This is a genomic window from Streptomyces puniciscabiei (assembly GCF_006715785.1).
GTDB classification, from domain to species: Bacteria; Actinomycetota; Actinomycetes; order Streptomycetales; family Streptomycetaceae; genus Streptomyces; species Streptomyces puniciscabiei.
Window position 1 is genome coordinate 399,785 of record NZ_VFNX01000001.1, and the last position, 55,108, is coordinate 454,892.

Below are 55,108 nucleotides of genomic sequence, written 5' to 3' on the forward strand. Positions count from 1 at the left end.
GAGTCTGGATAACGATGGCTGGAGAGCGCTGCTCTCTCTGGATGCCGGGCGTTTGGTGTTGCGCTCGCGCAGGGACAGGAACCTCGCACCCTCCTTCCCCGAGGTTCGTTCCGGGCACGGTCCAGCTGCCGACGCGACGGCCCTGGACGGCGAGCTGGTCGTACGGGAAATCCAGCAGGCTCGCCTTCGAGCGACTCCAGGGTCGCCTCCAGCGGCGCGGTGCCGGCGCTGCCCGGCTCGCCGAGCAGTGGCCCGCCCACTTCGTCGCCTTCGACTTGTTGCGCCTGGCGGGCACCGACACGACCAGATGGCCGTACGCGGGCGCCAGGGCGGCTGCTCCGGAACGCCTTTTTGCCGAACAGAACCTCACCGCGCCGTGGGCGCTGTGCCCGTCGTTCCCCCCGCTGGCCTGGGGATTCACGAAACTGCGGACAGGGCCCTGAAAGCGGCCAGGGCTACTTGTCGCCCGAGCCGGACGGGAGCCGACCCGCAGGTCCACCGCGGCCCGGTCCGTGAGGCGGGGAGCAAGGCTGCGGCTCAACCGGGCGAGGGCCTCGTCCACCTCCAGAGTCTGACCGAGCACGTCACGTCGGGACCAGCCGTCCGTCACCACGCAGGCACCTGTCGTCGTCCCCGCGTGCCGCACGCCTCTCGGCCAGCGCCCACAACAGCGGGCAGCGCTCCCGCGGGATGAGGGCACCTCCCGGGTCACGATGGCACAGATCGTGCGTGGAACTCCCCGTCGCCACCCGCCACACCAACGGCGGGGCCATGGGCGCCATCGCGGGGCGCCGTCACTGCGGTCACGTCAGCGGCTCCCCCGGCTCGTTGGCTGAACCGGAGGAGCCTGAGTCGAGCCGGCCCCATGGATGCGCTGCTGAACGCGGCCCACCTCCGGGTCCCCCTCCCGAGTCCCCCGCACCCGAATGCCTGCCGCGATGTGCTGCAACGGATCGGACGCCTCCTGCGCGGTCGGCAGCCGCCCGGCCGACAACAGCAGCGGGCCGGCGCCGCAAAGCACCCGGGACAGCGGGCCCGTCACCGTCTCCGGCACCGGCGGCAACGGTCCCGTCAGGCTGGGCAGAGCGGCATTGGGGTCACGGTGCGAGACCCAGACCCGCTCGACGGCGCCGTCCTCGTCCATCAGATCGGCCGCGGACCAGTCCGCCAGTCCCGGCACCAGCACGCGGCACACCCGCCTGAGCCCCTCGACCGCGTCCAGCGTGCTCGACAGCGCCGCCGCGCTCCGGGTGGCGAACGCCAGCCGGTCGAGCGCCGCTCGCAGCGCCGCGTCCGCCTCATCCTCGTCCATGGCGACCACCTGCCCGCCTGGGGCCCCGCGGCCGCTTCCGCCCTGGGAAGCCAGCTTGCCGAACGACGGTTCGCGGGGCCTGTGCCCGCGCCGCCGCTCATGCCGCGTCGCGCCAGGCGGCGATACCGGTCACCGTGACCGCGACGGTGACCGGCTCCGCGGCACCGTGGGTGGCGAGGTGGGTGACGAGGGCGGCTGTCACCCGGTCGTGGACGTTTCGGGCGATGTCCAGCGCCCGCCGACCCTCCGTCAGGACGCAGCGCACCTCGATGTGCCATCCCGAACCGTCCGGCGCCCGGTCGGCGCGTACGCCGGCCTCAGGTGGCGTGGTGTCCGCCCGGGTGGGCGCGGCGGCTGCCGCGAGGCGCCGCGCGAGGCGGGGTTGCAGGGCGGCCACGCCAGGAACCGCGAGGGCTGCCTCGGCCGCGACGCCGAGGAGCGCGGTGGTGCCGGTGGCGGTCATCATGCGCCACCGCCCGTCGGGAGGCGGGGACCGAGGGTCGGTCCCGGTTCCAGTACGTCGGCCACGGTGATGTCGACGGCTGTCACCGTGAGCCCCAGGTCCTGTCCGGCCGAGTGGAGGACCGATCGGCGTACCTGGTGGACCCGGTCGGGCAGCGGGCGGTCGAGGGCGGCGGCCAGGGTCATGGTCACCCGCACGTCGGTGCCGTTGCCCTCGGGTACGAGCCGGCAGGTCGCGGCCCTGGCACCGGGGACCGTGTCCGCGGCCCGCCTCAGCACCTTCGCCGCGGCGCTCTCGGCGATCCGCAGGTCCCGGTCGGGGTCGGCCAGGGGCAGCAGCCGCCCGAATCGGACCTCTGCCCTGACGACGTCCATGACCCGGTCGGCGAGTGCGTGCAGGCCCGGAGGGTCCTCGTCGCGCAGCGCCCGGGCGGCCGCGTTCACCGTGGCCAGTCCCTCGACCGCCTCTCGGCAGTATGGACAGGACACCGGGTGCGGGTCCGCGGCCGGCGGTGCGTCCCGTGCCTGTTCCCAGACCCGGCTGAGCAGGCGGCCGCAGGGCAGTACCTCATCGCCTGCGATCGGGGGCACGTCGGCGGCGGCCCAGCCGTTGCGGGGCCCGCCGGCTCCGGGCGGTTCGGGAGGCCGCGTGTGCGGGTCGTCTAGCGCCATGGGCCCATCGCCTCCTGCAGGGATCGGCGTGCCCTGAACAGTCTGCCGCGTACCGTCTGCTCGCCGGTACGCGTCACGTGCGCGATCTCCTTGTAGGGCAGGCCCTGCACCTCCCTCAGGATCCAGCAGACCCGCTGTCCGGCGTCCAGCTCGGCGAGTGCGCGGAACAGGGCGGCCGTGGCCGCGTCCTGCTCGGCGGTCCGGGCGGGCTGGCTCCACGCGTCGCCCGCCGCGGGTTCGGCGACGGCGTCCAGGGGGAGGGGCGGCGGCCGGCGGCGGCACATGGTCTGGCAGCGGTTGACGGTGATCCGGTACATCCAGGTGCGGAACTCCGCCCTGTGGCGGTATTCCGGCAGGTGGCGCCAGGCGCTGATGAAGGCGTCCTGAACGGCCTCCTCGGCGTCCTGGGGGTTGCCCAGCATGCAGCGGGCCAGGGTCAGGAGGGAGCGGCTGTGCCGCTGGACGAGAACGGCGAAGGAGTCCTCGTCCCCCTCGGCCGCCCGTACCGCCAGCAGGCGGTCGGGCAGGTCGCACCCCAGTCGTGGGGAAGCAGTGCGTTCGATCATGACGCTCCCACGCAGGCTCGGAACGAGCGTGTACCCCTGATACGAGTTGTGACGCACATCACATGCCAGACGCGTGAGGATTGTGCCGCCCGGTATGTCCAACGTTCGACGGGCGCCATTCCGGTGTCCGGCCGACCGATCGAGGCGACCGCCATGACGGACAACATCACCAGCGTCGGCGGGGGCAGCCGGCCCGAAGCGGGCGTGAGCGCGCTCAAGGGCCGCACCGGGGCCGGGGCTCCGGCCGAGACACGGGGCAGGACCACCATCGCGGACGGTGTGGTGGCCAAGATCGCGGGCATGGCCGCCCGCGAGGTACCGGGCATCTACAACCTGGGCGCCGGCATGGCCCGCGCCTTCGGAGCCATGCGGGAACGCGTCCCCGGCGCAGGCGGAGGCGGAGGCGGAGCGGTCACCCGCGGCGTCAAGGTCGAGGTCGGGGAACGCCAGGCCGCGGTGGACCTGGACGTCGTCGTCGAGTACGGCGTCTCCATCGTCGACGTCGCGGGCGGCGTACGCACCAACGTCATCAGCGCCGTGGAGCGGATGACGGGCCTGGAGGTCGTCGAGGTGAACATCGCCGTCGACGACGTCCACCTGCCCGACGACGAGGAGGAACAGACCGGACCGGACGAGGGCCGCGTGAGATGACCGCTGCCGGGAGCACCGCCGTGTCCTCGGGCCCGAGCGGATGATCACGGCGAGAGAGACGCTCGCGAGACGGGTGAGTGCGAGATGAACACAGCAACGACGGGACTCGCGGCCGGCATGGCCCTCGGCTTCGCCGGCTACTTCGGCGGCTTCTGGGCGTTTCTGCTGGTGCTGGTCCTGGGTGCGGCGGGGCTGATCGTCGGCCTCGTCGTACAGGGCGACCTCGACCTCCGGACACGGAGGCAGCGGTGAAGACCCGGCCCGGTTCCCCCGGTGAGGGGTCGGGCCCGCCGGCACCGGCCGCCGGGCTGCCGCCCCCGGCCGAGCGGGGCGCCACCGTCATCCCGGACAGGGTGGTCGCCCGTATCGCCGCGCAGGCCGCGCGCGCGGCGCAGGCGCGGCGCGCCGCGGTACCGCCCGATCGGGGCGGACCTGCGGCACCCCAAGCCTCCGCCGCCGTCCGTACCGGATCGGTGCGCCTGCATCTGACCATGGACCTGCCCTACCCCACCGACATCCCCCGTGTCTGCGAGCGGATCCAGCGGGACGTCGCCGAACGGGTCGCCCAGCTGACCGGGCTGCGGGTGGGAGAGGTCCTTCTCACCGTCCGGCGGCTGGTGACCGCCGCCGATGCGGGCCGGGGGCGGGTCCGGTGAGCGGCCGGGCGGCCCGGGTCACCGGGCACGCCGTGCAGGAAGGGCGATCGTGATGACATCCGGTCCACATCCCCCGGGCCGCGGCTCCGCGTCGTCCGGGCACCGTGCCGCAGTGCCGCTGACGAAGGAGCCCGATCCTCCCGAACGCGACGTGTCCCCCTCGGACCTCACAGCCGGTGAGCACGAAGGAGGGCACCGAACCCGTCGCAAGTGGTCGGCGCGCAGCGTCACGGCGGCGCTGGTCGCCGCGGTGATCCTCGTGGCCGCGGTCGCGACGCTCGTCGACGTCGTCGCCGTACGGGCGGGACGTCCGGCCACGGCCTGGCGACGGCACCTGGCCGACGAACTGGCGACCCGCCCGGTGGACGACGTATGGATGCTGACGGGGGCCGCCGTGGCCGCCGCCGTCGGCGTCTGGCTGATCGTCCTGGCCCTCACCCCCGGTCAGCGACGCTGGCTGCCCCTGCGCTCACCCGCCGGCTGCCCGCGACTGCGGGCCTTCGTGGACCGCAACAGCGCCGCCGTCCTGTTGCGCGACGCCGCCATGCGGGTCCCCGGAGTCGGCGCGGCGCACGTCCTGGTGGGCCGCCACCGCATCAAAGCCCGCGCGGACGTCCGCTTCCGAGACCCCCGACAGGTGAAGGACGACCTCACCGCCGTCCTCGACGAGGAGCGCGACCGGCTTGCCCTCGCCCGTCCTCCCCGCATCGCCGTACGGACGCGGCGACGCACCCGCTGACACAAGACCCGCAGCACCGGAGCCCGCCATGACGCCGCGATCCGCTCTCAACCGCACCCTGCTGGCCCTCGCCGGGCTGGTCCTCCTCGGCGGCGGACTGCTCATCCTCTTCGCCGGGCTCGACCTCTACAGGCGGCACGATCTGGCCCCGCCCGCCGGCTGGCCCCTGACCACCCCGGCCGACGTCCTGCTCGGCTCCGCCGACCGGGCCCGCTGGAGCAGCCAGGGCTGGTGGTGGTGGCCCGCGGTCATCGCCGCCCTCGTCCTCACCGCCCTCCTCGCCCTGTGGTGGCTGCTCGCCCAGCTGAGCCGACACCGCCCCGGCTCCCTGCCCGTCGGCGGCATACCCCCGCAGGAAGGCGTCGAACTGCGCGACCGCGCACTCAGCGAAGCGATCGCGAACGAAGCCGGTGCCCTGCCAGGGGTAGGCCATGCGGCCGTAGTCATCACCGGCCGACCGGCCCGCCACCGCACCCGCATCGACCTCACCCTCACCCCCGAGGGCACGCCCGGCGCCACTCTCGGTGCCCTGTGCGAAGGCCCGATCGGCACCGCGCGTCGGTCCACCGGCCTCACCGACATGCCAACCGAGGTCCGCCTACAGGTCAGCCGCCACGGACCACACCGCGTGGAGTGAGGAGGAGATCGGCCGTTCCCGCCGACGCCCTTGCGGCCCATAGCAGTTCGCGGGCGCGCCGGCACCACTCCCCGAAGGAGAGATCATGATCATCCTGGGCGTCATTCTGCTCGTCGTCGGCTTCCTCACCGGCCTGTCCATCCTGTGGACCATCGGGATCATCCTGCTGGTCGTGGGAGCCATCCTGTGGATCCTCGGCGCGATGGGACACGCCGTCGCCGGTCGACGCCACTACTGGTAGGCGGGGTCGGTTGCCCTGCAGGGCAGTGATCCATGCTGCGGGCAGGCCGGCAGACGGCGCGGACCCCACCAAGATGTTCGCGGCGGCGGACGACGACGGCGAAGAGGTCGATCCGGCTGAGGCCGCCGCCGGTGCTGACCAGCCGCCGCGGCTCGGCCGGGGCGCGCCCGGTGGCTGTTGTGCCGGTCCTCGCCGCACGAGCGCACGGCCGACTCGATGGGGAGTCGGTGGATCGACCCCCACGATCCGGGCGGGAGTTCCCCACCGCGTCGACCGGTGAGTCTCCGTCGGGAGTTCGTATGCACAGCACCTTCGTGAAGATCCGCCAGAACGTCCCCCCCGGGCCACGGCGATGACGGGCGGTGAGGGGCAAGGACCCGCGGAAGGCTCCACCCGGTCGGAGCGCTTCGGGGAGGAGTTTCTGGGAATCCTGCTGGACCAGGGGCACGAGCTGCCGCCGCACCAGCTCGGTCCGCTCGTCGCACGGCAGATCGGCAGGCTCGACGGCCGCGAGACCTCGCTCTTCCTGCAGGACTACGGCCAGGTGTGGCTCGTCCCCCTGCCGGGCGACGGGCTGGCAGCCGGGGAACCGCAGCCGATCGACGGCTCCGATGCCGGTCGTGCCTTCCAGGAGGCGCGTCCCGTCGAGGTGCCGCAGGCCGGCGGTGTACGGGTCTATATGCCCCTGCTGGACGGTGGCGACCAGGTGGGCGTCCTGGCCGTCACCCTGGACCGCGTCCACGACGACGAGCGACGGCTGCTGCGCAGGCTCGCCTCGCTCGTGGCCGACATGCTGGTGACCAAGCACGGTTACACCGATCTGTTCTTCCGGCTGCGCCGCAGAGAACCGATGAGTGTGGCGGCGGAGATCCAGTGGTCGCTGCTGCCACCGCTGGCGATGTCCACGCCCCGGGTCGAGCTGGCCGGGATGCTGGAACCCGCCTACGACGTGGCCGGCGACAGCTTCGACTACGCCCTCAACGGCGATGTCCTGCATGTGGCCATGGTCGACGCGATGGGCCACGGACTGGACGCCGCCACGATGGCCACGGTGGTCATCGGAGCCTACCGGCATGCCCGGCGCATCAGCGTCGGCCTGTCGGAGATCTATACGTTCATGGACCGGGCCGTCGCCGATCAGTTCGGCCCCGACCACTTCGTGACCGCTCAGATGATGCGGCTCAACACGGCAACGGGCAGGCTTCAGTGGGTCAACGCCGGACATCCCGCTCCTCTGTTGATCCGTGGACACCGTGTCGTACGACGGCTGCAGGGCCCGACGACGCTGCCCGTCGGCTTCGGCGGTCACGAGCCCCGGATCAGTGAAGTGGCTCTCATCCCCGGCGACCGGATCCTGTGCTTCACCGACGGACTGATAGAGGAGCGCGATGTCGGCGGTGAGGAATTCAGTGAGGAGCAGCTCATCGGGTGGGTGAACCGCCTTGAGCCCACGGCCCAACAGATCCGGACGGTGGCGCGCTCCCTCTCCCACACGCTGCAACGGGCGCGGGGCGGGATCACGACGGACGATGCGACGCTCCTGCTGATCGAATGGCGCGGGAGCGCCACCGACGACCTCGCCCTCCCGGAGTGAGCCGGCCTCCCACCCCCAGGGAAAGGCCGACGGCACGCAGCCTTTCCCCCACCGCCGATCTCTCACACTCCTGCTGCCGCGGTGGGCACGTGACGGGTGACCGGTCCGTCAGGAGTGCGTGAGGCGGGGTGGGGGGCGTCGTGTCCGCCTTCGGAGTCCCAGACCGCCTCCCGGAGCGAGTCCGAGTCGGCCGCTGCCTCTGCCGCGGCCCGGAAACGTTCGGCCTCATGGATCAGGCCGGTCGCCGTGAGGCTCCGCGACGGGTCGGTGGCCGTGGCCATGAGCCGGGCCGCGGTGGCCGGGGCTGTCTCCGGTGGGATCACCAGCAGGTCCCAGCGGCCGAAGGTGTGGGACAGCAGCAACAGCTTGTGGGGGTCCTGCCCGGCGTTGGACCAGCCGACGCGCACCATGTGGCCGTGCGCGGGCACTTCACCCGGGATGACCGGCCACAACGTGCGGCTCACCGCTATCCGGGTGATCCGCCCCCACAGCGGGTCGAGACATTCGACGAGCGCCGGGAGCTCCTCCGTCAGGTTGCGCGAACGGGGCCACCAGGCACCGTCGATCAGGGCCGGAGGGGCGCCGGCCCGCGCCAGCGTGAGTCGGAGCGGTGACGAAGAAGGGGCCCGGTCTCCGACTGCGGGTGTGAACGGAATGGTCGCGGTCATGACGCGGACCCAACCCCGGGCCGGTCACGGTCGGCCCGGTTGCCATGAATCGCCGAGAACGACCCGGCGTGGAAGCCGGTGTACGAGATGCTCTCGGTAATCACCAGGATACTCCTCGCCGAGGCCCGGCGGACTGGCGGGGAGTGACGGGCTGAACGGAACAACACACGTCACACAGCCAGGGGAGTGCTGGGCCGGGGCATGCGGGCCGCGTCGGGCGTGAGACCGGTCCGGGAGCCGGCATACGAAGGGCCCCGGCGCCCTCGGCCCACTGCCGCCGGTATCGACAGCCGTTTCACGGAATGCGGCGGCGTCTCCACAACCGCCCCGGCGCGTGCGGAGTACCGTGGACACCACCGAGGGCATTTCGCACACCGGCTTCCACGCCGGGTCGTCCTCGGCGAGAGACGAAACCCGGGTCGCCGCCGAGGCGGCCCGGAGACGGGTCCGCATCATGTCGGCGACCTTGCATCAACCCCTGCCACACCACGAGCCCGTCGCAGCCCCGGCCGCGCGTCTCGCGCTGAAGACCGACGGCCCGTCGCGCGGCCTCCTGGACGGTGCCTGGTGGCCCCGCTCCCGGGACCTGCTGAGCGAGCTGCCCGCACTGACCGATGTGCTGGACCCTCTGTGGGGCCGCATCACCCGCATCGCCGTCAACCCGAAGTACTGGCCGGTCATCCCGCACGAGGTCCCCGTGGGCGGTCATGTCGTCAAGGTCGGATGGTTCACCCCGGAGATCGACCCGCACAAGCTGCTGCTGCTCTCCTACGGCACCGGCCGCTGGGACCTGCTGGTCATCCCGCCCGAGACCGAGACGGAGTCGGCGGCCCGCCTGATGGCGGCCGCGTCCGACTACGACGGCCCACCGCTGACCGCAAGCGCTCTCATCGCCGCGGACGAGACCCGGCACGCCGTCTCCGCCGCCGACCGGCCACTCGAACCGGACGAGGCAGGGAAGCACGAGGAGGACGGCCCCGCCTCAGCGGCCGTTCCGGCACGGACGGATCGCGCCAGTCGCCTGGTCATCGGCATGTGAGACGGCCGCCACGACCGGTGCCTTCACGGGTTTCGGACCTGCCTCACGAGCCGGCGCAGGCACATGCAGGGGTTTCGACCGGCGAGTCTCCGCCCCACGTGGTCCTCGTTCGAGGAGCAGTACATGCAAGCCCTGATCGTTCTCATCGTCGTGATCGGCCTTCTGGCCGTCCTGGCCCTCGCCCTGTCCGTGAAGGTCGTCAAGCAGTACGAGAAGGGAGTGCTGTTCCGCTTCGGCCGACTCGTCGGAACACGCTCCCCGGGGCTGCGGTTCATCATCCCGTTCGTCGACACCCTGCACCGAGTGTCGCTGCGGGTCGTCACCATGCCGATCCAGTCCCAGGGCATCATCACCCGGGACAACGTGAGCGTGGACGTGTCGGCGGTCGCCTACTTCCGGGTCGTCGACGCCGTGAAGTCGGTCGTCGCCGTGGAGAACGTCGACGCGGCGATCAACCAGATCGCCCAGACCACCCTGCGGAAGGTCGTCGGCCGGCACACGCTCGACGAGACGCTGTCGGAGACGGACCGTATCAACCTGGACATCCGCCAGATCCTCGACGTCACCACCGTCGACTGGGGTGTGCAGGTCACGCTGGTCGAGCTCAAGGACATCCAGCTGCCCGACACCATGAAGCGCGCCATGGCCCGCCAGGCCGAGGCCGAGCGGGAGAAGCGAGCGAAGATCATCAACGCGGAGGGCGAGTCCCTGGCCGCAGCCGCGCTCGGCGACGCCTCGGACACCATGATGGCCCACCCCCTGGCGCTTCAACTGCGCAATCTGCAGAGCCTGGTGGAGATCGGAGTCGACCAGAACACCACCGTCGTCTTCCCGGCCCCCCTCATGAGCACGATCGGCGAGCTCGGCTCCTTCCTCGCCCGGGAAACCGCTGCCGCCGCACCCGCCGCGGCAGCGCCACCGGACGGCACCGGCCGCACCCACACGTCCCTCAGCCCGGCAGGCAGCGCGCCCGGCACCGCGGCGTGAAGCCGACCACGGCCCGAGCGATGCACCAGGGAGGATCCGTGACCGTCGCCTGTCGCGCGCGTCCTCCGGGCACCGGCTGATGATGGGGGTACGGCCGAACACGCGGAGCTGATCATGACGGGTTGGCGGGTCAGGGACTACACCCAGGACGATCTCGAAGCGGTGATCCGTGTCGACATGCAGAGCGGCACGACCGAGGAGCCGCCGCTCTTCCCGCTCTCGGACGCCGTGACGGCCCTCCAGACCCGCCACCCGGCCGTGGTGGCCACGGCCGACGACGTGCTGATCGGCGCCGCGGTGAGCAGGGTGGAGGGCGAACGGGCATGGATCCTGCGCATCTGCATGGCGCCCACCTGGCGGCAGCGCGGGCTGGGCAGTGCCCTGATCACCGCCCTTGAGCAACGGCTCTTCGCCGCCGGCGTCCGCGCGGTGCACGCCGCCCTGCCCGAGGGCGAGACCGGTGCCACCGCCCTGCGCAACTGCGACTTCGGCGCCCGCCCCGGGCTGGTCTTCTTCGAGAAACGCGGACCGGTGACCCCGCAGTCGGCCGGCACGCTGTCCTCGCTCGGAGCGGAGCTGCCGCCAGGGGGGCTCTGGCAGAAGGTCGCGGGCATGCAACGGGAGAAGCAGCTCATCGAGCGGCGCCTGGTCCTGCCGCTGGCCCATCCCGAACTGGCCGCCCAGCACGGAGTGGAACCGCCACGGGCGGTGATGCTGTTCGGGCCGCCCGGGACCGGCAAGAGCACGTTCGCGCACGCGATCGCCAGCCGCCTGGGATGGCCCTTCCTCGAACTGTTCCCCGCCCGTCTGGCCGCCGAGTACGGCCTGGCGACCGGGCTGAACCGGCGCTTCGACGAGATCGCCCGGCTCGACCACGTCCTCGTCTTCATCGACGAGGTCGAGGAGGTCGCCGGCGAACGCGGCGGCGCGGACGCGACCGCTGTCGGCGTCGTCAACGAACTGCTCAAGGCGATCGTCCGGTTCCGAAGCCAGGACGGACGGCTGCTCGTCTGCGCCACGAACAACGTGACCACGCTCGACTCCGCGTTCCTGCGGCACGGCCGCTTCGACTACGTGCTGCCGATCGGCCCTCCCGACCACACGGCCAGGACCGCACTGTGGGAGAGCTACCTGGCCCGAGCGGGCGCGCGGGCCGACAGCGCGGTACTCGCGTCCGCCAGCGAGGGGTTCACCCCCGCCGACATCGCCCATGCGGCGCGTACCGTCTCCCAGGCCCAGTTCGAGCGCACCTTCGACACCGGAACCCGGACCACCCCCACCACCGACGACTACCTGGACACGATCCGCGACACCAAGGCCACGGTCAGCTCCGCGATGGCCCAGGAATTCGCCCAGCAAACGGAAAAGTACGCCCGCATCTAGCGTCCAGGCCGATAGGGGAGTCGATCTGCGACGGACGTGTCAGGCCGGCGCAGGAGGCATGCCGCCGCCCGTATCAATGAGGATCTGTCTGGCCTCGGTGACGTTGTCGGCCCGTACGGCCCTGGCCATCGCGGCGCGTGCCGCATCGGGCGACGTGTCCGGAGGGACCAGCATCAGGGAGAAATGGTCCTGGTCGCCCCGGGTGATGAGGACGGTGTCGTCACCGACCGGGAAGGAGTCGATGTGCACGACCCGGTCGTCGACCATCACCCGGGTCGGCAGTTCGTCCCAGGCGCTGCCGTCCAGACCGACCCGGGTGACAGGCCCGAGATGCTCGGTCAACGCGGAGATCAGCGAGGGAAGCTCGGCACCGATGTCCCGGGACCGCGGCCACCATGCGCCGTCCAGGATTCCCTCGCGTGCGTGGGTGGTCTCCAGTCGCAGCAGGGCCGTTCCGGGTTTCACCGACCGGTGCACGGCGTCCGGCAGGAGCCTGGGGAAGTCGGGGGTGTCTGAGCCTGCCATGGTGTCCGCCCGTCCGCAGAGAGCAGTGCGACCGCACGGCGTGCGACCACGATACGACCCTGCTACCTCACGGTACTCCGCACGACGCTCCCGCGAGCGCTTCGCCGCAGGCGCGGTTGCGGAAACAGGCAACGGCTCCGGCGTATACCCGCCGGAGCCGCCCTTCCAGGTCATTGCACGTGAGCGTGCGCCGACCCGCTTTCCACGTTACGCCAAAGGGATTGATCCGACATGAACAATCCTTGCGGAAGTTCACTTCGGTCCGAGAAACCGACGCGGCTGCTCAGCCACGCCCTTCTTCTTCTGTCTCCATCTGCCGGATCCCCTGATGCGTCAGCGTGATCATCGCGGGCGTGTTGCCCCTCTCCCAGTCCACGACGACCCAGCCTTCACCTGCCAGGTACATACAGGCAGCGGCCATGTCCTGCTCAGGGATACCCAGGTCGGTGCGGAGCTTCGCCCCATCGACGCCCAGGAGGCGATTGCCCTCGGCGGCTTGGTACAGAGCCTGCATGATCCTCTCGCGGTACGTCTTCCGGTCTCGCAATATCGCCATGACGCGCCTTCCTCTACTGCCCACGGTCGGGCCGAAGTCGATGTCATCCGCGGTCGCCGTCGCGGTGGGGCGCGTCGGAACGGTCGCGTCCACCGCCGACCGACGGTGCCTCCGGGGCCGACGCCCGATCCCCGGCAGAACATCGCTGTAGTGGAAGGCAGCGATCCGTTCGGCGTGCTGGCCGTTGAGCCGGTGGATCAGAGCGACTCCGACGGCGATCAGAAGGAGCAGCGCGGCCGCGGCGATGACCGTCATGGTTCTCTCATCTCCGTCGAACGGCGGGCGAAGGGCCTGCCGATCCGATATGCCGGGGCAGGCACGACGGCCCGACCGGCTCCGCCGTCGGTCTCCCACGCTTCTTCCCTGATCCGGGCGTCGATCCTGTCTGCTGCTTCCTCGAGTGCCGGGGCCTCGATGCCGTCGCCCGCCATGAGCTGCGCGGCTGCCTCCGCACCGGTTTCCGGCGGAATCACCAGGACGTCCCGGCGGCCATTGGCGGAGAAGAAGGTCAGTCTGTGCGGATCCTGCTCCTCGGTGGACCAGCCCACGTGCACTGTACGCCCGGCGATGGACACCCGACACGGGATGACGGGCCAGTGGGCCGGGTTCACCGCGATACCCGTGATGCGACCCCAGAGATCGCCCAGGGCGGCTGTCAAGGGTGGCAGCTCACGGGTCAGGGCACGGGAGCGAGGCCACCACGTGCCGTCCAGCCCGCCCGGCGCGGGTGTCAGGGACAGGCGAGCCGGCAGCGACGGCGCGCGCTTGGCCCATGTCGTACGGTCGATGGTCACGGACATGGTGCGAACCTGCCCCCGGGCTCGTGAGCGGCCCGGCGTTGTCGATCACCGGAAACGGCACCCGCAGCGGAGCCGGTACGCGAAGAACTCCCGGTGCTTTCACACTACTCCGCTCACCGGCCCGAGAAGCCTGGGGTGACCAGGTATTTCCTGCCTTCGGCCTGGTCACCCGCGCCCGGCACTGGGCCGGTCAGAGCCAGTCCTTGCGCTTGAACGTCAGATACAGCACTGCGGACAGGACCACGATGACGGCTGCCGATGTGATGAATCCGGACTGCCGGCCGAAACCGGGGTAGGGAAGATTCTGGCCGTAGTATCCGGTGATCGCGGTGGGTACGGCGATGATCGCGGCCCAGCTCGTCACCTTCTTCATGATCAGGTTCATGCGGTTGGCCTGGACCGAGAGGTTCGTCTCCATGACCGAGGCCACCAGGTCCCGCAGTGATTCCGTCCACTCGGTGGCACGCAGCACGTGGTCGTAGACGTCCTGGTAGTACGGGACGAGAGGGTCGCTGATCAGGTGCAGGCCGGGGCGCATGAGCCCGTTGACCACCTCGCGCATCGGAAGTACGACGCGGCGCAGCCGGACGAGCGACTTACGCAGTGCGAAGACCCGGCGCTGCACGGCTTCGACCTCACGGCGCCCGGCCGCGAAGAGCAGGCCCTCCAGCTCCTCGATGCTGTCGTCCAGTTGCTGGACCGCGGCGAAGTGTCCGTCCACGAGATGGTCGAGCAGACCGTGCAGCAGGAATCCGACGCCGTGGCCGGCCAGGTCCGGGCTCTCGTCCCAGCGGGCGACGACGTCCTCGATGTCGAGGCCGTCGTCCTTGCGGACGGTGATCATGGCCTGACTGGTGAGGAATACGGCGATCTCGCTGTACGTCAGTTCCGCACCGTCCGGGCTGACGGTCACGGCGTAGGCGCTGAGGAACTCGTGGGTGCGATAGCGGTCGAGTTTCGGCCGCTGTCCACGCTGGGCGGCATCCTCCAGAGCCAGTTCGTGGATGCCGAACTCCTGACCCAGCATGGTGAGTTCATTGGCTCCGGGCCGGTGCAGGTCCAGCCACAGGACCGACGCCGGATCAGCGAGATGCGCAGGGACGTCACTGACGGGAAAGCCCTCCAGGACCAGAGTGCCGTCGTGATACAGCCGGGTGCGCGTCACCATGGCCCGAGGCTAGTGTCTTATACCCCTGTCATGCCGCTTCGCCCCGATTGCCAGCGCGGCAGGTTCATCGACAGCAGCCACCCTCCGTGGGGGCCTTACGTCAAAGCCCGCGACATCCGGACCTCCGACCGACGAGCATCGGGTGCCGGTCCGAAGGCAGGGATGTGGGTACCCGGCCGCCGCATCGCATCCGGCGTACACCGCCCGACCGGATGCCGCCCGTCAGCCGGGAAGGACACTCCGAGACCATGACCACGCATACCCCGCGCCGTCGCCCGCCTCCCCCCGCAGGTGGCAGTGATTTCGCCCGCCTGTCGAAGAAGATCGCCGAGGCCGGCCTGATGAACCGGCGCCCCGGCTACTACACCGTCCGGTCCATCGTCGTGGCCGTCGCCTACGCCGGGGGCTGGAGCGCGTTCGTCGTCATCGGCGCCGGGTGGTGGACCCTGGCGCTCGCCGCGTTCCTCGCCGTGATGTTCGGGCAGGTGGCTCTGCTCGCCCACGACGTCGCGCACCGCCAGGTCTTCCGCCGGCGCCGGCCCAGCGAAACGGCCGGCCGCATCGCCGGGGCCGCGATCGGGATGGGCTACGGATGGTGGCAGGACAAACACACCCGCCACCACGCCAACCCCAACCACGAGGGCCTCGACCCCGACATCGCCCCGGACCTGCTGGTGTGGTCCCAGGACCAGGCCCGCGCCGCGACCGGACTGCCGAGGCTCCTCGGCCGCCGGCAGGCGTTCCTCTTCTTTCCCCTGCTCCTGCTCGAAGGGGTCAACCTTCATGTCTCCAGCGCGCGAGCACTGGGCAACCGCACCCTGAAGAACCGCGCCCTGGACGGCGCGCTGCTCTACGGGCACACCGCCGCCTACCTGACCGCAGTGTTCCTCGTCCTCCCACCCGGCATGGCGAGCGCGTTCCTGGCCGTCAACCAGGGCCTGTTCGGCCTCTACCTCGGCTGCCTGTTCGCCCCCAACCACAAGGGCATGCCGACCCTGACCGGCAACGACCGCCCCGACTTCCTGCGCCGGCAGGTCCTCACCGCACGCAACGTACGCGGCAGCTGGTTCACCGACCTAGCCCTGGGCGGCCTGAACCACCAGATCGAACACCACCTGTTCCCCAGCATGCCCAGCCCGCACCTGCGCAGGGCCCGGCCCATCGTCCGCCGCTACTGCCAGGACCTGGGAGTCGACTATCTGGAAACCGGACTGATCGCCTCCTACCGGCAAGCACTCGCCAGTCTCCACCAAGCAGGAGCCCCACTGCGGCGAGCCCGTATCAGCAGCGCCCGAGCATGACGCACCGGCGCCGGCGGTAGATGATCTCGCCACCCTGTCTGAACCAGGAGGCAATCCCGTCGAACCGCTTGCATGAGTCGGCAGCTGTAACGCATCCAGATTCCCTTGCCGTACTCCAGCGCCTTTTCCCGGTGCCCGACTGAAGTGATCCGGTGAGACCCAGCGGCTGGAACAGCCCCGTCGGCTTCCCGGCGCGGCTGCGTCGTCTTACGGCTCCCCTCCCAGATGGGCGCAATCGCAAATCCAGCGTCCCGCGAGCATCGCAGGAGCGCGCACTGTGTGCGGAGCCGAACGCGGTCATGCGCGCAAGCACAGTCGAGATCACGGCGAAGCCCCGCCGGAGCGCTCCGACGCTGTTGGTAAATCCGCCCCGCTGGATCTCATCCGGCGGGGCGGAGTGCTGCGAAGGGTGAGACGCGGGTGCGGGCGAGGGGTCTGCCGGTGAGGTAGGCGTCGAGGCGGGCGAAGTTGATGGCGGCGCCGGTGAAGTGGTGCTGGAGTCGGGTCTTGGCGAGTCCGCGGTAGCGGGATCTGCGCAGGCCGTGTGACTGGACGCCTTGCGAGATGGTGCCCTCGACGCCAGCGCGGTGTCTGTAGCGTCGTCGCCACTGGCCGGTGTCCTGCTCGGGCCGGGCCTGCTGGAGGATCTCGTGTTCTTCCCTCGGCCGGAAGGTCAGGGAGCGGCCGTGCCGGGAGTCGGTGCAGCCTGCCCGCAGTGGGCATGGGCCGCAGTCCCGTGGGGAGAAGCGGACGCGGGTGACGGGAGTGCCCCGGTGGCTGTGGGTGGCGCTCCAGACCGTGTTGGTCCTGCCGCCCGGACAGGTGACGGTGGACTGGTCCCAGTCGACGGTGAAGCGTGTGTTGTCGAAGAAGTCTCCTCCCGCCTGCTTCTTGTTGGTCACTTTCCCGACCGGGCCGACGAGATCGATGCCGTGGTCGCGTCGGGCGTGGTGGATCTGCTCGGCATCGACGTATCCGGCGTCCACCAGGTGTTCGTCCGGCAAGAGGCCGCGCTCGGCCAGGACGGCGTGGATGTCCTCCAGCGCCGCGTCGTCGGTCACTGGTGCTGGGGTGGTGTGGATGTGGGTGATCAGGTGCGGGGCGTCGGGCTCGCAGGTCTCGCTGAGGTGGACCTTATAGCCGGACCAGCCCAGATCCCGCTTCGCCCCGGTCCTCGCGTCGGGCTCGTGCGGGGTGCGTAAGCGGATCAGGCCGGGCGGAGTGTTCTTCGGCTCCCGCCAGCGCACGGCGCCGTCGGCTTGGTGGAACTGCTGCACCCAGGTCCGGCGCAGGAACTCCACCGCGGGCAGAGCCCGCAGTCCGGGCGGAGCCTGGGGAGACCAGACCGCCTGGAGCAGCACCATGCCGTCGGCACCGCACTGGTCACCGTGCTCGACCCGGGCGGCCCACCGGGAGGGGAAGCGGCTGTCCTCCGGCCGGGCCGAGTAGCGGTCGAACCACTCCGGCGCCGCCACCGTCGCCAGCCACTCCCCGGCCGCCCCGGCAACCTGGTTCAACGCTGCCCGCAGCGTCTCGACCACGAACTCCAGCCGGCTCAGGTCCCTGGTCACGGCCAGTACGTGGGTGGCGTCCGTGCGCTGCCGTCCGCCCGCCGTGACCAGTCCCGCCTCGCCTGCCGCCCGCAGCACCGCGTCGAACACCGCCCGGCCCGCGTCCGCCTCGGCCAGCCGGGCCCGGAACTCACTCAGCACGGAGAAATCGAACCCGGTGTCGGCCAGTTCCAGCGACAGGGCGTACTTCCAGTCCAGACGCGAGCGGACCGCGTGCGCTGCCTGCCGATCGGTCAGCCCCTCCGCGAACTGGAGTACCGAAACCAGCGCCAGCCGGGCCGGCGACACCACCGGACGCCCCCGCACCGGGAACAACTCCTCGAAGTCGGCGTCGGCGAAGACCGGCCCGAGCACATCCCGTACCCGCATCACCAGACAGCCCTTCGGGAACACCGCACGCGCCAGACGCACGGTCTCCTCCGACGCCCCTATAGCGCGGGGGTGCGGGAAACCGGTCTGACCAGGTTGAAGACCTCGCGGGCGGCATATCGCTTGAGGCACCGGATGATCTCGCGTCGGGTCTTGCCCTCCTGGGTGCGGCGTTCGTAGTACGCCTGGGTGCGGGCGTCGTGGCGCAGGCGGGTGAACACGATGCGGTGCAGGGCGGCGTTCGCCTGCCGGTCGCCGCCGTGGTTGAGCCGGCGCGTGCTCCGACGGCCGGAGGAGTACTCGATGGGGCTGACTCCGCAAAGGGCAGCAAAGGACGCCTCGGTGTTCAGCCGGTCGGGGGTTGTCCCCCATGGTGATCAGGAGAGTGACGGCGCTGTCCGGACCGATGCCCACCGGTTCGAGCAGCTGTGGGGCGTGCCGTTCGATGAGCCGGGTCAGGCGTTGGTTCAGCTCATTGATCTGTCCGGTGAGCTGTTCGATGCGCTCGGCGAGCATGCGCAACGTCAGGTGGGTGGCCTGGGCCACCGCGTCCTCGTCTCCCCCTCGTCCGACTCCTCCGGACGCCGCGCCGGGGCCGTCGGCACGGCGAGCACCATGGTGAGTCCGGCGCCGGGCGTGTCCTCGGCGCGCAAGGCGCCGCCGGTGGCCTCGGTGAAGCCGCGGGCGACCGCGAGGCCGAGTCCGACTCCGTTGCCGCGCGGGGAGTCGCCGTAGCGCTGCGAATCTGACTCAGAAGATGCAGGGCGCCCTGATGAGCCGGCTGATGGCCGCCGCGGCTACCAACGATACGGTCGCGGCCCAGCTCATCCGGGTCTTGGTCCTCCTTGACCAGATTGATGGGCAGCAGTCGATGCAGGCCCAGGCTTCGGGCCCCAGCCGATATGAGGGCTTGGGCAGGGCCTCGCTCGTACCGAAGCAGTCACGAAAGACCTGCCGAGATCATCGGCACGAGCGAGACGACTTCGGCGGAGACCTGCAAGCGACCTTCTCGGGCCAGCCGCAGACAGCCGGAGCAGGAAATAGACGGTGCCGGATCAACGCGTGGCACCGCCGAACCGGAAAGAGGTCCCACAGGGGGCCTCTTTCCGGTTCGCGGAGGTCAGTGCTTGAAGGCGTCCTTGGCCTTTTCCTTGGCTTCGCGGGCGTCCCCGGTGCTCATCTCTGCCTGACCTTCGGCGGCCATACGGTCGTTGCCGATGGCGCTTCCCAGAGCCTCCTTGGCCTTGCCCTTGGCCTGCTCGGTCTTCGCCTTCGCCTTCTCGTTGGCAGTCACAGAACAACGCCTCCTCGTAGCTTCGGGACCGCTGTCGCGGTAACCGGCTCGTGCCCCTGCTTCCCCTTGATAAACAAGGTGCTGATCTCGAATATCGAAGAAAAGGCAGGGAAGACGGGCGGGCAGGAGGTCGACGTATGGTTCCCCTGCTTTTGGTCCTGCTTCTCGCGGTCATCCTTTTCGGTGCCGGTTTCGCCGTCAAGATCCTTTGGTGGGTGGCCCTCGCCGTCCTGGTCGTGTGGCTGCTCGGTTTCGTCATGCGATCCACCAGTGCCGGGGGTGGTCGCGGCCGCTGGTATCGATGGTGACCTGACCACCCGTCACGCCCGCAGGGCCCGTACCGTCCCGGTACGGGCCCTGCGGGCGTCTTGCTATGCCGAATGGCCGCCGGCCGAGGACCGCGCACCATCACGTTCCAACAGGCGTCTGCGGAGGCCCTTCGCGGAATCGCACACTCCCCCCTCTGGGGCTTGGCGCCCCGTACACGACGTCCGTCGAGGAAGACATCGGCGCCATTCGGCTTCCTCACTTCGCCGACGAACTGACCGGCCGGATCGACTTCCAGGGCGGACCGCTACACCGAGCACCACATGCCCCTGGTCGACAAGTTGCCAGACACGTGAGGCAGCAGGCGGGCGGCAGCGATACCGTCGGCGGACGCGCCCTCATGGCAGGGAGGTACACCTTGCAGATGCTTTGCGCAGGTGAAGGCTACGCCCGGTCAATCACGAAGGGTCTCCGGCGGCAGCCGCCAAGATGTGTGTCATCACAGCACCGTCGCATCGAGTGCTCAGTCGAGGAGAACCCGAGGGGTACGGTGCCGCGGCTGGGGCTGCAGCGCACCCACTCCGGATCCCCCGCCGGCCGCTTTTGCAGGGGCTTGAAATCGAACGACGCCCCTATAGCGTGGGGGTGCGGGAAACCTGTCTGACCAGGTTGAAGACCTCGCGGGCTGCGTATCGCTTGAGGCATCGGACGATCTCGCGTCGGGTCTTGCCCTCCTGGGTGCGGCGTTCGTAGTACGCCTGGGTGCGCGGGTCGTGGCGCAGGCGGGTGAACACGATGCGGTGCAGGGCGGCGTTCGCCTGCCGGTCGCCGCCGTGGTTGAGCCGGCGCGTGCTCCGACGGCCGGAGGAGTACTCGATGGGGCTGACTCCGCAAAGGGCAGCAAAGGACGCCTCGGTGTTCAGCCGGTCGGGGGTTGTCCCCCATGGTGATCAGGAGAGTGACGGCGCTGTCCGGACCGATGCCCACCGGTTCGAGCAGCTGTGGGGCGTGCCGTTCGATGAGCCGGGTCAGGCGTTGGTTCAGCTCATTGATCTGTCCGGTGAGCTGTTCGATGCGCTCGGCGAGCATGCGCAACGCCATGTGGGTGGCTTGGGCCACCGCGTCCTCTTCTCTTTCTCTCCCGCCATCGGGTGGGCTGAGGGTCGCGCAGGTGCGGAACAGCTCGGCGTTGCCCAGGCTCGACAACCGTTCCCGCAGGGCGGGGTCGGCGATGACCAGGACGGCCTTGAGCTGATTGATCGCCTGGGTGCGGGCCTTGACCGCGGAGTCCTTGGCCAGCTTGAGGATCCGGGCGCTGTGCACCGGACCGTCGCCGGACTTGGCCCGGGCCCGGGCGCGACCGCTGAGCACGGCTCGCGCGGCGGCTTGCGCGTCGAGCGGGTCTGACTTCCCAAGTAGCCGGCGGGCCGAGCGATCCGGCCGGTTCACCTCGTATACCTCGACCTGCTGCGCCTGCAGGTAGCGGGACAGGCCCGCACCGAAGGTGCCGGTGCCTTCCACACCGGCCCGGCGCACCGTCCCCGCTCTGCGGGCCCATACAAGAAGCTGCCGATAGCCGGCCGCCGTGGCCGGAAACGACTCGTTACCCAGGACCTTCCCCAACGGGGAGATCAGGGCGGCGACATGCACCTCACCGTGCGTGTCCACTCCCAGGACGACCTCTCTTCGCACGGGAGGGTCCGTGCTCGAGGAGGTGCTGCGCTGTCTGATCGTCATGGTGGTTCGCCTCCCGCGTGGTGACGTGCTGGGTGGATGGCACCGGCCTGCATGGGCGGTCTGAACCGTGATGGCGCCTGAACTCGGCAAGGCCCCTATGGGGACACGCCCTGTGGCTCGGTGGCAGGCAGCATCCCGTAACGGCAGTCGACAGGTCGGTGACTGGACACTTCGGTCATAGATCTCACGAGTCAGACCCCCGTCCGGGACGGCACTGGGCAACCGTCCCATCGATGCTGGTACAGCGGCGTGACTCGATCACTGCCGGATGACTTCGGCCGAACGGATGCTCAACCTGACTTAGTGCGCTGACAACGCGTTGGCTCTCGTCCATTCCTGACCGGTATCGGCAGGGATACTTCACGCAAGGAGGCGGTGCTCACCGGCTGCGGCAGCTGGGGCTCCCTCCCTGGTGATCAGAACCCCGATGGCCAACTCACCAGAAGACTCATGACCCGCATCTCAGAAGCCGTTGTCGTACCGATCACGGTGGACATCGATTCGAGTGCGCCCACGCGGCTGGGTGATCTTTCGGTGAGGCGCGCATGAAAGCAGGGCCTCCTGATCAGCTCGGGATTGTCGAAGTTCAAACGAACTGGCCAGGAGGCGCCCGCATCTGGCTGAAGCCCGGCGATCGTCGTCAAGCTCAAGCAGACCGTTGTCCAGGTCGACGAGGAACGCGGAGAACTGCGGCTAGTCACTGTCCTGCTCTCCGGTGCCGTCCATGCGGGCGACGACGATCGCGAAGTCGGCGAAGGGGCCGGCGGAGGAGAAGACCTTGTGGCCGGTGAGCCGGTAGCCGTCGCCGGCGCGTACGGCGACGGTGCGCATGGAGCGGACGTCGGAGCCGGCGTCGGTCGCGGTCAGAGAGAAGCAGCACGTCCTCTCGCCGCGGATGAGTAGCAGCAGGTACTTGTCCAACTGGTGCTCTCCGGCGTGCTGGAGGATGTCGCCCGCGCGCAGGGGGCCGCCCATGTCGCCGAGCACGCTGTGGCCGAGGACGCGCCCGCTGGCGCCGATCTCCTCCTTGAGGGCGGCGAGCTGGGTGTAGGTGAGGTTCTGGCCGCCGTACTCCCCGGGCAGCTGGATGCCGTAGAAGCCCAGTTCGCGGCTGCGGCGCCAGACCAGTTCGAGGTCGGCGCGGGTGAGCAAGCTGCCGGGGGTGAGGCCGCGCTCTCGTTCGTACTCGGCGAGTTCACCGTCGAGGTAGTCGCGCAGGCGGTCGACGAGTTCGGCGGTGGGTGGTCGTAGGCGGGGTGGAGGGAGAAGGCCACGGGAGAGGCTCCGAACAGGGTGGGGTCAGTTGACGCGGCGGGCGGCGTGCGCCCAGAAGGGTTCGCGTACGGTCTTGCGGTCGAGCTTGCCGTTGCGGTTGTGGGGCAGTTCGGGCACGAAGTCGACCGAGCGCGGCTTTCTTGAGGCGGTCCAGCCGGTCGGCGCAGAAGGCGATCAGTTCCTCGGCCGTGACAGTCGTACCGACGGCGCCGGCCACGCCCATCACGGTCAGAACGGCCACATGCGCACCGTCCTGGACGCACGCACCTCCAGCGGCTACGGCTCCCGCGGCATCCACGCCATCCTCGACGTCGAAACGGCATTGGCCGCCGCCGACACCGCCGCGCGGCTGCGGGACCACGCTGCGGCCGGCGAGAAGATTCCCGGTCCCGCCGCCCGCAGGGCCCTGACTCCCGACGCGTTCCTGATCTGCGCGTTCAAGCACGCCAACGCTCTCTGCGAGCCGGTGCCCGGCGTCACAGCTCCAAGGCAGTACGACTGCCAAGGCCCTCACATGAACGACCAGCACCAAGACGAGCGCGCCCGCATTCGCCAGGCCATGGACCGTCTCCCGGCCGGGCAGGCCACCGCCTCCAACGGCAGCCTCACCGTAGTTGCCCTCGCCGCCGAAGCAGGCGTACACCGCATGGCCCTCCTCAAACGGCACACCGACCCGAAGAAGGAGTTCTACGAACGAGTACGCACCGAGATCCGGCAGACGCCGGCGCCCGAAAGACGTCTACGGGAAACCGTCACCAAGCTCAAGGAGAACGTCGCCCGACAGAGAGCCGAGATCGAAGAGCTCCGCCAGCTGGTAACCAGACTCACCCTCGCCAGCGCCGTGCTCATCTACGACGGTGATCAGCGGACGGATTCATCCGCCGATAACGTCGTGCCGCTGCGCCGACCACCAACGTGACGGCCGCCGCCGGTCGGCGCTGGCAACCCTGCCCGGCCACCCGCTCCGGCTCCGGCGACACAAAGCCCGACGGTCCCGCCCGCAGTCGGTTCTCTCGGCCCACTGCCCGCACGCCACTTCGGCGGCTTCCAGCCTGGTCACCCGCGTCTCGATCTCGGCCAGTTCCTTGCGCAGCAGTTCTCAGCGCGTTCTGCCAGCTGCACCCGCTGCTCGATCGTCCACGTCAACGCATCCGCGATGAAGACCCCTCCCGCCGCGGAACCTACGCAACAGGCCAAGGATCTTGCCCGAGAACCGCAGAGGACACCCGTGACAGACGATCACGCGCTACCGATCTCCACCCAGAGCAGCGCGAGCACTTCCCCGGGACAGCACACCAGCCCCGCCGATCAGCAGAAATCAGGTTGGCGTGGGCTCGCTGCGGAACACCCCCGCTCGAGCGGGGGTGTTCCGCAGCGAGCCGCCGACAGAGGGTCAGAGGGGTCAGCAGATCCGGCTCTGTCGGGCTTCTCCCAGGGGCGCAGGTCCGCAGCAGCCAGGCGGGGCCGCGCGCCTGTCGGCCTTCGTTGACCGGGAGGTCAGGCGGCCGACCTCGGGTCGATCTTCCAGCGCATGTTGGTGGGCGCGTTGGTTCCGGTGAAGTGCTTGAGGGTCACGTACACATCAGGGTGGGGGTAGTTCTGCGACTGCGAAGTGATTGCCCACTGCCGGAAGTTCGCTCCGGCCGGAGTGATGGTGTAGGTCTCGGAGGTGCCGTCCTCGCGGACGATCCAGTCCTGTGCCGGACCGCCGTTGCAGTCGGTCACGGTCAGCGGGCCGTTGTCCTTCGCGTTGTCCGGCACCGTCAGACAGGCCGGGGTCGGGTTCTTGATCGGTTCGGTCTCGATGACGTAGTGGTCGCCGTACTTCTGCTTGAGTCGCCAGACCGACCCCGAGCCCTCATTGGCCAGCGGCCAGGGGTACCACACCTGGACGTACTGCGGCCGGTTCTCATTCTGAGTGTCGGTCTGCAGGTAGAAGCCGGTCGAGGCGTTGCTGATGATCACCGCCTGGTTGCTCGGGGGGTAGCCGGGGCCGTTGGCTGCAGCCGGGGCGGCCGCGGCCACGCTTGCGGAGAGTGCCAAACCGAGCAGGAGAGCGATCTTGCGCATGGACGGTCCCTTTCGTCGAGCGGCATCTGCCGGGGGTATCTGTCGTCGACGTCCCTGCCCCTACGGTCGACTGCAAAAAGAGCCCGCCCCGGAATGACTCCGAATGAGGGAGGGGTGTTCGGATTGGCGTACGGCTCGACGGCCACTTCTGAATCGCGTTGCGGAACTTGTGCGGGATGCGGCCGTCGGGGCCGACGAGCACCGCCCCGGCGGTGACGTGGCCGGGCCAAGGGTTTGCGGCTGGTGAGGTCGTCGTCGTCCAGAAGGCCGAGGAACCGCACCGACATCCACCAGATCGCAGTCATCGGCACGGTCGTGCGCCCCTGATCACGCCCCCGGTGCGCATCTTCGTCACTCCTTCGTGGCATTTCGGTCTCGGACTGCAATGGGGAAGATCAACTGTGTGGCGCGCCGGGGGGGTCGGTCCGGTCAGCGCCGCAGCCCTGTGGGTGCGTCGAGAGGAGTGAGCTGTGACCTTGACGGCTGAGACCGTGGAAGCCGAGATGGAGGCCGCAAACCAGGAGGGAGACCCGGCTGCGGACACGCTGGTGTCCGATCTCATCGACAACAGGGAGGTCGACGGCGTCAACGGCCTGTTCCGCACCATCGGGACACTCAAGCCCCGCATGCCCATGGACGAGCTGTCCAACCTGCCGGAACGGCTCGCGCAGTTCCTGCACGATGCCTCCGAACAGCCGCCCGGCTGGAGCGAGGCCGACGTCAAGGCCGCGGAGGGCTTCTTCGCTCACCACCACGGCGTGGCCTCCATGCTGCAGGGCACTGTCGGCCTGATCGGCACCTACCTCTCCCCGACCGGCGCCTACACCCTGCGCACCACCGGGCGCCTGGGCGGCGTGGACGGTCCCGGCCGGCGGCTGTCGCAATCCTCGCGCCTGTTCATCGGCATGGGTGACAAGGACCCCCTGCACAACGGCACCCTGGCGGCGACCGTGACCAAGGTCCGCCTGGTCCACGCCTCCGTCCGCCAGCTGCACAAGAAGAGCGGCCAGTGGGACTACGCCAAGTGGGGCGAGCCCGTCTCGCAGAAGTACACCACCGGCGCCATCGGCGTCTTCAGCGTTCAGATCCTCCAGGCTATGAAGAACCTCGGCGTCCATGTGGCACACGACGACGCGCAGGGCTTCGTGAACGCCTGGCACTACATCAACCACTACCTCGGCACCCCTGAGAAGTGGCTGATCCCCAAGGACGTCGACCTGGTCGACCGAATCTGGAGCATCATGCGGGAAAAGGAGTGGCAGCCGGGCGAGGACTGCAATGTCATGACCGCGCAGGCGCTGAAGTTCTACAAGGAGAAGATGCTCCCGCCAGGCTTCTACGAGCCCTTCATCGCCATGGTCCGCACCGCGTTCACGGACAAGTACGCCGACATGGCCGGCATCCCCAAGAGCACTGTCGACCTGGCGGCCAAGCCCGCCGCGGCCATGCACAGCCTCTTCAGCAGTGCTGTCGGCGGCGTGGGCGGCGGCAGCGCGAAGAAGGCAGTCGGGGTCAACCCCCACGACGAGATCCTCGGGGTGGCGTCGAAGGGGTTCAATCAGGTCGAGCGCTACGCCCTCACTCACGACCAGGACGACCAGCCCCAGATGCACCAGGAGCTCCGCGACAACCGCTGAAGGCTCAGCCGACTCCGCCGATACCGCCCTCGCGTGCGGGTGGCATGGGCGCCGGCCAGCCGTGGCCGCACTCGGCCTGGACGCCGTGGCCGCCCGCCTCCAGGCCCTCGTCGTCGACCAGACGGGCTTTGTTCACGAGAACGGTGCAGGCCGCCCGCGCGCGGGGCGCCCCGGCCGCACGACGTTCGTCTCCGGCAGAAACGGTCGCCAAGGGGAGACGTCCGGCCCCTGGGTACGGGGCAGCGCGACAGCCGCCGCCATCAGCGGCGCCGGCATTCGGAGTGCCCGAACTCGTCGTGATCACTCTGCGTCGGCTCTCGTCCGGCGGGGCCACGAGGAGCGGGAAGGGCGGTGGTGGTGGAGGACGAGCAGGGCCAGGGCCCCGGTTGCTGCGGACCAGGCGAGGGAGAGCAGGCCGTGGGACCAGGGAGTCTGGGGGGTGAGGGCTGAGCTCAGGGCCATCTGGTTCACGCCGTACAGAGGGAGCGCGGACACGCCTGCCACATCCATGAGTGTGTTGAAGACGGGGTTCTGCAGACCGGTGTCGACCAGGCTGAGCATGATGATCAGGAAGAAGCCCTCCAGCTCGCCGCGGACCAGAGAGCCGAGGAGAAGCCCGATGCCGCCGTAGGCGAGGCCGGCGCCCGCGAGGGCCAGCCCCAGGGGGCCTGCGTGGCGTACGGGCAGGGAAGCCCACAGCAGGATCGTGGTGTAAAGGGCCAGCGCGACGGCGGTGAGGGCGATGGCAGTGAGTTTGGCCAGGAGCATCGGCAGCCGGGGGTAGCCGGCCAGCAGCAGACGGCGGTCCATCTGACGGGACTGGAAGGTCTCCGTGAAAGTGATGAAGCCGGCGACCATGGTGACGGCGCCCAGCGCGCTGGCCACCTGGCCCAGCTGGCTGGCCGGAGCAGAGACGGGGACGCTGATGGCGTCCAGCCGGATGCGCACCACTTGGTCGGATGTGCACAGGCGTGCCACGGCGATCCAGACGGGAATGAACGCGACTGCCAGAACCAGGGCCAGCCGGTTGCGCAGGTGGCCCAGTAGAGTGCAGCGCAGGAGCTCGGTGAAGGCCGTGCAGGTGGGTTTCAAGACTCGGTCTCCTGGAAGTGCAGACGGCCCTGGCTCAGATGCGCGATCGCGTCGAAGTGGTGTGCGTCGTGCAGCAGGTGAGAGACCACGATGATCGACCGGCCCTGATCGCGCAGGGCGGCGGCCAGGGCCCAGAACCGCTGGTGGGTGTCCCAGTCGAAGCCCTGGTAGGGCTCGTCCAGGACCAGCAGGTGCGGATCGTGCATCAGAGCGATCAGCAGGTTCAGCTTCTGCCGCGTTCCACCACTGAGTTCGCCGACCTGCTGTCGTCGGCAGGCGGTCATCGCCAGCAGCTCCATCAGCTCGCCGGCCCGTTCCAGTGTCGGCAGCCGGTAGGCCCGCTGGAACAACCGCAGATGCTGTTCGACAGTGAACGCGTCGTTGAGTACTGCCCGTTGCGGACAGTACCCCACTGCTTCGGTCCGTGTCACCGTGCCGCGGTCGGGTGCGAGGTGGCCTACGGCGATCTGCAGCAGAGTGCTCTTGCCCGCACCGTTCTCGCCGACGATTCCCACCAGCGTCCCGGCAGACACGTCAAGGTCCACCTCGCGCAGGACCTGCCGGCCGCCGTACGCCTTGCAGACTCCGCTGATCCGCAGCCGTGGCCGGGGGCGCGTCGTTACTGCTTGCACATGAACCCCTCGAAGGAATCGGACAGGTGGAGCGAGCCGTTCCGGAGGAAGTCCCCGTGGAGGCCGCGGCCGCGCAGGCTCAACGGCTCATGCCCCTCAGGGACCCGCGAGTGAAGGCGGCGCCGCCCCAGTCCCTTGCGGGCCGGCTCTCGGGACGACCGAACCCTCGCGCAACGTCTGCTGCCCGGTGACCAACGAATCGGCACCGCCTGTGTAACGGCAGTCACTCCCTGCTGAACATCCGGGAATTGGCCGTGACGTACCCCGTGGTCTGCCGTTGTAGGAGGCGATGCCCCCCACACCACAGCGAGACTTCAGTGCTCCCACGATCGTGATCGGAGCCGGCCCGCACGGCTTGGCGGCCGCCGCGCTGCTGAACCGCTCCGGCGAGCCGACCGTGATCCTGGAACGGTCGGACCGCGTGGGAGCGAGCTGGGCGCAGCGCTACGACCACCTGCGTTTGCACACCACTCCCGGCACGTCGCAACTCCCCGGCCTGCCAATTCCGCGTCAGGCGGGTCCTTGGGTGAGCCGGGACGACTATGTGCGCTACCTGGAGGACTACGTCGCCCATCACCGACTCGACGTCCGGGTGAACACGGAGGTGCAGCGCATCGAACGGGCCGAGCCGGGTTCGAGAGCACGATGGCTGGTGCACAGTGCCGACGGTCTGGTACCCGCTGGTGCGGTCGTGGTGGCCACCGGCCGCTGCCGCACGCCCGACACTCCGCGCTGGCCAGGGCGTTCGACGTTCACCGGCACCCTGCTGCACTCGGCCCACTACCGCTCTCCGGCCCCCTACCGGGGGCGGGACGTGCTGGTGGTCGGCGCCGGCAACAGCGGTACCGAGATCGCCAGCGTCCTGGCCGGGGCCGGAGCCGAACGGGTACGGATCTCAGTTCGCACCTCACCCAACATCCTGCCCCGCTCCAGCGCACGATGGCATGCGGCCGGCCGGCTGACGGAGGTCCTCCCACTGGCGTGGCGTGACCGCACCTCCCTGCTCACGCAACGTCTCGCGGTGCCCGACCTGACCTCACGGGGACTGCCCCGGCCCCGCACCGGTCTGTACACCCGCAATGTCCGAGAAGGGGTCAACCCGGTGCTCGACCACGGCTTCGTGGACGCCGTCCTGTCCGGCCGGGTCGAGCCGGTCGCGGCCGTCCAGGCGTTCGACGGCCCGGACGTGGTACTGGCCGACGGCACCCGGCTGCGACCCGACACGGTCATCGCCGCCACGGGGTTCCGGTCCGACCTGCACGACCTGGTGGGGACCCTGGGCGTACTCGACGACGCCGGGCAGCCCCTCGCCGTAGGCGGGCAGAGCCACCCTACGGCCCCGCGCCTGTACTTCACCGGATACACCAACCCCCTCACGGGTGTCCTTCGCCAAGCGGGCATCGAGGCACGCGCAATTGCCCATGCGTTGCGACGGGAGAAGGCGCGGCCAGCCCTTCCCCTCCCCCAGCCCGGCGGTCGCCGCGCGGCCGGCGCACTCGACAACGGGCACGCACCGGGCTGACGAGGTCGCGGGTAACCGACCGCCCCGGCCGTGCGCGGCCTTGCGGCCACTGACCGAGATCGGAGTGATGCCGGTGTCGGTGAAGGAGGGGTTGTGGTGGAGCGCTACTCGACCATGGTCAGGCCGAGCTCGGTGAATCGGGCCGCGAGAGTGTCGGCCAGCACTGGTCGGATCCGACCGTCCTGGCGAGAAGCTTCTCGCCGACGCGGGTGAGCCCCCTCCGCGCGGTAGCGGCCACCGGGCGTCGGTCGCCGGGTCGAGCACGGCACGGACGCAACCGCAGCGGAGGGGTACGACTCATGGCGGCTCAGGTCAGCTTGGTGTTGGCCAGGACCCGGCGCAGGATGCTCCAGGAGAGGTCGGACTCGGTGGCGAAGGCACGCCGCTTCTTGGACTCCTCGTCGATGTAGTTGAAGGCGTCGCGGCTGTAGCTGTTGCCGTCGTCGTCCTCGACGCCGGTCTCCTCCGGGTTGAGGTAGACGTGGAAGCTGGCGCCGAAGTCGGCGGAGGCGTTCATGTAGCCGGGGCCGGTGGAGCCGCCGCCGCCGTCCATCGGGCAGTACACCCGGTGCACGGCGTAGTGGTCCCTGGACAGCCAGGCGCACTGCCCGGGGGTGAGAGTGATCAGGCCGAGTTTGCGGGCGTTCCAGTCGAGGTGCTCGTAGACCATGACGTCGAGCTGGCCGGCGAGGCAGAAGACGATGCCGGTGGTGTGGCCGTGGGAGTGGATGGGCGAGTAGTGCTGAGCGCGCCAGATCTCCAGGACGACGGGTGAGCCGATGTCGCCCTTGGGGTGGTCGTCGGGATGGAGGTGGCCGTGCTTTGCTGCCAGGTGGTCGTAGTCGCCCCGGCCGGTGCAGGCGACACGGATGTACGGCGGGTGGGACGGATCGTGCTTGTACTTCTCCACGAGGATCTGGCGCAGCAGGCCCACCTTTTCGCCGGGTGCGGTGGCGGGGGCGAGGTGTTTGCGCATCGCTTCGGTCTCCCACGCCGACAGGCGCAGGTCCTCAGCCTTGCGCGCGAGGTCCATGACAGCCGGTGGGATCATCAGCTGGCGGGCGTACTCGTCGAAGGACGTGGCCTGCTCGATCACGAGTGACGGGACGGCCTCGGCTCCCAGGAGACGCAACTGCCGTTCTTCTTCCCTGGTGATGTGGAAGGGGTACGTCGCATCGCCGTACTCCGGCTGCCCGGCGGGCGTCTGGTCGGCGGTCAGGCTCATGATGAGACTCCTTCGTGTGCAGGGGTGCCGCGGCTCGGCGCGGGACCCGATGACGCCACGCATGTTCGGTGCCACGGCTCGAGGCGGGTTCTGTGCGGTGTGATCAGTGGCTGAGCAGGCGTGTGGCCCTGAGGCCGTCGAGGGGGTACTCCTGGGGCAGGTGGGCCGGGTCGCCCAGCACGGTGATCAGCACGGTGATCGGCCGGGACGTGCCCGCGGCGAGGAACTGGTCGCCCACCGAGCTCAGGTATGCCTTGCCGTCCTGGGCGATGACGTCGACGCCGGAGGCTTCGGCTTTCGCACCCTTGACCGTGGGCAGGTCGAAGGAGATACGGAACTTCCTGACGTCCTCCGCCGTGCCTCTGTCTTTGCTGACGGCGGTGAGGGTGAGGTCGAAGCTGTAGACCCGGCCCCGGGGTTCGCCGTTCTCCCATGTCCCCTTGAACTTCTTCGTCACGACGATCTCGTCGTAACTGGGCGGCACAGGCAGCGGGGTGATACGCCCGGCCCCGTTCACGATCTCCAGGTCGCCGACGGGCACCCTGCCCCGTCCGATGCGCTGCGAGTGATCGGGGATCTCCGCCGTGGTCAGATCGAGGTGATTGACGTTGCCCGCGGAGTCGACCGCGTAGAAGTTGCCGTCCTGGTCGAAGAAGGTGGCTGCGTACGCCTTGCGCGAGCCTGCCGCGCCGCTGGCTTGAGCCGGCGGGAAGACACCAGCCTTGAGGACGGTCTTCATGGGCTGCCGGCCCGGGTCGATAAGCAGCAGGTCACCGTTGTCGCCCTCCACCGAGTACAGCCGCCCGTCCTTGGGGTGATAGGCGAAGTCGTCCCACCGTCCGCCTCCCGGTGCGTTGCGGGGTGTGGCCGTGCCGGCTGCCACGTCGACGGCGTAGCTGGGGGTGTCGGCGTTGCCGGCGACGAAGAGATTCTTGCCGTCGGGGTCCATGTCGCCGTCGAACCAGGGCCCGTTTGGCAGCCCGTCGATGACCTGCTCCTTCAAGGTGCCGGCCGCCACGTCGACAGTGATGAGCTTGTTGCGGCTCACGGCCAGCAACAACGGCTCCTTGTCGTCTCCGCGGTACTGCGCTCCCATGGCGGTGTAGCCGCTCTCGTAGGGCGCGACGTTGTCGACGACGCGGGTGTCGCCGTCGATGGGGTCGAAGCGGTAGATCCGGGTGCTGGTCCGGCCGACGGCGAGATACACCTTGCGGTGAGCCATGTAACAAAGCGTCCTTCCACGCGACTGCGGAACGCTTCGACGTCTGCCCCCAGACCCGCGAAGACAGGCACTCTAAGTATTCGTTCGAACACAATGAGCCACACTCCTCGGGCGCTGTATACCTCCAAGCAGGGGCTTTTCGTGGAAGGCGTGCAGGGAGTGCCGCGTCGTCGGCGAACGGGGTTGACCCTCCAGCACCAGGCGTTCGCCGTGCTGCGCAGCAACGGGGCATGAAGGAACGCGAGGCTTGCCTGCGCGTTGGCGGCGCACACCGTGGAACTCGCCCGCCACCGCGGCCTGAAGGTCACCGCGCTCGCCTCCGCACACGACGAGCTGTTCCTGTGCTCCCGGGGCGCCGACCACTTCCTGCCCCGCGACGCGGCCCTCCCCTCGACGGCCTTCGCCGGCATCGTCGATGCCGCCGTACCCGGCCAGGAGTCGGCACCAAACGCGGAATCCGGGTCGACGCCCTGGACGTATGTGCCGACGGCACCCAGCCCGCCGAACTGTCCTGGCTGGCCGACCAAGGCGCCGTGCCGGCCCGCATGGCCGGGCCCTTCCCTCCCCCTGGCGGACTCCGCCGCAGCCCGCTCGCGCCTGGCCGAGGGGGGCCTGCGCGGACGCATCGTAATCATGCTCCGCCTCCCGGTGTGAGGACGCGGCCGCCGCTGTCCCCGTGCCATGCAGTTCCTCGCCCACTGCCGGGTCGCGGCGGCTAAGTGCCTGACGCACGGGGCCGGGAGACACAGGATCGCGTGGAGCGCCCCCCCGTCGGCCTCATGGTGCTGTCGTCGACGAGCCCTGCGCCGGTGCGGAGGAAGAGCTGTGCGTTGGCCGACCCGGTGCGTTCCTCCTTCCCCTCCCCCGCCGGCCCGACGTCGGCGAGAACGCGAACCGGAGGGTGTCCTGGTCGTGCGCGTTTCTTTACAAGCCGACGGCTTATCGCTCGTCGGCACCTGGCCGTGCGGACGGTCAGGGTCGTGGTGACGCCGTTCCGGCAAGCTCCCGTACCGAGACACGCTCGGTCAGCCCGAGGCCAGCAACGCACCGTCACCGGTCAGTGGTCGACACAATGTGATCAGCAGACCGCGGTCGACAATCACAGGAGTCAGATTCCACGGGCAGGACCCGCCTGCCGATACCAACCGGCACATCGCACGGAAGGCCGCGGCCGGGTGCCCGGCTGACGACGGCATTGGCGTTCGAGCGTGTGGGCGATTTAGGCTGCGTCGGTTCGTGCCGTTCACGGCGGCAGCCCATCGACGGAGAGGCAAGCCGATCATGCAGCAGGCATCGGCCACCGACCCGGCTCCCGGGCGCCGCCCCGAGCTGGTCCCTGACCCGGATGTGGAGGCGGCTCGGATTGCGGCGGTGCGCCGCTACGACATCCTCGACACCCCGCCCGACGGGGCGTTCGACCGGGTGGCGGCGATGGCCGCCCGCCTCTTCGACGTGCCGGTGGCAACGGTCACGATCGTGGACACCGACCGCATCTGGTTCAAGGCGGCCCACGGCCTGGAGGGCGTCGCGCAGATCGGCCGTGATCCGGGATTGTGCGGCTCGGCGATCCTGCGCGATGACACGATGGTCATCCCCGACACCCTCCAGGACCCCGTCGCGGCGGACAATCCGCTGGTCGCCGGGGAGATGGGGGTGCGCTTCTACGCCGCCGCACCGATCATCACCCCAGAGGGGCACCGGCTGGGCACGGTCAACGTCCTCGACACCCGGCCGCGCTCGATCACCGAGGAGGACACTGCCACTCTTGCCGATCTCGCCGCGATCGTGCTGGACGAGATGGAGCTGCGACTGTCGGCGCTGCGCGCCCTGCGCGACGAGCAGGCCCGCCGGGAGGCGGAGAGGCGGCACGCCGAGGCGGAACGGGCGCGGGCCGAGGCGGAACGGGCGGCGCGGGAGAAGGCGGAGCAGGACAAGGCCGCCATCGCCGCGTTCGCCTCCACCCTTCAGCGCACCCTGCTGCCCCCGGCCCTTCCCGTGGTGCCGGGCCTGGAACTGGCCTGCCACTACCGCACCGCCTCCGCCCACGACGTGGGCGGCGACTTTTACGACGTCTTCCCACTCGACGGCGGCCGGTGGGCGTTCGTCCTCGGTGACGTGTGCGGCAAAGGCCCCGAGGCGGCGACCGTCACCGCCCTGGCCCGCCACACCCTGCGCGCCACGGCCCAGATCGACGCCGACCCCGTCACCGTGCTGAGCGCGCTCAACACCATGCTGCTCACCGACGTCACCGCCGGCCGCCGCTTCTGCACCGTCGTCTTCGGCCTCCTGGAGCCCCGGGAGGACGGCGGCTTCACCGTCACCGTCGCCACCGGCGGCCACCCGCCGGCCTACCACGTGCGCCCCGACGACAGCGGCGCCGTCTGGGTGCGGGCCGTACGCCCCCAGGGCGGGATGCTCGTCGGCGCCTTTCCCCAGGCGCCCTTCGCCCAGACCACGTTCCCCCTGACGGCCGGGGAAAGCCTGTTCCTCTACACCGACGGGCTGATCGAAGCCCGCACCACCGAGGGCGCCATGCTCGGTGACGACGGCCTGACCGGCTTCCTCCACCAGCGCACCGGGCCCGTCACCGCCACCACCCTGGTCGAGGACAGCATCACCCTGCTGGCCTCGCTGCCCGACGGAGCCGGCGACGACGTGGCCCTGCTGGCCCTGTCCGTCCCCCACCCTCACACCATGCCCGACGGCAGTGTCGCAGCCACCGCCCACACCGCCGCCGCGCCCGAACACTTCGGCCAGGAGTGATGACCGACGTGACCGACACGCTGTACCTGACCGTCCAGCACCCCCGCCCCGGCCTCGCGATCGCCACGGTCGCCGGGGACGTGGACATGCGCACCGCGGAAACCCTGCGCCGCGACGCCTCGATGATCATCGAGCGAGGGCGCCCGCACCTGGTTCTGGACCTGTCACAGGTCGGTTTTTGCGACTCCGCCGGTCTGAGCGCGCTCATCGGTCTCTGGCACGCCGCCCAGGCGGTGGGCGGTGCGCTCGGGCTCGCCAACGTCCCCGACCGCCTGATGCGGATGCTCGTCCTCACCGGTGTCGACACGATCCTGCCGGTTCATGCCACCACGAGCGAAGCAGTCACCACCATGATCGCCGATGAGCCCACCAGCGCAGGGCCGCAGGGCTCCGCGACCGTGTGAGCACCGCCGGCGGGGCTGGTGCGCCGGCCGAAGGGAACCACACGGCCTGCGACAGCGCTCGTAACCCGTCCGCGAACCTGAGCTGAACGCGCGGACGCGCCACGACGGGGCGTCTGTACCAGCGATCGAGCCTGGCGCTCCTACAGCAGTACTCCCTCGCTGGCTGTCCCGTTTCCCGTGTGCCGCGGCGGCCCGAGAGCGATAGGCAGCATCGGCGCCTTGGAGACGCAACCGGCGTTCACCCCGCGTACCGAGGTGGCTCAGCTGATCGGCGTAACGGTCTCCCTCGGACAACGCCGATGCGAAGATCGTGGGATTCGTGGCGACCCCGACGACGTGCTCGGCGCGGAGGCCGCGCGCACCGCTCAGCCCAGGGCCAGGTGCATGCGCACGATGAGATCCGCCCGCACCTCCGCCAAGCCGCTGGCGCATGAGAACGTGCTACCCGCTCACGCATACGGGCCGAACACTCGCACGCCCGCGCCCTACGTGGCGCCATCCGGGCCATGCGCACCGAGTCCGCACCGCGCGACGGTGCCGTGGTGGCGATGCTTCAGGACGCGACCATCGTCGCGGTCATCGCGGCCCGGCGGTGGCACCAGTTCCGCCAGCACGATCAGCAGGTCATCGCCGGCCGGCGAGCCATCGTCCACCTATAGTCCGCCTGCGACCATGCAGCCGTAGTACCGCTGGCCCTCCCTCTCACGGCAAGCCCCGCCACCCACGGTCCAACGGATTCAGCGCCTTGGTGTGTGCAGCCGTACCCACGTACGCCCGGCAGATCCTCGGCGGCCCTGCCTGGGCGGCCCGGGCCGCCACCCTTGCCGACGCGGAAGCGGCCGGCCATCAACCAGCCACGCTGCCGAGCTGGGCCGCTCAGCAGCGGACGCTGGACGATTGTCGGCGCGCACCCTGACTTGGCGCGTCCAACGACTCAGCCAGCGCCCCGGACTCGGCTGAGGGAGCAGGCATGGGTGCAGGATGGCGGGGTAGGCGCGCGTCGTCGGGCCGTTTCGGCAGGCAGCAGCGGTGAGATCGATCGTGGGAGGGTATCAGCATGGCGCCCAGCACGCTGGCTACGCAGACGCGGACGGCGGAGTTGCCGGAGGTCGTCGATGCTTCCCAAGTGGCGCCCAAGGACGCTCGTGAGCTGTCCAAGCTGTTCTTCCAGCAGTTGGCGGTGCTGGAGGAGGGCACGGCGGAGTACAGCTATGCCCGTAACACGCTGATCGAGATGAACATGTCCCTGGTCCGCTACGCGGCGGGCCGGTTCCGCAGCCGGGGGCCGGAGGAGATGGAGGACATCGTCCAGGTCGGCATGATCGGTCTGATCAAGGCGATCGACCGGTTCGAGCTGTCGAGGGAGGCGGAGTTCACCTCCTTCGCCATCCCCTACATCGTCGGTGAGATCAAGCGCTTCTTCCGCGACACGACCTGGGCCGTGCATGTGCCGCGTCGGCTCCAGGAAGCCCGCGTCCAGCTCGCCAAGGCGACGGAGGAGCTGCGCAGCCGTCTCGACCGTGATCCGACGGTCAAGGAGCTGTCGGAGCTGATGAGCCTGTCCGAGGACGAGGTGCGTGAGGCCCGGTTGGCCTCCAACGGTTACAACTCCTCCTCCCTGGATGCCACGCTCAACGGGAGCGAGGACGGCGAGGCTGCGCTGCAGGACTTCATCGGGACCGAGGACACGGCTCTGGAGCTGGTGGAGGACTTCCATGCCCTCGCACCCATGATCGCCGAGCTCGACGAGCGAGACCGGCAGCTCATTCACATGCGGTTCGTGGAGGAGCTCACCCAGGCCCAGATCGGCGAACGTCTGGGTGTCTCACAGATGCATGTCTCGCGACTGCTGTCCCGGTGCCTGGCCCGGCTGCGCGAAGGCATGCTCACGACCGGCTGAGTGCATCCGCGGTACCCCTCATGATGCCCGCCATGGCTGCGGCGGGCATCAGCCATGCTCAGCTCATCCGGCTGACGGGGTCAGACGGCAAGCGCGTCGCGCAGAGTCGGGTGGCAGGGGATGACCTCGGTGAGGCCGACGATCCCGAGGGTCTCGGAGACGGCGGGGCTCGGCGCAGCGAGTCGCAGCCGGCCGCCATGGCGCTGCGCGGCGTGATGCGCGGCGATGAGAGCATTGATGCCGCTGGAATCCATGAAGGTGACGCCGCTGAGATCCACCACCGTCACCTGAGCGGCAGCGTCATCGGCGGTCAGGGCATCCAGCAACTGCGGAGCGCTGTCAAGATCGATCTCGCCGCACGCCGTAACCACCCGGACGCCACTGGTATGACTCATGTTGATCGACAGACGCGCATTTCCTGCAGAACGGTTGTCCGCCACAGTCCCTCAGCACCTCAGCAAGCGTCGGTGACGCCGTACCCAGCACTTCCTCGATGTGGATCTGCTCGCGCATGGTACTGGTACTGCACCCGGTTGGCCCTGCCACCCACAGGTACAGGTTGCGCGTGCGCGGTACCCGCCCGGCGGGAGGACGGCGTACGCGAGCAGGGCGGGAGTGACAGGACAGATGGGCGCGGACCCAGAACGTGAGTGTTGCCACGGACCGAACTCCACGGCGGTCGAGGAAACCATCGCGCTGTCAGGAGACGGCTCCTGCATCGCCGAAGCCCGTCACCGAACCGCCACCTTCTTCACCGGGGACGCAGCCGACAACCGTCCAACGAGGGTGACGGGGCGCATCGTGAGCTTGGCTCAGCTGGTGGTCAGCGAGTTGGTCACCAACGCCTGCAAACACGCACCCGGCCCCATCCGGTTGCGCCTGCGGCTGGCGGACGAGGCGGTGGAGGTGGAAGTGTGGGACAGCCATCCCGAGATTCCGACGGCTCGGCAGGCGGACCCTTACAGGGTGGGCCAGCACGGTCTGGAGCTCGTGAAGGCCGTTGCGGCCGACCTCACCGTCCTGCCCGAGGAGGCCGGGAAACGGGTCACCGCCCGCCTCCTCCTTGATCCCCGCCCCTCGGCCTGACGCCGGCCCGGCGGGAGATGTCAGCCGCTCTCGGTGCGCAACTCTCGCGAGGGTCAGCCGGTAGGTTGCTGCAAGGGCAGGTGTGCGACGACTCGTTTGCCCGTGCCCAGGGCGATGGTGCGTACCTGGTCGCAGAGCCGGGTGACCAGGTGCAGGCCGTGTCCGCCGATGCGGCCGGCGTCGGGCACCTGGAGACGGGGCGGGAGCGGGGAGCTGTCACGGACGCTGATCCGCAACTGGGCGGCGTCCGGCGAGACTTCGAGCAGGAGTTCACCCGGGCCGGGTGCGTGACGGACGGCGTTGGTGACCAGTTCACTGACGACAAGCTGGGCGTCCTGGCTGGAACGCTCGCGCGGATGGTGTCCTGCCCGTGCCAGCAGTGAACGCACGGCGTGGCGCGCCTCGGTGATGTGCGCACCCCTGGTGCCCCAAGCTGCGCCGTAGCGCCAGGGCGCCCTCGGCCGCTGCTCTTCCGGTGTCTGCTTACTGAGCGTGGTAGTCATGGAGGATCCCTTGTCGGTTTCCTTGGCATTTCTTCACGTGCAATAGGACTTGGCGGTATTCGCCTACCCGCTGTGACGCCATTACGCCTCTGGCGGCCTACTGGGCGACTGAGGTGTGGCTGTCAGGACGAGAGCGGCTTGGTCGTCGTCCGTGCCCGTGGTACCGGTACGCGCACGACTTGGGTGACAGTGTGATCGCTGCGATGGTGTGGCTCTGAGTGGCCAGCACGTGCGTGAGGCGGTCTTCACCGAACTGCTCCCCATGGTGGTCGGGGCTTCGGTGAGGCCCTCGGTGTAGAGCAGCAGACTCTCGGTTGGCTGGAGGTGAAGCCGGTGCCTGAATCAGTGCTCATCCTCAGGCAGGCGGAAGTCAAAAGTCCCTGATCGCCAGGGACCGCGCTCGGTCAACTCCGAGTCCAGCCGCCGCAAGACGGCCGGGACGCTCTCGCAGCCGCGGTCGGCAGGGTTCGCCTGCGGGAAATGGCGCACGATCCAATGCGTCTGCAGGTGAGTCGTCCCTCGCACGGGTGATTCGCCGATGCAGGCGCGTGCCGACAAGCGGGCTGCGGCAAATACCACGAAGGCTCCGGCCCGCTGCCAGCGGTCCAGGCGCCGCCAGCAGGTCTGCCCGGATCCGAATCCCACCTCCAGCGGCAGGAGTTGCCAGGCGATGTCCTGGTGCAGGACGTACAGGACGTCCTGCAGACAGAGCCGATCATCCACTGGCGTCGGCCTCGGCGACCGCGTCGGCCAGGGCGGCCGCGTGGTTCGATCAGCGCCCACATGTCATTGTCCACGACCACGGCCGAGTCGTCATACCCGCCGAGCGATCAGATCGTCACAACAGTCACGCTCGACCGGGACACCTCAGCAAGATCTCCTTGCGTGCTTAAACAGCCGTGCGTCGTGGTCCGATCTCGCCACCCGGTCAGCTGGCCCACCGTGAGGTTACGGGCGTGAGACGCGTGTGTCAGGCGTCCGCCGCGTACCGCCAGAACTTCCTGATCACCGGTGCGGGCACGGGACCCATCGCTGCCACCTGCGTCAGCAGGATGGTAACCACACCCGTGGCCGGGATGACGTGCGCCGCTGTGCCCGTGCCACCGACCCAGCCGTAACGGCCGGGCGCATTCCACGGGTTGGTCCGGTCGATGTCAACCGAGCCGCCGAAGCCCCAGCCCTGGCCCTCCAGGAACAGTCGGCCGATGTCGCGCTGCACCGGATTCGTATGGTCGGTGGTCATCATGCGCACGGAGTCGGCCGACAGCACCCGCCGGCCGTCGGCCGCCACCCCGCCGGCCAGCAGCATCCGGCAGAAGGCCAGCCAGTCGTCGGCGGTCGAGACCAGCCCGCCATTGCCGAGAGGCAGCGCGGGCAGGCTGCTCCACTCGCCGTCCGGGCCGTCGGCGAGCTCCAGGCTGCCGTCGTCGCCTGGCCTGTAGAAGCTGGTGAACCGGTTCCGCTTGGCGGCCGGCACCTCGAAGCCGGTGTCCACCATGCCCAGCGGCCCGAAGACCCGCTCCGTCAGGAACTCCGGCAGCGGCTGTCCGGTGACCCGCGAAATCAGTACCCCCTGCAGGACGGAGCAGGTGTCGTACAGCCAGGCAGCGCCCGGTTGGTACAGCAGGGGGATGCGGCCGAGCGCCGCCATCCACTCGTCGGCCGGCGGGAAGTTGCTCGGCACCCGGCCGTCCTTTTGCACCGTGAACAACTCCTGCACCGCCGGCAGTGTGAAGTCGGAGGGGAATCCGTACCCGGCCTGGGAGGCCAGCACGTCGAATACGGTGATGGGCCGGTCGGCCGGCACCACGTCGTCCACCGGGCTCGCCGGCGTGCGTACGACCACCGGCTTCCCCAGCTCCGGCAGCCACGTCCCGATCAGGTCGTCCAGTGCGAGCGTGCCCTCCTCCACGAGGATCAGCAGTGCGGCGGCGGTGACGGACTTGGTGATCGAGGCGACTCGGAAGATGGAGTCCCTCGCCATCGGTGCGCCGTCGCCGGCGTCCTGCGCGCCGACGGCCGCCACCTCGACCTGGTCACCGCGGGCCACGAGGCCAACCGCTCCCGGCAGCGTACCGACACCGACGTGGGCGTCGAGCAAGTCGTGCAGGGTCGTCATGAGGCCGCCTTCCAGAAGATTGCTGTCGAAAGACAGACTCCCGCACAGGCCGGGAATCATCGGCCTCGGCAGGTCTGGTGGCCGGAGCTTCGTCAGGTGGAGGAGGAGGTGGTGCGCACTCTCGAAGAGGTGCCCGAGCGTGCCACGCACTGGTCGAGACGGGAGCTGGCCAAGCAGGTGGGGATCTCGCCCACGAGCGTGCTGCGGATGTGGCGGGCGTTCGGGCTGCAGCCATGGCGCTCGGGGGACTTCAAGATCTCTCCGGACCTGCTGCTGATCGACAAAATCCGGGACGTGGTCGGGCTGTATCCCGCCCCGCGGACGAACGCGGTGGTCGTCGCGATGGACGAGAAGTCGCAGATCCAGGCGCTTGAGCCCACCACTCCGGTGCTGCCGATGGTGCCCGGCACCCCTGAGCGTCGCAGCTTCGAGACCGCATCTGCCGCTCCTGCTACAGGATCTGCGGACCGGGACACCAGCTTGCACCGCATCGGCCTGTCGTTCCGGCTCGGGGCAGGCGATGACCAGTGCGTCTCCACTCGTGCCCCGCCACTGGCGGCAGTTGATGAGCGGGCCCCGAGCACCGGGCGGTGAATCGGGGCACAGTCGGCCGACGGCTCTCGCCCGCGAACAGTGCGTAGGCGAGAGTCCGCTGCAGCAGAGGCGCCGGCCGGGATTGCAACCCGGTGCCGACAAGGCCACGCGTCGCCGCAGCAGCGGGTCATGGTTCAGCGGCCCTCCCGGCGTTCCCCCACCCCGAGGATCATGGCCACTGCCCCATAGCACCTCTGCACGCCAGGCCCTCACCCGATCGGCCTACACGGCTCCCGCGCCGATGTGCGGCGTACCCCGTTCGGCCGCATGGTGAGGGTGACCAGGTTGCCGCCGAGCAGCAGCTGTGATCGCTGCAGCAGGGAGGCGTCGTGACCGTGATAGCTCTGCTCGTCCCGGTGGTGCTCATCCTCATTCTGTTCGGGACGTCCGCTCTGGAAGACCTTCTGTTCCCGCCGCCTCGAGCACCCTCACCGGAAGGGCTGACGGCGAGGCCGAATGGTTGACGCTTTCAGCCCTGGAAGACATGCAAGAAAATAGGAGCGCAATTCGCAAAGCGTGTGCCCATCTTCGGCGCGCGGACGCGGCAGTGGGGCCGGACAGGTCGATCCCGGCCCCATTCAAGTCCGGCTGCGCCACGATCGGCTGCAGACGCGCCCCAGCTCGCCGTCAACTGACCTGAACGGTGAGCGGCGACGAGTGGAACGTGCCGGACTTGGTCGCCACCCGCACTTGCTCGGTGCCCTTTTTGGTGAACGTCCGCTTGATCGTGTAGGTGCCGTTCTTGTTGACGACGGCTGTGGTCTTCAGCGTGGTCCACTTGCCGTTGTGCCTGTGCTGGAGCACCAGCGTGGAACCGGCCTTGATGCCTTTGACACGGCCGGTGAACACGACGGTGTTGCCCACCTTGACGGCCTTGCGGTTGGCCGAGACGCTGATCGAGCCCATCGCGGTCGGCGTCCGCGACGGCTTCATGCTCGGCATGCCGGTGCGGGTCATGGTGGGCTTGGGGGCCGGTGTCCCGGTCGCTGCGACGGCTCCCGCCGTACCGGTCGACAGCAGGGCGGCGGACAGGGCACCGGCGGCGAGCGCACGGGTGTGATGGCTTCGGGTGACGCTCATGTGGGTCTCCTGGACTGATCGGAGTTTTCCCTGGGAGCGAGTCGGCCATTCGGGACGGCTCGCGCATCCAGGCTGGCCCGAGCACGGCGGACCGGCATGTCCAAGCGAGCACCAAAGACGTTGAAAAATCCATCACTTCCGACGAAACCGCAGCTGGGGCCGGCAATTCCCCACCGCCCACCGCTAGCTCGCTTTCACCGTGCATCACTGGAATGGACGAGCGTGGATACGTAGAGCGAGCATTGAGGATCGCGGGGCTGGTCGGAATCGCCTGTGCACCCCGCACCATGTTCCACGGTGCGCGCCGCTCCGCACCCGGCAGGCCACCCGTTCGGAAGTTTGCCGAGCGCGGGTCTACCGGGTCAGGTTTGTCTGGGTTGATGTCCGACGGACGGACGAAGACCGGGCCGGCCATAGACGAGGAGAAGTCGTGTTCCAGCACAGCATCAGGGGTGAGCGTTGGACCGCTCGGGGGCACCGGGGTAGCCCGATGAGCAGTATGGGGGCTGCCTCAGTTTCTTCGACGTGCGCGACGTCGTCCCTCGTCCGCTGAGAACCACGGTGGAGGCCACCACCCTGTCCGGCGAGACCACGACCACGGTGTACGAGCGCGGCCTCGCTCGCCTCATTCACCATGAGCTCGACCACCTCGACGGGCTGCTGTACACCACGCGGATGCACGACGAAGTCACCCCGATCCCGGTCGAGGAGCGGCAGACGGCCCGCGCCTTGACCTACGAGTAGGCCACCTCCCCGAGACCGGTCGCCGAAGGGAGCACCGCGGCCGAGTCGGCCCCCGATACACGGGCCGAAGCGTTCACGCCCCCTTGCCAAGCAGGTCCGGTGCCGCTTGCAGTCGGGCGTCTCCGCTCGTCATGGCTCTCACGACGGTGCAGTCTGGACTACATGAACGTCCGGCGGCGCGAGGCCGGGGTGCGCAGGCCCTGACAGTCGAAGCAGGCGCTGCTGGCGGTCCCGATCGTGCTCATCGTCGTGATCAAGGCGGTGGACCAGCTCGTACCGGAAGACGTTCACCTCAGCCCGCTGCTGGTGGTCGCTCCAGCGATCACCATCGCCTTCGCGGGTCCGTGGCTGACCGCCCTGGTCGGTTTTCTGACCGTGGTGGCGCAGGCATACATCGGCTGGCACTTCAGCGTGCTCATGACCCGCAACGTACTAGTGCAGATCCTCGCTCTTGCGGTGATGTCGGCCTTGGCGGTCCTCTTCTGCGTGGTGCGTGAGCGTCACCGCCGTCAGCTGGCGCGGGTGCGGACGGTCGCGGAGGCCACGCAGCACGTGTTGCTGTGGCCGCTGCCCGACCAGCTCGGCAGCGTGCAGGTCGCCGTGCTGTATCTGGCGGCTGAGGACGAGGCCCAGATCGGCGGTGACCTGTATGCCGCCACCTCCACCGAGGACGGTGTCAGGATCATGATAAGTGACGTGCGCGGCAAGGGACTCCCAGCCATCGGCGAGGCCGCCCTGCTCATCGGGGCTTTCCGGGAGGCCGCTCATGAGCACGCCGGATTGCCGCAACTGGCCGCCGCACTGGAACGCAGCGTCACCCGGAACCTGGCGAGCCTGGCTCCGGTGGAGGAGAACGAGGAGCGGTTCGCCACCGCGTTGCTGGTCGAGATCCCTGAGGAGGGCGGCATCGCGCGCATCATCAGCTGCGGACACCCCCCACCGCTGTTGATCAGCGCGGACGGCGTCACCCTGGTTCCGGTGAACCCCGCTCCCCCTTGGGAACCGGCTCGCTTGGGCCTGTGACCTACACGGTTGAAATGTTCTCCTTCCAACCCGGTGACACCCTGCTGCTCTACACCGATGGCATCATCGAGGCACGGGGCACCGACGGTGGCTTCCATCCCTTCGTCGAGCGGGCTGCGCAGTGGACCGGCTACAGCCCCGAGAAGCTGGTGCACTTCCTTCGCTGTGATCTCCTCGCCCACGCGAGCGGCTGCCTCGACGACGATGCGGCGGTGATCGCACGGTGCCGCTCTCGTAGCACCCACGGCCAGCACCTGGAGATGCGGAGGTGAAAGAAGGGCAGGAGGCTCGCCGGCCAGCGCCAGGACCGCTGCGGGCACGCAGCACGCGATGCCCGCAGCCGACCTGGCTTCGCCTTCGGAGAGCAGGCGAAGTACGGCCCATCGAGCCGTCATCGGTGACATGCCTTCCGATCAATCCCACACTCGAAACGCTCGCCCACCGTGTCGTGACCGGTTCGCTTGAGGCGGTTCCGACTCCAATAGACCGGACCTATCCGCGCTGGGCGCGCTTACAGCTGGTCGGGGACGTCCTCCAGTAGCGAGGTCGGTGCCCTGCCGCTCCAGCTGCCGGCCGGGGCGGTACATCAGCGCAGATCTGCCAGGAAACCCGTGAGCGCATCATTGGTCGCCTCGGGAGCGGACAGATGCGGGCAATGCCTGGTCGCCTCCAGGGTGACCAGCGTCGAGCCGGGGTCTCCTGGTGGACGAAGGCGCCGACCTCCCGGGGAGCGATGACATCCTGGGTGCATTCCAGCACCAGCGTAGGCACCCGCACGCTCTTCAGATCGCGCCGGGAGTCCGACAGGAAATTGGTCCGGGCGAAGATCCGCGCCATGTCCGGATCGGTGGCGCAGAAGCTGTTCTTCAGTTCCTCACCCAGCTCGGGCTGCTCCGGATTCCCCATGATCACCAGAGCCATCGCAGCCGACCAGCCCAGGAAGTTCGCCTCCAACGATGTCAGCAGCTCCTCGATGTCGTCGGCACTGAAACCACCCCGGTAGCCGTCGTCGTCGATGTAGCGCGGGGACGGTGCCACCATCGCCAGTGCGGCGATCCGCTCAGGAGCCATGCCGACGGCCAGCATGCCGATCATCGCGCTGACGGAGTGTCCCACGAACACCGCATCGCGCAGGTCGAGCGCTTCGCACACGTCCACCGCGTCCTGCGCGTATCCGGCCAGGGAGGCGTACCGGTCCTCCGAGAGCGCGGAGGGGATCGGCGCGGCCGGAACCCACGTAGTCGAACAGCACGACCCGGTAGTCGCCGGTCGGGGCAGGGACCGTCAACCGCCACATGGTCTGGTCGCAGCCGAAGCCGTGAGCCAGTACCACCGTTCGCCCCTGCGCATTGCCGGTGACGGAGACGTTGTTCCTGCGGAGGATGTCCGTGGCCGTCACTCTTTCCGACCACGTCCCGTCTGGCGTGGCTGTGTGCACCACCTCCCGCGCCGCCCACGACCTTCACAAGTCTGTGTGTGGATGCCTTCTACGCCTCCTACGCTTCCATGGCGCCTGCAGCCTCGATCGCGATACCAAGGTCCACCGGATCGAGGTAGAAATTGGGCTTCCGCCCAGGCCAGTTATGAGTCTTGGACGACCGGGTATCACCCTTTTGGGCCATATTGCCCTAATTGGACATTGAAGCCCGCACAGCCCTGCGCCACCACCGGTCATTCTTCGGCCGCCTGCTCAGCGCCTCACCAAACGAAGGAGGCCACCATGATCGCCCTCGGCATCATCCTGCTCATCGTCGGATTCCTCCTGCATATCGGCATCCTGTGGACGATCGGGATCATCCTGCTCGTCATCGGGCTCATCCTGTTCCTTCTCGGCTCCGTGGGACACGCCGTCGGCGGTCGACGTCACTACTGGTAGGCGCGTGAGGGCATCCCAGTAGACGACGCTGGTGCACCGGCTACTGGGTGGCCGGGACGATCCGGCCGCTCAGTGTCAGGCAGCCGAACGGCGTGGCCCATTGCCTGCACGACGGGTCAGGCCCACGTTGGTCGGACGAATTCCTTGCCGGAGATCGTCCTGAAAGCCTGCGCCGGTGGCCTGTTCGTCGTGGCGTTCGCCCTGGTGGCCGAGGCCGTCCAGCCCAAACGGCTGGCCGGCATCTTCGCCGCGGCGCCCTCAGTGGCCCTGGCCAGTCTGATCCTGACCGTCGTGTTCAAAGGCAGCCATGACGCGTCACTGGCAGCCCGCGGCATGATCGGCGGAGCGGTCGCGTTTACCGCCTACACCCTCGCCGATGTGCCCGCCTTGGGCAGGCTCGGGGCACTGCGCGGCTCGGCGACAGCGCTCGTGATGTGGCTCGCGCTGGCGGCCGCCGTCACCTTTGCGGTGGCACCATGAACGCCTCGCAACCCGCCCAGAACGCGCAGAACACCGACCGGGTACGGCTGACGCCGGGCGCCGCGCTGCAGATGTCGCGCAGGGACCTGCGCATCCGAGGAGCGGCATCTCGACACCGTTGTTCAAGGTCACGTACTGCATGAGGGGGATGTCCTTCGCTGTGCGGGCGTGAGCAGGGGTCAGGGGCGGATGAGGGCCTTGAGGACCTGGCGGTCGGCCATGGCCCGGTAGGCGTCCGGCGCCTGGTCGAGGGTGAAGGTCTGGTCGAAGACGCGGCCGGGGGCCATGGTGCCGTCCAGGACGTCGGGCAGCAGCTGCTCGATGTAGGCGCGGGCGGGGCTCGCGCCGCCGGTCAGGGTGACGTTGCGCATGAACTCGGCCGGACCGATCGGCCCCTGCTCGTACTGCGGGACGCCCAGGCGACTGATGGTGCCGCCGTCCAGGACCGCGCCCAGAGCGGTGTCGAGGGCCTGGCGGGTGCCGACGGCCTCGATCACCTTCTCCACGCCACCGGTCACCTCGCGGATGCGGGCGATGCCCTCCTCGCCGCGCTCGGCGACCACGTCGGTGGCACCGAACTCACGTCCCAGGTTGGTGCGCGCCTCGTGACGGCCGGCGAGCACGATCCGCTCGGCGCCCAGCCGCTTCGTGGCGATCACCGCGCATAGACCGACCGCGCCGTCGCCGACCACGAGCACCGCGTCGCCGCGTGCGACGCCGGCGGTGACGGCGCCGTGGTGGCCGGTGGTCATCACGTCCGACAGCGCCAGCAGCGACGGCAGCAGCGCGGAGTCGGCGGACACCGGCAGCTTGACCAGGGTGCCGTCCGCGTACGGGACGCGGACGGCTCCGCCCTGCCCGCCATCGACGCCGTCGAAGCCGTACCGGCCGCCGTTGCGGCACGAGATGGGCAGGCCCTTGGCGCAGTAGTCGCACGTGTTGTCGCTGTACGTGAAGGGCGCGACGACCAGGTCGCCCGGCTTGAGCCCGGTCACGTCCGCGCCGGTCTCCTCGACGACGCCGAGGAACTCGTGCCCCATGGGGCGGCCGGCGTCGGTGGCGGGCATCGACCGGTAGGGCCACAGGTCGCTGCCGCACACGCACGCGGCCAGCGTGCGCACCACGGCGTCGGTCGGCTGGACGATCTTCGGGTCGGGCCGGTTCTCGACGCGGACGTCGCCGGCTCCGTACATCACTGCTGCACGCATGAAAGGTGTTACTCCGAACGAGGGCGGGAGGGTGCCACGAGAAGGGCGACATGGCGGGGCAGGGTCAGCGTTCGAGCATCTGCGCCTGGGCCGCGTTGTGGGTGTCGCCGGCGGCGGGCGGCAGACTGCTCAGCCGGTGGAGCTGCTCGGCGGTCAGCGTGACCGTGTCGGCGGCGGTGTTCTCCTCGACCCGGCTGACGCGCTTGGTGCCGGGGATCGGGGCGATGTCGTCGCCCTGGGCGAGCAGCCAGGCCAGCGCCACCTGCGCGGGCGTGGCACCGACCTCGGCGGCCAGGGCCTGCACCTCGTCGGCGAGCGCGAGGTTGCGCTGGAAGTTCTCGCCGGTGAAGCGCGGGTTGCCGCGCCGGAAGTCGTCCTCGCCGAACTGATCGGTGGAACGCACGGTGCCCGTCAGGAAACCGCGTCCCAGCGGGGAGAACGGCACCAGCCCGATGTGCAGCTCGCGAAGGACCGGCAGGATGCGCTCCTCGATGCCGCGCGTCCACAATGAGTACTCGGACTGCACCGCGGTGACCGGCTGGACAGCGTGCGCGCGGCGGATCGTTTCCGGGCCGGCCTCGGAGAGCCCGAAGGCGCGGACCTTGCCCTCGGTGATCAGCTCGCCGACGGCACCGGCGGTCTCCCCGATCGGCGTGTTCGGGTCCACCCGGTGCTGGTAGTACAGGTCGATGTGGTCGTTGCCCAGCCGCTTCAGGGAGCCCTCGACCGCGGTGCGGATGTCGGCCGGGCCGGAGTCCAGGTTCCACGCGCCGTCGCCGCCGTGGGAGACCAGGCCGAACTTGGTGGCCAGCACCACCTTGTCCCGGCGGCCCTTGAGCGCCCGGCCCAGCAGTTCCTCGTTGGTGTAGGGGCCGTAGATCTCGGCGATGTCGATCAGCGTGACGTCCAGCTCCAGCGCCCGGTGCACGGTCCTGATCGACTCGGCGTCGTCGGTGCCCGAGCCGGTGTAACCATGGGACATGCCCATCGTGCCCAGCCTGATCCGGGAAACCTCCAGGTCACGTAGCTTCGCATTTCGCCCTCTCTGCATCGTGGCGTCGCCCGGCGCCCGTCGCCCGGTCCGCCACGTCGTACCTGCGGTGGCCGGGGCGCCGGCGCATCTTGCTCATTCACCCTCGCCCGGATCGCGTCGGTGTGGCAGGGCGGGCTCTTCCGGGGTAATGACAGGACCCCCCTCACCCCCGTGCGGCAGGCACTCGGCGGGTGAGACTGGAGACATGCCATCCGAGAGCGCGAACAGCGAGGGAGCCGAGCTGGGCCGCTACCTGCGCGCCCGCCGCACCCAGACCAGCCCCGAACACGTCGGCCTCACCGTCGGCGCCGGCATACGCCGCACCCCCGGCCTGCGCCGCGAGGAGCTGGCCACCCTCGCCGGCATCAGCATCGACTACTACGTACGCCTCGAGCGCGGCAAGGAGACCCGCCCCAGCCCCGCCGTCCTCGACTCCCTCGCCCGCGCCCTGCACATGGACGACCAGGAGCACCAGCACCTGCGTGAGCTCGTGGCCCGAGCCGCCCGCTACGCCCCCGAACCGGCGCCCGCCCCGAGCCGGACCGTGCGCCCCACCTGAAGCTGCTGCTCGAATCACTCCGCCCCAACCCGGCGTACGTCATCAGCCGCAGCATGGACCTGCTGGCCTGGAACCCCGGCGGCCTCGCCCTCTACACGGGCCTGGACGACTGGCCCGCCAGACAGCGCAACCTCGCCCGCTACCTGTTCCTCCACCCCGCGGCCCGCGGCCTCTTCACCGACTGGGACCGGCAGATCACCGCATGCGTCGCCCGCCTGCGCGCCGTCGCCGGCACCGCACCCGACCTGACCAACCTCGTCGGCGAACTCCTCCTCAAGAGCCCCGATTTCGCCGGGCTCTGGGAACGCTACGAAGTCACCGGACGCAGACCCGCCCACAAGACCTTCCACCACCCCCAGGTCGGCACGGTCACCCTCACCTCGCAGTCCCTGCACGTGGAAGGCACACCTGGCCAGCGCATCGGCCTCTACATCGCCGAACCCGGCACCCCGGACCACGACGCCCTTCTCCTGCTCGACATGACCGCGCCGCGGCCGCCGCAACGGTCCGCGCACACCCCGAGGGCCACCGGTCAACAGCCGCAAACCGCCGTACCCGTCCCAGACCTTGCACCGCGTGGCGCGCAGGGCCGCGCCGGAAGAAGCCTCGCCCGCAGCCGGCCGGCGTCCACCCACGAACCGAGCGCATCCTCGCCGGATGTGCCTGCCTGTGCCGCCGGACGGGCCGGACCCACGCACTCAGCTCGCGAAGTGACCCTGCTCCGGCGTCAGTCCCATTGCGGACACGAGCGATTCCGCGGCATGCTCGGTGGCCTCCGGTGACACGACCAGCAGATCCCGGCGCCCATGGGCGGGGGCCATCAGCACGATGGTGCTGGGCGTACGCGCCGTGGCGGTCCTGCGCAGCCGGACGACCTGGTTGCAGACGAGCATGCGGCCCGGGACCCCGGCCCACCCTGTGCCGTTCACCAGGACACTGCCGATCTGGCCCCAGGCGCGGGGCAGGCCGGAGAGCAGTGACGGGAGTTCCGCCAGGAGGTCGAAGGTTCGCGGCCACCAGGCCCCGTCGATACGGCGTGGCACGGTGCTCTCGGGCGCGAGGTACAGGCGAAGGAGGGGCGGGGCCGGTGGCGGGCGCCGCAGCTGGTCGCTCATGAGGTCTCCTGTCGGGTGGTTCGGCGCGGCATGTGGTCCCCGGCCGGGCGGTGCGTCCCGGCGGCCGGAAGTGCGCTCGCGGGGAGGCGGAGTGCGGCGCCGGCCGTTCGTCCCTCCCAGGCGTCCTGTGCGCTCGCGTAGGCGGGGAAAAGGTCGAGCAGGCCGGTGTGGCGGAAGACCAGGTCGGTCATGTGGTTGTCGTACACGATGCGTACCCAGCCGCGCCGGGCGCGGCAGTCGGACCACGCCTCGCACAGCGCAGACAGGATGCTGGAGTCGGAGAAGGTCACCTCGCTCAGGTCCACGATCAGGAAGAGCCGTCCGGGCCGGGCCGCTCGGGCCTCGGCCAGGGCGCGGACCAGTGGGGCCGCGGATTGCGTGTCCAGTTCGCCGTGCGTGCGGACGATGCGGCACTCCTCGAAGAGCGCAGAAGTGTCATTCACAGTGGGCAACGCCTCACGCGAGGATGGTGGTTGAGGCCGGCCGGTCGTCCCTGCCGCGGGCTCCCAAGGGGCCCCGTGCCTCATTCCGCCTCCCCGGCCGCGCCCACCGGGCGACCCGCATCGGCGAGCGCCAGCATGCTCGGGGCGGTCAGTGGGTTCTCCGGGTCGGCAGCGGCGGCCAGCAGCCGGACGGCTGTTCCGGCGGGCTCCTCGGGCGGGACGACCAGGAGCACCCAGCGTCCCACGGTGCCGCAGTCCAGGGTGATGACGTGCGCGTCGCTTCCGGGTCCGGTCGGTTCCACGGCGATCACCCGGCCTGGGGCCATGACCGTGTGCGGGGCGCCGGGCCACCCGGCGGGGTCCACGGTGACCCGTATCAGGGCCCCCGGCTCCGGCTCCAACAAGTCGACGAGCGAGGGAAGTTCGAGCTCCAGCGCGTTGCAGCGCGGCCACCAGGCACCGTCCAGCGGGCCGTGGCTGACGTCCGGGGTGAGGGTCAGGCGGGGCAGGGGCATGCGGTACGTGTGCGCGTCGGCACCGGAGACGCCTCCGGCCGGCGTACTGCTGGGTTCCATGGTCCGGTCCCGTCCCGGGAGCCGTAGGACGACTGCCCGTTTCGTCCCTCGCCGGGAACGGCACCGCCGGAAGCGCTGCGCGAAAAGCTCTCGGTACGGTCAGGCTACACCTGTGCCGAGGAGAAGCGGGCGGGTCAGCCGTCCGGCTCCGTCTTCTCTGCCCTGCCCTATTCCCCTTGTTCTTCCTCCAGCTCCTCCATCAGGCAGATGCCCTCATGTGTCAGCGAGACGGCCGCAGGGGTCCGGTGCGAGGTCCAGTCCACGCTGATCAGCCCCTCGTCGGCCAGATAGGCGCAGGCGGCGGAGAGGTCCTCGTCGGGCAGGCCCAGCTCGGCGCGGAGTACCGATCCGCTGACCTCGGGGCGATTGCGTTCGACGGCCCCGTAGAGGGATCGCAGGACCGCCTCCCGGTTGTTCTTGCGTTCGCGGAGTCTTGTCATGGCTGTGGTTCTCCGGGGTCACGGCCGCGGGGGACGGACAGGCCGGCGGATCCTCGTGGCCTCGCGGATCCGGGTCGTACCTCGTCGGCGTGAGCGTGCGCGTGCTCTGTCGGTTTGCTGGTCGCGAGCCGGAGCGTGCGGGTCCCACGGCGTGCGCGGTGTCGAGGGGAGATGGAGCCGGGTTCCTCCTTCGCGACCGGCGGGGTAGCTGCTCCATACGGAGCTCCGGACGGGAGACGAGTACGAAACCTAGGGACCACGATTCGGGTCACTGCCCGGCGCAAGCGGGCGACGGTGCGGGGGCCTGCGTCGCGTTTCCACGGCAGCCTCCTCTGCAGGGTATGCCGGGTACGGGTGGCCGTGCGTCCGATGACCGGCCGGGCGGCCGGCCGCCTGACATTCGCCCGGCCGAGCCCGGTGACCACGCGAGCCGGCCTGTGCCGGAGGACAGCGACCGCACGCGGACGGTCGGCGCCGTTCCCGGTGCCGCGACGACCGCCGGGCCGCCGGGGCGGGCCCGGCCGGGAGTACGGTGGACATACCGAGGGCACGCCGCGCACCGCCTCAGGCACCGGTGCCGTTCTCGGCGATCGACGACGCCGGGGCGGCCTTCGTCCGCGCCCGGGGGCAGGGTTGGCCATGACCACGCAGGTGCTCCCCCCGACGACCTTGGCCCTCCCCGCTCTCCGGCCCGCACGGGGCAGGCCGCGTACCCGCGCACAGGGCACGCCGCAGAGGGGGCGCACGTCCTCGCCGCAGGTCGCAGATCGGATCCATCGGCTGACGCGTGGTCAGGTCGCGGACCGTCTGCAGGAGCTGGGCGACCTGTACGCGGAAACCTCCGGTGGTGACCCGTGGGCGTGGAACCAGGCACGTGGCCCCTTCCTGGGCCATCTCACGGCCGACGCACGACGGCCGGGGTTCTCGCTGCTGATCGCGGAGACCACCGCCCTGACCGGTTACGCCTATGGCTTCCCCGCGGGCGGCTCGGGTCCATGGTGGGCGGGCTTCGACGGGCACGTCCGGGGAGGTCTGCTCCGCCGCGCCGCCTCCGGGCGGCTCTTCGTCGTCTCTGGGATCGTCGTCCCGTCTCGCGTGCGCCGGGAGTACCGGGACCATGTCTGGAACCTCGCCCGGCGCCTGCAGCGGCGACTGCTCGCCGACCACGGCGCCGCGCTCGGCGTCGCACTGGTGGACGTCCGGGACGGCAGGACCGTCGAGACGATGCGGTCCTGGGGCTGGCGGTACGCCGGAGACGACGGCCTTCAGTCCGTGTCACCCGGTCCGTTCCGCATTCTGGCGCTTGCTCCGGGGACGTGAGCAGCCGCGCCCCATCACCGCCTCGGCCCGGTCAGGGCACGGGCAGGCGCAGGGCGAGAAGGGCGACGTCGTCCGTGCTGCCCGGGGGCGTCCGGGCCGCCAGCTGGTCGCACAAAATGTCCAGAGGTTCGTGGGCGAGGGCGAGAGCGTGGCGACGCAGTCGGCTGAGCCCTCTGGTCAAGTCGCTGCCGGGGACTTCGATCAGGCCGTCGGTGTAGAGCAGGAGCGTGGACCGCGGCGGCAGCGCGTGAGCGGCGCTCGGGCGAGGATCGCCGGCACACGGGTCGGTTCCAAGGATCAGTCCCTGCCCGGCTTCGAGGTACTGCGCGTTCCCGTCGGGGGTCAGCAGCAGGGGCGGCGGGTGCCCCGCGCTGGTCCAGTGCAGCGTCCAGGGGCCGGTGTCCGGACCTTCCACCCGGGCGAGGACGAGGGTGGCCATCCGCACGATGGTGATGGCGTGCATGGCGTCGTCGAGGCGGTCCACGACGGCTCCGGTCGGCTCGGCATGGTCCCAGGCGAGGGAGCGCAGGATGCCGTGCAGCTGCGCCATGCCGGCCGCGGCGGTCAGATCGTGCCCGACGACGTCGCCGATGACGAGGGCGAGCGTGCCGTCCCTCAGCGCGAAGGCGTCGTACCAGTCACCACCGACCTGGGAGCCGGGCGGAGCGGGCTGGTACCGGGCGGCCAGCTGGAACCGGCCGTGCGCGGGCAGCGGGGGAAGAAGGTTGCGCTGCATGGCTTCGGCGACCGCACGCTGCCGGCCGAACCGGCGCGCGTTGTCGATGACCAGACCGACCCGGCGGCCGATGTCGCCGGCCACGTCGAGATCGCCGGTGTCGAAGGGCCGTGCCGGGTCGGTGCGCACCAGCGTCAGCGCACCGGTGACCTGCCGTCTACTGCCGAGCGGCACCGTGATGGCGGATGCCGCGCCGATCGCTCCGAGGAAGGCGTCGTGCACGCTGGCCAGCGGTGAGTCGGGCGGTGCGTCCAGGTCCACCCGCTTCTGAAGGACGGGAGCGCCTTCGTTCAGTACCTGGACCAGGGGCGAGTGGGTCGCCTCCCCGACCGGGGGCAGATGGCCGCGCCAGTCCTCCTGCCCGGCTGCACGGCCCTCCGGACCGGTCACGGCCACTCGGTGCACCTGACGGGAGCCGACCCGCAGGTCCACCGCGGCCCAGTCGGCGAGGCGGGGGACGAGGACGCGGCTCAACCGGGCGAGGGCCTCGTCCACCTCCAGGGTCTGACCGAGCACGTCGGTGATCTCCGCGACGAGTGTCAGCCGCTCGGCGAGACTCTCCAGAGCGCTCGTACGAGCGGTTCGTTCCGCCTGTTCCACCCGTTCCGACTGCTCGGCGCGTTCCGCTCGTTCCCTGCCGGCACGGCGGTCCGCCGCGGTCTCGACGATCAGCACGACCATGCCCTGGCAGACGCCGGAGACGTCGTCCGCCAGGGGGGTGGCCGACCAGGAGATCGGGACCAGCCGTCCGTCACCACGCAGGCACCTGTCGTCGTCCCCGCGTGCCGCACGCCTCTCGGCCAGTGCCCGCAGCAGCGGGCAGCGCTCCCGCGGGACGAGGCCACCTCCCGGGTCGCGATGGCACAGGTCGTGCAGATCCCGCCCGTACACGGACCCTGCTGCGCGCTGCAGAAGCCGCTCGGCGGCCGGGTTGACAGCGACGATCCGCCCGGCCGGGTCGATCACAGCGAGGGCCGTGCCCAGCTGCTCGACCACCTGCTGCCACAGAGCCGGCTCCCCCGCGGACAGCCGGCGCTCGTGCTCTCCGCCGGACTTCAGGCCCTCCGCCACGTCGCCGCCGTCCTTTCCGCACGGACCCACCGCGGTGGGCGGCCCCCGGGCCGGCGGGTCACAGCGACGTCGGCACCCCGGTGGGTTCCTCTTCGAGTACCCGCACCCGGGAGTAGGTCGCCGCCCTCGCCCGACCGGCTTCGTCAGCCCGTGGAACGCGAAGCGC

Annotated in this window: 54 protein-coding genes and 8 pseudogenes; 28 read left to right on the forward strand and 34 right to left on the reverse strand. The window is 69.8% G+C overall.

The features are described from left to right. Positions 1-808: 808 nt before the first annotated feature. The 4 genes from FB563_RS01735 to FB563_RS01750 all read right to left on the reverse strand — a co-directional run bounded on the left by FB563_RS01735 (position 809) and on the right by FB563_RS01750 (position 3,012). Positions 809-1,312: a hypothetical protein gene (locus FB563_RS01735; RefSeq protein ID WP_142218423.1), complete on the reverse strand. Its 504-nt coding sequence runs from the start codon at positions 1,310-1,312 to the stop codon at positions 809-811. A gap of 97 nt (positions 1,313-1,409) precedes the next feature. Then, positions 1,410-1,778: a hypothetical protein gene (locus tag FB563_RS01740; protein WP_234357807.1), complete on the reverse strand. Its 369-nt coding sequence runs from the start codon at positions 1,776-1,778 to the stop codon at positions 1,410-1,412. Further along, a complete protein-coding gene (locus tag FB563_RS01745; RefSeq protein ID WP_055707161.1) occupies positions 1,775-2,446 on the reverse strand; it encodes a hypothetical protein in 672 nt (223 codons plus the stop codon). The genes FB563_RS01740 and FB563_RS01745 overlap by 4 nt, the downstream gene beginning before the upstream one ends. Beyond that, on the reverse strand, positions 2,437-3,012 hold the full coding sequence (locus tag FB563_RS01750) for an RNA polymerase sigma factor (protein WP_199832865.1): 576 nt from the start codon (positions 3,010-3,012) through the stop codon (positions 2,437-2,439). The genes FB563_RS01745 and FB563_RS01750 overlap by 10 nt, the downstream gene beginning before the upstream one ends. Positions 3,013-3,165: 153 nt before the next feature. Here FB563_RS01750 and FB563_RS01755 point away from each other — a divergent pair, with 153 nt between their 5' ends. The 7 genes from FB563_RS01755 to FB563_RS01775 all read left to right on the forward strand — a co-directional run bounded on the left by FB563_RS01755 (position 3,166) and on the right by FB563_RS01775 (position 7,530). Further along, positions 3,166-3,663, forward strand: coding sequence for an Asp23/Gls24 family envelope stress response protein (locus tag FB563_RS01755; RefSeq protein ID WP_055707193.1), 498 nt, complete (start codon positions 3,166-3,168; stop codon positions 3,661-3,663). Positions 3,664-3,747: 84 nt separating this feature from the next. Continuing rightward, entirely contained in the window at positions 3,748-3,915 is a 168-nt protein-coding gene (locus tag FB563_RS42705; protein ID WP_030645371.1) for a hypothetical protein, read from the forward strand. Then, positions 3,912-4,319 (forward strand): Asp23/Gls24 family envelope stress response protein, encoded by a 408-nt coding sequence (locus FB563_RS01760; RefSeq protein ID WP_055707162.1) that lies wholly within the window; start codon positions 3,912-3,914, stop codon positions 4,317-4,319. The genes FB563_RS42705 and FB563_RS01760 overlap by 4 nt, the downstream gene beginning before the upstream one ends. Positions 4,320-4,431: 112 nt before the next feature. After that, the gene (locus FB563_RS01765; RefSeq protein ID WP_234357808.1) at positions 4,432-5,058 is read left to right on the forward strand and encodes a DUF6286 domain-containing protein; all 627 of its coding nucleotides are present in this window, start codon (positions 4,432-4,434) and stop codon (positions 5,056-5,058) included. A gap of 28 nt (positions 5,059-5,086) precedes the next feature. Continuing rightward, positions 5,087-5,695, forward strand: coding sequence for a hypothetical protein (locus tag FB563_RS01770; RefSeq protein WP_055707163.1), 609 nt, complete (start codon positions 5,087-5,089; stop codon positions 5,693-5,695). Positions 5,696-5,780: 85 nt separating this feature from the next. Next, entirely contained in the window at positions 5,781-5,936 is a 156-nt protein-coding gene (locus FB563_RS42710) for a DUF6131 family protein (RefSeq protein WP_099054839.1), read from the forward strand. 352 nt (positions 5,937-6,288) lie between these two features. Next, positions 6,289-7,530, forward strand: a complete 1,242-nt coding sequence (locus FB563_RS01775; RefSeq protein WP_055707164.1) for a PP2C family protein-serine/threonine phosphatase — start codon at positions 6,289-6,291, stop codon at positions 7,528-7,530. 62 nt (positions 7,531-7,592) lie between these two features. Here FB563_RS01775 and FB563_RS01780 read toward each other — a convergent pair whose 3' ends face one another. Continuing rightward, positions 7,593-8,198 carry a DUF5994 family protein gene (locus FB563_RS01780; RefSeq protein WP_055707165.1) on the reverse strand — a complete coding sequence of 202 codons (606 nt, stop codon included), beginning with the start codon at positions 8,196-8,198 and terminating at the stop codon, positions 7,593-7,595. 346 nt (positions 8,199-8,544) lie between these two features. Between FB563_RS01780 and FB563_RS01785 the strand changes: the two genes are divergently transcribed. From FB563_RS01785 to FB563_RS01795, 3 genes are all read left to right on the forward strand, one after another. Continuing rightward, a complete protein-coding gene (locus tag FB563_RS01785) occupies positions 8,545-9,237 on the forward strand; it encodes a DUF5994 family protein (protein ID WP_055495848.1) in 693 nt (230 codons plus the stop codon). A gap of 123 nt (positions 9,238-9,360) precedes the next feature. After that, entirely contained in the window at positions 9,361-10,224 is an 864-nt protein-coding gene (locus tag FB563_RS01790) for a slipin family protein (protein ID WP_055707166.1), read from the forward strand. Between the two features lie 114 nt (positions 10,225-10,338). Next, complete coding sequence (locus FB563_RS01795; RefSeq protein ID WP_055707167.1) at positions 10,339-11,607, forward strand: ATP-binding protein; 1,269 nt, start codon at positions 10,339-10,341, stop codon at positions 11,605-11,607. 39 nt (positions 11,608-11,646) lie between these two features. On the opposite strand, the gene FB563_RS01800 is transcribed toward FB563_RS01795, so the two are convergent. The 4 genes from FB563_RS01800 to FB563_RS01820 form a co-directional block, all read right to left on the reverse strand. Beyond that, entirely contained in the window at positions 11,647-12,132 is a 486-nt protein-coding gene (locus FB563_RS01800; RefSeq protein ID WP_055707168.1) for a DUF5994 family protein, read from the reverse strand. Between the two features lie 283 nt (positions 12,133-12,415). Then, positions 12,416-12,688, reverse strand: a complete 273-nt coding sequence (locus tag FB563_RS01805) for a hypothetical protein (RefSeq protein WP_055495844.1) — start codon at positions 12,686-12,688, stop codon at positions 12,416-12,418. A gap of 251 nt (positions 12,689-12,939) precedes the next feature. After that, a complete protein-coding gene (locus tag FB563_RS01815; protein ID WP_063797093.1) occupies positions 12,940-13,488 on the reverse strand; it encodes a DUF5994 family protein in 549 nt (182 codons plus the stop codon). A 190-nt stretch (positions 13,489-13,678) separates the two neighbouring features. Further along, positions 13,679-14,656, reverse strand: coding sequence for a magnesium transporter CorA family protein (locus tag FB563_RS01820; RefSeq protein ID WP_055707169.1), 978 nt, complete (start codon positions 14,654-14,656; stop codon positions 13,679-13,681). A gap of 248 nt (positions 14,657-14,904) precedes the next feature. Here FB563_RS01820 and FB563_RS01825 point away from each other — a divergent pair, with 248 nt between their 5' ends. Further along, positions 14,905-15,957, forward strand: coding sequence for a fatty acid desaturase family protein (locus tag FB563_RS01825; protein WP_055707170.1), 1,053 nt, complete (start codon positions 14,905-14,907; stop codon positions 15,955-15,957). Between the two features lie 380 nt (positions 15,958-16,337). Here the strand turns inward: FB563_RS01825 and FB563_RS01830 are convergent, their stop codons facing one another. The 4 genes and pseudogenes from FB563_RS01830 to FB563_RS01845 form a co-directional block, all read right to left on the reverse strand. Next, entirely contained in the window at positions 16,338-17,960 is a 1,623-nt protein-coding gene (locus tag FB563_RS01830; RefSeq protein ID WP_055707195.1) for an IS1182 family transposase, read from the reverse strand. Further along, positions 17,957-18,440 (reverse strand): annotated as a pseudogene (locus FB563_RS45385) (transposase); the annotation flags it as partial. The pseudogene FB563_RS45385 and the gene FB563_RS01830, both read right to left, overlap by 4 nt. Continuing rightward, positions 18,422-18,637: pseudogene (locus tag FB563_RS45390) on the reverse strand (hypothetical protein); the annotation flags it as partial. The pseudogenes FB563_RS45390 and FB563_RS45385, both read right to left, overlap by 19 nt. 380 nt (positions 18,638-19,017) lie before the next feature. Continuing rightward, complete coding sequence (locus FB563_RS01845) at positions 19,018-19,191, reverse strand: CsbD family protein (protein WP_079048851.1); 174 nt, start codon at positions 19,189-19,191, stop codon at positions 19,018-19,020. A 137-nt stretch (positions 19,192-19,328) separates the two neighbouring features. On the opposite strand from FB563_RS01845, the gene FB563_RS01850 reads away from it, so the two are divergent. After that, a complete protein-coding gene (locus tag FB563_RS01850) occupies positions 19,329-19,499 on the forward strand; it encodes a hypothetical protein (protein ID WP_055495969.1) in 171 nt (56 codons plus the stop codon). Positions 19,500-20,090: 591 nt separating this feature from the next. Here the strand turns inward: FB563_RS01850 and FB563_RS45395 are convergent. Then, positions 20,091-21,195, reverse strand: a pseudogene (locus FB563_RS45395) (IS110 family RNA-guided transposase). Positions 21,196-21,888: 693 nt separating this feature from the next. After that, positions 21,889-22,413, reverse strand: a complete 525-nt coding sequence (locus FB563_RS01860) for an acyl-CoA dehydrogenase family protein (protein WP_107100668.1) — start codon at positions 22,411-22,413, stop codon at positions 21,889-21,891. Positions 22,414-22,984: 571 nt separating this feature from the next. On the opposite strand from FB563_RS01860, the gene FB563_RS01875 reads away from it, so the two are divergent. Further along, positions 22,985-23,389, forward strand: coding sequence for a hypothetical protein (locus FB563_RS01875; RefSeq protein ID WP_055707196.1), 405 nt, complete (start codon positions 22,985-22,987; stop codon positions 23,387-23,389). A gap of 578 nt (positions 23,390-23,967) precedes the next feature. Here FB563_RS01875 and FB563_RS01880 read toward each other — a convergent pair. Continuing rightward, positions 23,968-24,540, reverse strand: a complete 573-nt coding sequence (locus FB563_RS01880; protein ID WP_037662501.1) for an RICIN domain-containing protein — start codon at positions 24,538-24,540, stop codon at positions 23,968-23,970. A 470-nt stretch (positions 24,541-25,010) separates the two neighbouring features. On the opposite strand from FB563_RS01880, the gene FB563_RS01885 reads away from it, so the two are divergent. Then, on the forward strand, positions 25,011-26,177 hold the full coding sequence (locus FB563_RS01885; protein ID WP_234357809.1) for an oxygenase MpaB family protein: 1,167 nt from the start codon (positions 25,011-25,013) through the stop codon (positions 26,175-26,177). Positions 26,178-26,181: 4 nt separating this feature from the next. On the opposite strand, the gene FB563_RS44870 is transcribed toward FB563_RS01885, so the two are convergent. The 3 genes from FB563_RS44870 to FB563_RS01895 all read right to left on the reverse strand — a co-directional run bounded on the left by FB563_RS44870 (position 26,182) and on the right by FB563_RS01895 (position 27,901). Next, positions 26,182-26,313 carry a hypothetical protein gene (locus tag FB563_RS44870; protein WP_267888654.1) on the reverse strand — a complete coding sequence of 44 codons (132 nt, stop codon included), beginning with the start codon at positions 26,311-26,313 and terminating at the stop codon, positions 26,182-26,184. A gap of 164 nt (positions 26,314-26,477) precedes the next feature. Beyond that, positions 26,478-27,269: a hypothetical protein gene (locus tag FB563_RS01890; RefSeq protein ID WP_055707171.1), complete on the reverse strand. Its 792-nt coding sequence runs from the start codon at positions 27,267-27,269 to the stop codon at positions 26,478-26,480. Then, on the reverse strand, positions 27,266-27,901 hold the full coding sequence (locus tag FB563_RS01895; RefSeq protein WP_079048852.1) for an ABC transporter ATP-binding protein: 636 nt from the start codon (positions 27,899-27,901) through the stop codon (positions 27,266-27,268). The genes FB563_RS01890 and FB563_RS01895 overlap by 4 nt, the downstream gene beginning before the upstream one ends. Before the next feature lie 289 nt (positions 27,902-28,190). Between FB563_RS01895 and FB563_RS01900 the strand changes: the two genes are divergently transcribed. Further along, a complete protein-coding gene (locus FB563_RS01900; protein WP_055707172.1) occupies positions 28,191-29,423 on the forward strand; it encodes a flavin-containing monooxygenase in 1,233 nt (410 codons plus the stop codon). Positions 29,424-29,730: 307 nt separating this feature from the next. Here FB563_RS01900 and FB563_RS01905 read toward each other — a convergent pair whose 3' ends face one another. Next, complete coding sequence (locus tag FB563_RS01905) at positions 29,731-30,648, reverse strand: cupin domain-containing protein (RefSeq protein ID WP_055707173.1); 918 nt, start codon at positions 30,646-30,648, stop codon at positions 29,731-29,733. A 103-nt stretch (positions 30,649-30,751) separates the two neighbouring features. Beyond that, complete coding sequence (locus tag FB563_RS01910) at positions 30,752-31,870, reverse strand: YncE family protein (protein WP_055707174.1); 1,119 nt, start codon at positions 31,868-31,870, stop codon at positions 30,752-30,754. 258 nt (positions 31,871-32,128) lie between these two features. Between FB563_RS01910 and FB563_RS01915 the strand changes: the two genes are divergently transcribed. From FB563_RS01915 to FB563_RS01930, 5 genes are all read left to right on the forward strand, one after another. Then, positions 32,129-32,524, forward strand: coding sequence for an MDR/zinc-dependent alcohol dehydrogenase-like family protein (locus FB563_RS01915; RefSeq protein ID WP_055707175.1), 396 nt, complete (start codon positions 32,129-32,131; stop codon positions 32,522-32,524). A gap of 627 nt (positions 32,525-33,151) precedes the next feature. Beyond that, on the forward strand, positions 33,152-34,633 hold the full coding sequence (locus FB563_RS01920; RefSeq protein WP_234357810.1) for a PP2C family protein-serine/threonine phosphatase: 1,482 nt from the start codon (positions 33,152-33,154) through the stop codon (positions 34,631-34,633). Then, positions 34,633-35,037 (forward strand): STAS domain-containing protein, encoded by a 405-nt coding sequence (locus FB563_RS01925; RefSeq protein ID WP_055707176.1) that lies wholly within the window; start codon positions 34,633-34,635, stop codon positions 35,035-35,037. The genes FB563_RS01920 and FB563_RS01925 overlap by 1 nt, the downstream gene beginning before the upstream one ends. A gap of 506 nt (positions 35,038-35,543) precedes the next feature. Beyond that, entirely contained in the window at positions 35,544-35,696 is a 153-nt protein-coding gene (locus tag FB563_RS42715) for a hypothetical protein (RefSeq protein WP_159045542.1), read from the forward strand. 398 nt (positions 35,697-36,094) lie between these two features. Then, a complete protein-coding gene (locus FB563_RS01930; protein ID WP_055707177.1) occupies positions 36,095-36,937 on the forward strand; it encodes an RNA polymerase sigma factor SigF in 843 nt (280 codons plus the stop codon). 80 nt (positions 36,938-37,017) lie between these two features. Here FB563_RS01930 and FB563_RS01935 read toward each other — a convergent pair whose 3' ends face one another. After that, a complete protein-coding gene (locus FB563_RS01935; RefSeq protein ID WP_234357811.1) occupies positions 37,018-37,377 on the reverse strand; it encodes an STAS domain-containing protein in 360 nt (119 codons plus the stop codon). A 175-nt stretch (positions 37,378-37,552) separates the two neighbouring features. Here FB563_RS01935 and FB563_RS01940 point away from each other — a divergent pair, with 175 nt between their 5' ends. Continuing rightward, positions 37,553-38,023: an ATP-binding protein gene (locus FB563_RS01940; protein ID WP_244328994.1), complete on the forward strand. Its 471-nt coding sequence runs from the start codon at positions 37,553-37,555 to the stop codon at positions 38,021-38,023. Positions 38,024-38,076: 53 nt separating this feature from the next. Here the strand turns inward: FB563_RS01940 and FB563_RS01945 are convergent, their stop codons facing one another. From FB563_RS01945 to FB563_RS01955, 3 genes are all read right to left on the reverse strand, one after another. Further along, complete coding sequence (locus FB563_RS01945) at positions 38,077-38,526, reverse strand: ATP-binding protein (RefSeq protein WP_079048853.1); 450 nt, start codon at positions 38,524-38,526, stop codon at positions 38,077-38,079. A gap of 342 nt (positions 38,527-38,868) precedes the next feature. Further along, positions 38,869-39,309 carry a transposase gene (locus FB563_RS45400; RefSeq protein WP_107100669.1) on the reverse strand — a complete coding sequence of 147 codons (441 nt, stop codon included), beginning with the start codon at positions 39,307-39,309 and terminating at the stop codon, positions 38,869-38,871. 187 nt (positions 39,310-39,496) lie between these two features. Continuing rightward, a complete protein-coding gene (locus tag FB563_RS01955; protein WP_055707181.1) occupies positions 39,497-40,645 on the reverse strand; it encodes a serine hydrolase domain-containing protein in 1,149 nt (382 codons plus the stop codon). A 93-nt stretch (positions 40,646-40,738) separates the two neighbouring features. Between FB563_RS01955 and FB563_RS01960 the strand changes: the two are divergent. Then, positions 40,739-41,083: pseudogene (locus tag FB563_RS01960) on the forward strand (transposase); the annotation flags it as partial. A 783-nt stretch (positions 41,084-41,866) separates the two neighbouring features. On the opposite strand, the gene FB563_RS01965 reads toward FB563_RS01960, so the two are convergent. Beyond that, on the reverse strand, positions 41,867-42,319 hold the full coding sequence (locus FB563_RS01965; RefSeq protein WP_055707183.1) for a DUF4369 domain-containing protein: 453 nt from the start codon (positions 42,317-42,319) through the stop codon (positions 41,867-41,869). Between the two features lie 507 nt (positions 42,320-42,826). On the opposite strand from FB563_RS01965, the pseudogene FB563_RS01970 reads away from it, so the two are divergent. Beyond that, positions 42,827-43,063, forward strand: a pseudogene (locus FB563_RS01970) (peptide deformylase); the annotation flags it as partial. 684 nt (positions 43,064-43,747) lie between these two features. Then, positions 43,748-44,358: pseudogene (locus FB563_RS43790) on the forward strand (PP2C family protein-serine/threonine phosphatase). Between the two features lie 314 nt (positions 44,359-44,672). Here FB563_RS43790 and FB563_RS01980 read toward each other — a convergent pair. Beyond that, positions 44,673-45,383: pseudogene (locus FB563_RS01980) on the reverse strand (alpha/beta fold hydrolase). A gap of 423 nt (positions 45,384-45,806) precedes the next feature. Between FB563_RS01980 and FB563_RS42720 the strand changes: the two are divergent. Next, positions 45,807-45,962, forward strand: a complete 156-nt coding sequence (locus FB563_RS42720) for a DUF6131 family protein (RefSeq protein ID WP_167528460.1) — start codon at positions 45,807-45,809, stop codon at positions 45,960-45,962. 144 nt (positions 45,963-46,106) lie between these two features. Further along, positions 46,107-46,442: a DUF3147 family protein gene (locus tag FB563_RS01985; RefSeq protein WP_055707184.1), complete on the forward strand. Its 336-nt coding sequence runs from the start codon at positions 46,107-46,109 to the stop codon at positions 46,440-46,442. Positions 46,443-46,621: 179 nt separating this feature from the next. Here the strand turns inward: FB563_RS01985 and FB563_RS01990 are convergent, their stop codons facing one another. Together FB563_RS01990 and FB563_RS01995 are read right to left on the reverse strand one after the other, a co-directional pair. Continuing rightward, positions 46,622-47,650, reverse strand: a complete 1,029-nt coding sequence (locus tag FB563_RS01990) for an alcohol dehydrogenase catalytic domain-containing protein (protein ID WP_199832866.1) — start codon at positions 47,648-47,650, stop codon at positions 46,622-46,624. A 64-nt stretch (positions 47,651-47,714) separates the two neighbouring features. Beyond that, positions 47,715-48,701, reverse strand: coding sequence for an aldo/keto reductase (locus FB563_RS01995; protein WP_055707186.1), 987 nt, complete (start codon positions 48,699-48,701; stop codon positions 47,715-47,717). A 187-nt stretch (positions 48,702-48,888) separates the two neighbouring features. On the opposite strand from FB563_RS01995, the pseudogene FB563_RS02000 reads away from it, so the two are divergent. Beyond that, a pseudogene (locus FB563_RS02000) lies at positions 48,889-49,748 on the forward strand (helix-turn-helix transcriptional regulator); the annotation flags it as partial. A gap of 192 nt (positions 49,749-49,940) precedes the next feature. Here FB563_RS02000 and FB563_RS02005 read toward each other — a convergent pair. The 4 genes from FB563_RS02005 to FB563_RS02020 all read right to left on the reverse strand — a co-directional run bounded on the left by FB563_RS02005 (position 49,941) and on the right by FB563_RS02020 (position 51,815). Continuing rightward, positions 49,941-50,357 carry a DUF5994 family protein gene (locus FB563_RS02005; RefSeq protein ID WP_079048856.1) on the reverse strand — a complete coding sequence of 139 codons (417 nt, stop codon included), beginning with the start codon at positions 50,355-50,357 and terminating at the stop codon, positions 49,941-49,943. Beyond that, positions 50,354-50,800 (reverse strand): STAS domain-containing protein, encoded by a 447-nt coding sequence (locus tag FB563_RS02010; protein WP_063797095.1) that lies wholly within the window; start codon positions 50,798-50,800, stop codon positions 50,354-50,356. The genes FB563_RS02005 and FB563_RS02010 overlap by 4 nt, the downstream gene beginning before the upstream one ends. Positions 50,801-50,880: 80 nt before the next feature. Further along, complete coding sequence (locus tag FB563_RS02015) at positions 50,881-51,375, reverse strand: DUF5994 family protein (protein WP_234357812.1); 495 nt, start codon at positions 51,373-51,375, stop codon at positions 50,881-50,883. Positions 51,376-51,542: 167 nt separating this feature from the next. Further along, a complete protein-coding gene (locus tag FB563_RS02020) occupies positions 51,543-51,815 on the reverse strand; it encodes a hypothetical protein (RefSeq protein WP_055707187.1) in 273 nt (90 codons plus the stop codon). 639 nt (positions 51,816-52,454) lie between these two features. Here FB563_RS02020 and FB563_RS02025 point away from each other — a divergent pair. Beyond that, positions 52,455-53,135: a hypothetical protein gene (locus FB563_RS02025; RefSeq protein ID WP_055707188.1), complete on the forward strand. Its 681-nt coding sequence runs from the start codon at positions 52,455-52,457 to the stop codon at positions 53,133-53,135. Between the two features lie 31 nt (positions 53,136-53,166). Here FB563_RS02025 and FB563_RS02030 read toward each other — a convergent pair whose 3' ends face one another. After that, positions 53,167-54,942: a SpoIIE family protein phosphatase gene (locus FB563_RS02030; RefSeq protein ID WP_234357813.1), complete on the reverse strand. Its 1,776-nt coding sequence runs from the start codon at positions 54,940-54,942 to the stop codon at positions 53,167-53,169. Positions 54,943-55,108 lie beyond the last annotated feature (166 nt).

Excerpts from the sequence above, each read along its gene's own strand:
- FB563_RS01735 (WP_142218423.1), bottom strand. The coding sequence starts at position 1,312 with ATGGACGAGGATGAGGCGGACGCGGCGCTGCGAGCGGCGCTCGACCGG.
- FB563_RS01740 (WP_234357807.1), bottom strand. The coding sequence starts at position 1,778 with ATGATGACCGCCACCGGCACCACCGCGCTCCTCGGCGTCGCGGCCGAG.
- FB563_RS01745 (WP_055707161.1), bottom strand. The coding sequence starts at position 2,446 with ATGGCGCTAGACGACCCGCACACGCGGCCTCCCGAACCGCCCGGAGCC.
- FB563_RS01750 (WP_199832865.1), bottom strand. The coding sequence starts at position 3,012 with ATGATCGAACGCACTGCTTCCCCACGACTGGGGTGCGACCTGCCCGAC.
- FB563_RS01755 (WP_055707193.1), top strand. The coding sequence starts at position 3,166 with ATGACGGACAACATCACCAGCGTCGGCGGGGGCAGCCGGCCCGAAGCG.
- FB563_RS42705 (WP_030645371.1), top strand. The coding sequence starts at position 3,748 with ATGAACACAGCAACGACGGGACTCGCGGCCGGCATGGCCCTCGGCTTC.
- FB563_RS01770 (WP_055707163.1), top strand. The coding sequence starts at position 5,087 with ATGACGCCGCGATCCGCTCTCAACCGCACCCTGCTGGCCCTCGCCGGG.
- FB563_RS42710 (WP_099054839.1), top strand. The coding sequence starts at position 5,781 with ATGATCATCCTGGGCGTCATTCTGCTCGTCGTCGGCTTCCTCACCGGC.
- FB563_RS01775 (WP_055707164.1), top strand. The coding sequence starts at position 6,289 with ATGACGGGCGGTGAGGGGCAAGGACCCGCGGAAGGCTCCACCCGGTCG.
- FB563_RS01780 (WP_055707165.1), bottom strand. The coding sequence starts at position 8,198 with ATGACCGCGACCATTCCGTTCACACCCGCAGTCGGAGACCGGGCCCCT.
- FB563_RS01790 (WP_055707166.1), top strand. The coding sequence starts at position 9,361 with ATGCAAGCCCTGATCGTTCTCATCGTCGTGATCGGCCTTCTGGCCGTC.
- FB563_RS01795 (WP_055707167.1), top strand. The coding sequence starts at position 10,339 with ATGACGGGTTGGCGGGTCAGGGACTACACCCAGGACGATCTCGAAGCG.
- FB563_RS01800 (WP_055707168.1), bottom strand. The coding sequence starts at position 12,132 with ATGGCAGGCTCAGACACCCCCGACTTCCCCAGGCTCCTGCCGGACGCC.
- FB563_RS01805 (WP_055495844.1), bottom strand. The coding sequence starts at position 12,688 with ATGGCGATATTGCGAGACCGGAAGACGTACCGCGAGAGGATCATGCAG.
- FB563_RS01815 (WP_063797093.1), bottom strand. The coding sequence starts at position 13,488 with ATGTCCGTGACCATCGACCGTACGACATGGGCCAAGCGCGCGCCGTCG.
- FB563_RS01820 (WP_055707169.1), bottom strand. The coding sequence starts at position 14,656 with ATGGTGACGCGCACCCGGCTGTATCACGACGGCACTCTGGTCCTGGAG.
- FB563_RS01825 (WP_055707170.1), top strand. The coding sequence starts at position 14,905 with ATGACCACGCATACCCCGCGCCGTCGCCCGCCTCCCCCCGCAGGTGGC.
- FB563_RS01850 (WP_055495969.1), top strand. The coding sequence starts at position 19,329 with ATGGTTCCCCTGCTTTTGGTCCTGCTTCTCGCGGTCATCCTTTTCGGT.
- FB563_RS01875 (WP_055707196.1), top strand. The coding sequence starts at position 22,985 with ATGAACGACCAGCACCAAGACGAGCGCGCCCGCATTCGCCAGGCCATG.
- FB563_RS01880 (WP_037662501.1), bottom strand. The coding sequence starts at position 24,540 with ATGCGCAAGATCGCTCTCCTGCTCGGTTTGGCACTCTCCGCAAGCGTG.
- FB563_RS01900 (WP_055707172.1), top strand. The coding sequence starts at position 28,191 with ATGCCCCCCACACCACAGCGAGACTTCAGTGCTCCCACGATCGTGATC.
- FB563_RS01905 (WP_055707173.1), bottom strand. The coding sequence starts at position 30,648 with ATGAGCCTGACCGCCGACCAGACGCCCGCCGGGCAGCCGGAGTACGGC.
- FB563_RS01910 (WP_055707174.1), bottom strand. The coding sequence starts at position 31,870 with ATGGCTCACCGCAAGGTGTATCTCGCCGTCGGCCGGACCAGCACCCGG.
- FB563_RS01920 (WP_234357810.1), top strand. The coding sequence starts at position 33,152 with ATGCAGCAGGCATCGGCCACCGACCCGGCTCCCGGGCGCCGCCCCGAG.
- FB563_RS01925 (WP_055707176.1), top strand. The coding sequence starts at position 34,633 with ATGACCGACGTGACCGACACGCTGTACCTGACCGTCCAGCACCCCCGC.
- FB563_RS42715 (WP_159045542.1), top strand. The coding sequence starts at position 35,544 with ATGCGCACCGAGTCCGCACCGCGCGACGGTGCCGTGGTGGCGATGCTT.
- FB563_RS01930 (WP_055707177.1), top strand. The coding sequence starts at position 36,095 with ATGGCGCCCAGCACGCTGGCTACGCAGACGCGGACGGCGGAGTTGCCG.
- FB563_RS01945 (WP_079048853.1), bottom strand. The coding sequence starts at position 38,526 with ATGACTACCACGCTCAGTAAGCAGACACCGGAAGAGCAGCGGCCGAGG.
- FB563_RS01955 (WP_055707181.1), bottom strand. The coding sequence starts at position 40,645 with ATGACGACCCTGCACGACTTGCTCGACGCCCACGTCGGTGTCGGTACG.
- FB563_RS01965 (WP_055707183.1), bottom strand. The coding sequence starts at position 42,319 with ATGAGCGTCACCCGAAGCCATCACACCCGTGCGCTCGCCGCCGGTGCC.
- FB563_RS42720 (WP_167528460.1), top strand. The coding sequence starts at position 45,807 with ATGATCGCCCTCGGCATCATCCTGCTCATCGTCGGATTCCTCCTGCAT.
- FB563_RS01990 (WP_199832866.1), bottom strand. The coding sequence starts at position 47,650 with ATGCGTGCAGCAGTGATGTACGGAGCCGGCGACGTCCGCGTCGAGAAC.
- FB563_RS01995 (WP_055707186.1), bottom strand. The coding sequence starts at position 48,701 with ATGCAGAGAGGGCGAAATGCGAAGCTACGTGACCTGGAGGTTTCCCGG.
- FB563_RS02005 (WP_079048856.1), bottom strand. The coding sequence starts at position 50,357 with ATGAGCGACCAGCTGCGGCGCCCGCCACCGGCCCCGCCCCTCCTTCGC.
- FB563_RS02015 (WP_234357812.1), bottom strand. The coding sequence starts at position 51,375 with ATGGAACCCAGCAGTACGCCGGCCGGAGGCGTCTCCGGTGCCGACGCG.
- FB563_RS02020 (WP_055707187.1), bottom strand. The coding sequence starts at position 51,815 with ATGACAAGACTCCGCGAACGCAAGAACAACCGGGAGGCGGTCCTGCGA.
- FB563_RS02025 (WP_055707188.1), top strand. The coding sequence starts at position 52,455 with ATGACCACGCAGGTGCTCCCCCCGACGACCTTGGCCCTCCCCGCTCTC.